The sequence below is a fragment of the Finegoldia magna ATCC 29328 genome (assembly GCF_000010185.1).
Taxonomy (GTDB): domain Bacteria; phylum Bacillota; class Clostridia; order Tissierellales; family Peptoniphilaceae; genus Finegoldia; species Finegoldia magna_H.
This window is the reverse complement of record NC_010376.1, coordinates 1187501-1245171: the sequence shown is the minus strand read 5'-3', so window position 1 is coordinate 1245171 and position 57671 is coordinate 1187501. Positions and strand designations below refer to the sequence as shown.

The 57671-nt window shown below is 32.1% G+C and carries 52 protein-coding genes and 1 rRNA gene (2 of these 53 running past the window's edge); 46 read left to right on the top strand and 7 right to left on the bottom strand.

Annotation, left to right across the window (positions count from 1 at the left end; all coding sequences use genetic code 11):
- The 3 genes from FMG_RS06050 to fni all read left to right on the top strand — a co-directional run.
- Window positions 1-897 carry the 3' portion of a 2-hydroxyacyl-CoA dehydratase gene (locus FMG_RS06050; RefSeq protein ID WP_012290852.1) on the top strand. The gene continues 3309 nt to the left of window position 1, outside the view, so 897 of the gene's 4206 nt are visible here — the last part of the coding sequence; its start codon lies off the left edge, out of view; the stop codon is at window positions 895-897.
- 122 nt (window positions 898-1019) lie between these two features.
- Window positions 1020-1979 (top strand): LCP family protein, encoded by a 960-nt coding sequence (locus FMG_RS06045; RefSeq protein WP_002837282.1) that lies wholly within the window; start codon window positions 1020-1022, stop codon window positions 1977-1979.
- A gap of 26 nt (window positions 1980-2005) precedes the next feature.
- The gene (gene fni, locus FMG_RS06040; protein ID WP_012290851.1) at window positions 2006-3016 is read left to right on the top strand and encodes a type 2 isopentenyl-diphosphate Delta-isomerase; all 1011 of its coding nucleotides are present in this window, start codon (window positions 2006-2008) and stop codon (window positions 3014-3016) included.
- Between the two features lie 47 nt (window positions 3017-3063).
- Here fni and FMG_RS06035 read toward each other — a convergent pair whose 3' ends face one another.
- A complete protein-coding gene (locus FMG_RS06035) occupies window positions 3064-3597 on the bottom strand; it encodes a biotin transporter BioY (protein WP_012290850.1) in 534 nt (177 codons plus the stop codon).
- Complete coding sequence (locus FMG_RS06030; RefSeq protein WP_002837218.1) at window positions 3590-4279, bottom strand: hypothetical protein; 690 nt, start codon at window positions 4277-4279, stop codon at window positions 3590-3592. The genes FMG_RS06035 and FMG_RS06030 overlap by 8 nt, the downstream gene beginning before the upstream one ends.
- A 199-nt stretch (window positions 4280-4478) precedes the next feature.
- Here FMG_RS06030 and rpsF point away from each other — a divergent pair, with 199 nt between their 5' ends.
- The 9 genes from rpsF (at window position 4479) to FMG_RS05985 (ending at window position 12876) form a co-directional block, all read left to right on the top strand.
- Window positions 4479-4766 carry a 30S ribosomal protein S6 gene (rpsF, locus tag FMG_RS06025; protein ID WP_002835043.1) on the top strand — a complete coding sequence of 96 codons (288 nt, stop codon included), beginning with the start codon at window positions 4479-4481 and terminating at the stop codon, window positions 4764-4766.
- Between the two features lie 21 nt (window positions 4767-4787).
- Complete coding sequence (locus tag FMG_RS06020; protein ID WP_002839903.1) at window positions 4788-5303, top strand: single-stranded DNA-binding protein; 516 nt, start codon at window positions 4788-4790, stop codon at window positions 5301-5303.
- A gap of 20 nt (window positions 5304-5323) precedes the next feature.
- Complete coding sequence (gene rpsR / locus FMG_RS06015; RefSeq protein WP_002835041.1) at window positions 5324-5548, top strand: 30S ribosomal protein S18; 225 nt, start codon at window positions 5324-5326, stop codon at window positions 5546-5548.
- Between the two features lie 54 nt (window positions 5549-5602).
- Window positions 5603-6664 (top strand): branched-chain amino acid aminotransferase, encoded by a 1062-nt coding sequence (locus FMG_RS06010; RefSeq protein ID WP_002837225.1) that lies wholly within the window; start codon window positions 5603-5605, stop codon window positions 6662-6664.
- Between the two features lie 85 nt (window positions 6665-6749).
- Window positions 6750-8585, top strand: coding sequence for a polysaccharide biosynthesis protein (locus tag FMG_RS06005; RefSeq protein WP_002841145.1), 1836 nt, complete (start codon window positions 6750-6752; stop codon window positions 8583-8585).
- 12 nt (window positions 8586-8597) lie between these two features.
- The gene (locus tag FMG_RS06000; protein ID WP_012290849.1) at window positions 8598-9950 is read left to right on the top strand and encodes a D-alanyl-D-alanine carboxypeptidase family protein; all 1353 of its coding nucleotides are present in this window, start codon (window positions 8598-8600) and stop codon (window positions 9948-9950) included.
- A 9-nt stretch (window positions 9951-9959) separates the two neighbouring features.
- A complete protein-coding gene (gene trxA, locus FMG_RS05995; RefSeq protein WP_002837255.1) occupies window positions 9960-10268 on the top strand; it encodes a thioredoxin in 309 nt (102 codons plus the stop codon).
- A gap of 206 nt (window positions 10269-10474) precedes the next feature.
- Window positions 10475-10801, top strand: a complete 327-nt coding sequence (locus FMG_RS05990; RefSeq protein WP_012290848.1) for a DUF6110 family protein — start codon at window positions 10475-10477, stop codon at window positions 10799-10801.
- A complete protein-coding gene (locus FMG_RS05985) occupies window positions 10801-12876 on the top strand; it encodes a heavy metal translocating P-type ATPase (RefSeq protein ID WP_002839937.1) in 2076 nt (691 codons plus the stop codon). The genes FMG_RS05990 and FMG_RS05985 overlap by 1 nt, the downstream gene beginning before the upstream one ends.
- A gap of 115 nt (window positions 12877-12991) precedes the next feature.
- On the opposite strand, the gene tpx is transcribed toward FMG_RS05985, so the two are convergent.
- Complete coding sequence (gene tpx / locus FMG_RS05980) at window positions 12992-13498, bottom strand: thiol peroxidase (RefSeq protein ID WP_002839922.1); 507 nt, start codon at window positions 13496-13498, stop codon at window positions 12992-12994.
- Window positions 13499-13578: 80 nt separating this feature from the next.
- Here tpx and FMG_RS05975 point away from each other — a divergent pair, with 80 nt between their 5' ends.
- From FMG_RS05975 to FMG_RS05875, 21 genes are all read left to right on the top strand, one after another.
- Window positions 13579-13818, top strand: a complete 240-nt coding sequence (locus tag FMG_RS05975) for a pro-sigmaK processing inhibitor BofA family protein (protein ID WP_002839920.1) — start codon at window positions 13579-13581, stop codon at window positions 13816-13818.
- Between the two features lie 87 nt (window positions 13819-13905).
- On the top strand, window positions 13906-14544 hold the full coding sequence (locus FMG_RS05970) for a 50S ribosomal protein L25 (RefSeq protein WP_002837265.1): 639 nt from the start codon (window positions 13906-13908) through the stop codon (window positions 14542-14544).
- A gap of 50 nt (window positions 14545-14594) precedes the next feature.
- Window positions 14595-15206: a dTMP kinase gene (gene tmk, locus FMG_RS05965; protein ID WP_012290847.1), complete on the top strand. Its 612-nt coding sequence runs from the start codon at window positions 14595-14597 to the stop codon at window positions 15204-15206.
- Window positions 15203-15529, top strand: a complete 327-nt coding sequence (locus FMG_RS05960) for a cyclic-di-AMP receptor (protein ID WP_002837271.1) — start codon at window positions 15203-15205, stop codon at window positions 15527-15529. Before tmk ends, FMG_RS05960 begins: the two co-directional genes overlap by 4 nt.
- A gap of 8 nt (window positions 15530-15537) precedes the next feature.
- A complete protein-coding gene (locus FMG_RS05955; protein WP_002837152.1) occupies window positions 15538-15810 on the top strand; it encodes a cyclic-di-AMP receptor in 273 nt (90 codons plus the stop codon).
- Window positions 15810-16628 (top strand): DNA polymerase III subunit delta', encoded by an 819-nt coding sequence (locus FMG_RS05950; protein ID WP_012290846.1) that lies wholly within the window; start codon window positions 15810-15812, stop codon window positions 16626-16628. Before FMG_RS05955 ends, FMG_RS05950 begins: the two co-directional genes overlap by 1 nt.
- Window positions 16621-17463, top strand: coding sequence for a PSP1 domain-containing protein (locus FMG_RS05945; protein WP_012290845.1), 843 nt, complete (start codon window positions 16621-16623; stop codon window positions 17461-17463). The genes FMG_RS05950 and FMG_RS05945 overlap by 8 nt, the downstream gene beginning before the upstream one ends.
- A gap of 88 nt (window positions 17464-17551) precedes the next feature.
- Window positions 17552-17722 carry a DUF362 domain-containing protein gene (locus FMG_RS05940; RefSeq protein ID WP_002835022.1) on the top strand — a complete coding sequence of 57 codons (171 nt, stop codon included), beginning with the start codon at window positions 17552-17554 and terminating at the stop codon, window positions 17720-17722.
- A 50-nt stretch (window positions 17723-17772) separates the two neighbouring features.
- Complete coding sequence (locus FMG_RS05935; RefSeq protein WP_012290844.1) at window positions 17773-18486, top strand: tRNA1(Val) (adenine(37)-N6)-methyltransferase; 714 nt, start codon at window positions 17773-17775, stop codon at window positions 18484-18486.
- Entirely contained in the window at window positions 18467-19294 is an 828-nt protein-coding gene (rsmI, locus tag FMG_RS05930) for a 16S rRNA (cytidine(1402)-2'-O)-methyltransferase (RefSeq protein ID WP_002837321.1), read from the top strand. The genes FMG_RS05935 and rsmI overlap by 20 nt, the downstream gene beginning before the upstream one ends.
- Complete coding sequence (locus FMG_RS05925; RefSeq protein WP_012290843.1) at window positions 19291-20244, top strand: DNA double-strand break repair nuclease NurA; 954 nt, start codon at window positions 19291-19293, stop codon at window positions 20242-20244. The genes rsmI and FMG_RS05925 overlap by 4 nt, the downstream gene beginning before the upstream one ends.
- Window positions 20244-22064, top strand: coding sequence for an ATP-binding protein (locus tag FMG_RS05920; protein WP_012290842.1), 1821 nt, complete (start codon window positions 20244-20246; stop codon window positions 22062-22064). The genes FMG_RS05925 and FMG_RS05920 overlap by 1 nt, the downstream gene beginning before the upstream one ends.
- A gap of 1 nt (window position 22065) precedes the next feature.
- Window positions 22066-22752, top strand: coding sequence for an acyl-[acyl-carrier-protein] thioesterase (locus FMG_RS05915; protein WP_012290841.1), 687 nt, complete (start codon window positions 22066-22068; stop codon window positions 22750-22752).
- A 196-nt stretch (window positions 22753-22948) separates the two neighbouring features.
- The gene (locus tag FMG_RS05910; RefSeq protein WP_012290840.1) at window positions 22949-26503 is read left to right on the top strand and encodes a DNA-directed RNA polymerase subunit beta; all 3555 of its coding nucleotides are present in this window, start codon (window positions 22949-22951) and stop codon (window positions 26501-26503) included.
- Window positions 26490-30128 (top strand): DNA-directed RNA polymerase subunit beta', encoded by a 3639-nt coding sequence (gene rpoC / locus FMG_RS05905; RefSeq protein WP_187362819.1) that lies wholly within the window; start codon window positions 26490-26492, stop codon window positions 30126-30128. The genes FMG_RS05910 and rpoC overlap by 14 nt, the downstream gene beginning before the upstream one ends.
- A gap of 60 nt (window positions 30129-30188) precedes the next feature.
- Entirely contained in the window at window positions 30189-31022 is an 834-nt protein-coding gene (locus tag FMG_RS05900; RefSeq protein WP_012290838.1) for an energy-coupling factor transporter ATPase, read from the top strand.
- Between the two features lie 9 nt (window positions 31023-31031).
- Window positions 31032-31883, top strand: coding sequence for an energy-coupling factor transporter ATPase (locus FMG_RS05895; RefSeq protein WP_002837274.1), 852 nt, complete (start codon window positions 31032-31034; stop codon window positions 31881-31883).
- Complete coding sequence (locus FMG_RS05890) at window positions 31880-32677, top strand: energy-coupling factor transporter transmembrane component T family protein (protein ID WP_002837191.1); 798 nt, start codon at window positions 31880-31882, stop codon at window positions 32675-32677. The genes FMG_RS05895 and FMG_RS05890 overlap by 4 nt, the downstream gene beginning before the upstream one ends.
- Window positions 32674-33408: a tRNA pseudouridine(38-40) synthase TruA gene (truA, locus tag FMG_RS05885; protein ID WP_012290837.1), complete on the top strand. Its 735-nt coding sequence runs from the start codon at window positions 32674-32676 to the stop codon at window positions 33406-33408. The genes FMG_RS05890 and truA overlap by 4 nt, the downstream gene beginning before the upstream one ends.
- A gap of 12 nt (window positions 33409-33420) precedes the next feature.
- Window positions 33421-35001 carry an ABC transporter permease subunit gene (locus FMG_RS05880; RefSeq protein ID WP_012290836.1) on the top strand — a complete coding sequence of 527 codons (1581 nt, stop codon included), beginning with the start codon at window positions 33421-33423 and terminating at the stop codon, window positions 34999-35001.
- Window positions 34991-35731: an amino acid ABC transporter ATP-binding protein gene (locus tag FMG_RS05875; protein WP_012290835.1), complete on the top strand. Its 741-nt coding sequence runs from the start codon at window positions 34991-34993 to the stop codon at window positions 35729-35731. The genes FMG_RS05880 and FMG_RS05875 overlap by 11 nt, the downstream gene beginning before the upstream one ends.
- 39 nt (window positions 35732-35770) lie before the next feature.
- Here FMG_RS05875 and FMG_RS05870 read toward each other — a convergent pair whose 3' ends face one another.
- Window positions 35771-38896, bottom strand: a complete 3126-nt coding sequence (locus tag FMG_RS05870) for a lectin like domain-containing protein (protein WP_012290834.1) — start codon at window positions 38894-38896, stop codon at window positions 35771-35773.
- Between the two features lie 382 nt (window positions 38897-39278).
- Here FMG_RS05870 and FMG_RS05865 point away from each other — a divergent pair, with 382 nt between their 5' ends.
- From FMG_RS05865 to FMG_RS05855, 3 genes are read left to right on the top strand one after another with little or no spacing between them, the layout of a single operon-like run.
- Window positions 39279-41645: a lectin like domain-containing protein gene (locus tag FMG_RS05865; RefSeq protein ID WP_012290833.1), complete on the top strand. Its 2367-nt coding sequence runs from the start codon at window positions 39279-39281 to the stop codon at window positions 41643-41645.
- A gap of 56 nt (window positions 41646-41701) precedes the next feature.
- Window positions 41702-43417 carry a CAMP factor family pore-forming toxin gene (locus FMG_RS05860; RefSeq protein WP_012290832.1) on the top strand — a complete coding sequence of 572 codons (1716 nt, stop codon included), beginning with the start codon at window positions 41702-41704 and terminating at the stop codon, window positions 43415-43417.
- A gap of 12 nt (window positions 43418-43429) precedes the next feature.
- Window positions 43430-44407: a CAMP factor family pore-forming toxin gene (locus FMG_RS05855; RefSeq protein ID WP_012290831.1), complete on the top strand. Its 978-nt coding sequence runs from the start codon at window positions 43430-43432 to the stop codon at window positions 44405-44407.
- 75 nt (window positions 44408-44482) lie between these two features.
- Here FMG_RS05855 and FMG_RS05850 read toward each other — a convergent pair whose 3' ends face one another.
- Together FMG_RS05850 and FMG_RS05845 are read right to left on the bottom strand one after the other, a co-directional pair.
- Window positions 44483-46030, bottom strand: coding sequence for a cell wall-binding repeat-containing protein (locus tag FMG_RS05850; RefSeq protein ID WP_012290830.1), 1548 nt, complete (start codon window positions 46028-46030; stop codon window positions 44483-44485).
- A 9-nt stretch (window positions 46031-46039) separates the two neighbouring features.
- Window positions 46040-46384 carry a DUF5684 domain-containing protein gene (locus FMG_RS05845; RefSeq protein ID WP_002837249.1) on the bottom strand — a complete coding sequence of 115 codons (345 nt, stop codon included), beginning with the start codon at window positions 46382-46384 and terminating at the stop codon, window positions 46040-46042.
- 370 nt (window positions 46385-46754) lie between these two features.
- Between FMG_RS05845 and ileS the strand changes: the two genes are divergently transcribed.
- The 7 genes from ileS (at window position 46755) to FMG_RS05810 (ending at window position 55238) form a co-directional block, all read left to right on the top strand.
- Window positions 46755-49862, top strand: coding sequence for an isoleucine--tRNA ligase (gene ileS / locus FMG_RS05840; RefSeq protein ID WP_012290829.1), 3108 nt, complete (start codon window positions 46755-46757; stop codon window positions 49860-49862).
- Window positions 49863-49991: 129 nt separating this feature from the next.
- Window positions 49992-51038, top strand: a complete 1047-nt coding sequence (locus tag FMG_RS05835) for a lysylphosphatidylglycerol synthase transmembrane domain-containing protein (RefSeq protein WP_012290828.1) — start codon at window positions 49992-49994, stop codon at window positions 51036-51038.
- A gap of 283 nt (window positions 51039-51321) precedes the next feature.
- Window positions 51322-52317, top strand: coding sequence for an RnfABCDGE type electron transport complex subunit D (locus tag FMG_RS05830; RefSeq protein WP_012290827.1), 996 nt, complete (start codon window positions 51322-51324; stop codon window positions 52315-52317).
- Window positions 52310-52915: an FMN-binding protein gene (locus FMG_RS05825; RefSeq protein ID WP_002841152.1), complete on the top strand. Its 606-nt coding sequence runs from the start codon at window positions 52310-52312 to the stop codon at window positions 52913-52915. The genes FMG_RS05830 and FMG_RS05825 overlap by 8 nt, the downstream gene beginning before the upstream one ends.
- Window positions 52915-53529 (top strand): NADH:ubiquinone reductase (Na(+)-transporting) subunit D, encoded by a 615-nt coding sequence (locus FMG_RS05820; protein WP_002837277.1) that lies wholly within the window; start codon window positions 52915-52917, stop codon window positions 53527-53529. Before FMG_RS05825 ends, FMG_RS05820 begins: the two co-directional genes overlap by 1 nt.
- Complete coding sequence (locus FMG_RS05815) at window positions 53529-54113, top strand: NADH:ubiquinone reductase (Na(+)-transporting) subunit E (protein WP_002841172.1); 585 nt, start codon at window positions 53529-53531, stop codon at window positions 54111-54113. Before FMG_RS05820 ends, FMG_RS05815 begins: the two co-directional genes overlap by 1 nt.
- A gap of 9 nt (window positions 54114-54122) precedes the next feature.
- Complete coding sequence (locus FMG_RS05810; protein WP_002837230.1) at window positions 54123-55238, top strand: NADH:ubiquinone reductase (Na(+)-transporting) subunit F; 1116 nt, start codon at window positions 54123-54125, stop codon at window positions 55236-55238.
- A 53-nt stretch (window positions 55239-55291) separates the two neighbouring features.
- On the opposite strand, the gene FMG_RS05805 is transcribed toward FMG_RS05810, so the two are convergent.
- Window positions 55292-55795, bottom strand: a complete 504-nt coding sequence (locus FMG_RS05805) for a nitroreductase family protein (protein WP_012290826.1) — start codon at window positions 55793-55795, stop codon at window positions 55292-55294.
- A gap of 44 nt (window positions 55796-55839) precedes the next feature.
- On the opposite strand from FMG_RS05805, the gene FMG_RS05800 reads away from it, so the two are divergent.
- The 3 genes from FMG_RS05800 to FMG_RS05790 all read left to right on the top strand — a co-directional run.
- Window positions 55840-56634: a threonine/serine ThrE exporter family protein gene (locus FMG_RS05800; RefSeq protein WP_002841148.1), complete on the top strand. Its 795-nt coding sequence runs from the start codon at window positions 55840-55842 to the stop codon at window positions 56632-56634.
- On the top strand, window positions 56634-57107 hold the full coding sequence (locus FMG_RS05795) for a threonine/serine exporter family protein (protein WP_002837111.1): 474 nt from the start codon (window positions 56634-56636) through the stop codon (window positions 57105-57107). The genes FMG_RS05800 and FMG_RS05795 overlap by 1 nt, the downstream gene beginning before the upstream one ends.
- Before the next feature lie 417 nt (window positions 57108-57524).
- Window positions 57525-57671 (top strand): 16S ribosomal RNA (locus FMG_RS05790) (it continues 1375 nt past the right edge of the window).

The following is a 57671-nucleotide window of genomic DNA, read 5'->3' as shown; positions in this document are numbered from 1 at the left end:
AAAGAAGCGGGATACGAAAATATTCCTGTAATTGCTATTTCTTGGCAAAATATCGAAAAAAACGAAGGATTTAATCTTTCTCCATTAGTATTACAAAAAATGATAGTTGCTGTTTTGTATGGAGATTTGATAATGAGATTATCAAACTTTACTAGAGCTTACGAAAAAGATAAACAAACTGATGCTCTAAAACAAAAATGGATTGAAGAATGTCAAAAGAGAGTTTTGAAATCAAGTTCAAAATTATTCAGACAAACAGTCGATGAAATTATTGAGGATTTCTCAAAAATAGAATTATTGGATATCCAAAAACCAAAAGTTGGTATTGTTGGAGAAATTCTCGTAAAATATCTTCCTCAAGCCAATAATAATTTACAAGATTTATTGGAAAAAGAAGGTTGTGAAGTTGTAATGCCTGATTTGACAGATTTTGTACTTTACTGTTTGAGAAACGAATACCACAAAGGAAATTTCTTATCAAAATCAAAATTCACAGGATTCATGTGCAACATGGGTGTAAATTTGATTGAACATTACAGAAAATACATTAGAAATCAATTAATTAAATCTAAATTTACTCATCCACTAAAAATACAAGAACTAGAAGATTACGCACAAGAAGTTGTATCGCTTGGAAACCAATACGGTGAAGGCTGGTTGTTAACTGCAGAAATGATTGAATTAATTCACATAAACGCCAATAACATTGTATGTATCCAACCATTTGGTTGTCTTCCTAACCATATCACAGGAAAAGGCGTTATCAAAAGAATTAGACAATTGTATCCGCAAGCAAACATCATTCCAATTGACTACGATCCAGGCGCAAGTGAAGTAAATCAAATTAACAGAATCAAACTTATGCTTTCACAAGCAAAAGAGAAAATTAATAATTAAAACTTACAAAAAATCAAAATTAGTGTAAATTTTCATTGTTTTTGATATAATTAAATAAGTGTTATGACAAAGCACCGGTAAATCCGAGTGCTTTGTTCATTAAGATATATTTGGAGGATAGAATGAAGAAAAGAGCTGTTATTGTCTTTTTTATTTCGCTAGCACTATTTTTGGGAGTGTATTTTGGTGCTGGTAAATTTCTTGGAAGCTTAAAAACAACTGGCTCTGATATTAAAGGCGATGAATTAGGAAAAAATAACGTAATTGAACAAAATATACCGGATGAATTTTTATTTGTTCTTTTGGGAATAGACAAAGAAGTAAGCACTACAGATCATCAAAGGTCTGATACTATAATGGTTTGCAAAGTTAATTTTAATTCTGGTAACGTGGACATATTATCTGTTCCGAGAGATACCCAAATAAGATTGAACGGCAATATCCACAAAGTAAATGCAGCACACGCTTACGAAGGAGCAAAAGGATCTTTGAAAGCGTTGAGAAATTTATTGGGAATTGACTTGGATTATTACGTAGAAGTTGATTTTGATAGCGTTGAACACATAGTAGATGCTATGGGAGGCGTTGAAGTTGATTCACCAGCTGAAATAGTTGTCGAATCAAGACATATCCGTATCCCAAAAGGAAAATCAAAACTTAACGGAGATGAAGCGTTGCAATATGTAAGAGCACGTCATCCATTGGGTGGATCTGATGAAGCGAGAATTGAAAATCAACATTATTTTATAAAGACATTGTTGGATCAATTATTGAGTCCAGCAAATATTACTAAAATGCCAAAAATGATTGAAATTTTCAAAAGAGATGTAAAGACAAATATTCCATTGGGAGATATGACATCTTATCTCACAAAACTTCCGAACTTTTCATCTAGCAAAATACATAGCTATATACTACCAGGAGAATATAAGAATGACGGAATTAGTTGGTATATGGCTGATGAAGAACAATTACCAGAAATTGTAGACAGGTTATTTGCTGAATACAAACTGGATGATCAAACCACTAATCGTGAAAACAACGAAAATAATGAAAATGAGGAAGAATCACAAAATAATTAGCGGTTTTGTTTTTTGGAGGTATTTTTGTGGAAAGAAAGCAAGAACACATTGAAAATTATTTAAAATCAGAATACAGAGGTAACAACTTATTTGATTGTGTATATTTGGAACACACATCATTACCTGAGATTGATTTGAATGATGTCGATTTGTCTGTGGAATTTAACGGCAAAAAAATCGACTATCCCTTCATGATAAATGCCATGACTGGTGGCGGAGATTCCTGCTGCGATATCAATGAAGATTTGGCTAGGTTGTGTAAGACATTCAACATTCCAATGGCGGTAGGTAGTCAAAAAATTGCTCTTGTGGAAGATGAAGCGATTGAAAGTTTCGAACTTGTACGAGAAAATTTGATTAAAAACGAAAACATCGTAATAGGAAATCTTTCTGCAAGAGAAAGCTTGGAATCAGTTAAAAAAGCTATCGAAATGATAGATTCTGATATGTTTGGACTTCATTTAAATCCAATTCAAGAATTGATTATGGAAGAGGGAGACCGAGAATTTTCTGGAATTAAAGATAACATCAAAAATATCGTAGAAAATGTAAATGTGCCAATAATCGTAAAAGAAGTGGGTTATGGTATGAGCAAGAAGACAATCTATGAATTATACGATTTAGGTGTTAGATACATTGATATTGCAGGATTTGGTGGAACTAATTTCTCTGAAATAGAGGACAACAGAAGGTTTGACATGGAATTTTCTGAGTTTTATTGTTGGGGAATTCCTACTGCAAAAATCTTGTTAGAAATGAAAGATAAGCCTGATGATTTGTTTTTAATCGCAAGTGGCGGAATAAAGACAGCAATTGATATTGTAAAAGCTCTTGTTCTTGGCGCGGATATGACAGCAATGAGTGGAGAAGTATTATCTTATTTAATGCATGGTGGTTATGAATTTGCGAAGGAATTTTTGGATAGTTTGATTTATAAACTAAAAATGCTTATGGTAATGCTTGGAGCAAGAAATATCAGTGAATTAAGAAATGTTGATTACAAAATTTTTGGAAAATTAAAAGAAATTACAGAATAAAAAAAGTCATACAAATTTGATTTTATAATCAAACTTGTATGGCTTTTTTAAATGTATTTTTCTATTCTTTTTGTTACGAAACTAAAAATCAATGCTTTTAACATATCACCAGGTAAGAAAACAATCATACCAGTGAACAATAATTTCCACAAATCAAATTGTTTGTTAGATAATTTAAAAAATAATCCCATGTATATCACACCAAAACAATAAATAATAAGTGATGAAATCATGAACATTATAAAAAGATTTAACTTTGATTGATTACGATTTTTAAATCTAACGTAAAAAGTTTGTGCCAAAAATCCTATTACATATCCAAAGCTTGGTGAAAATACTGTCTGCATTCCACCTTTTCCTCCAGCAAAAACAGGAAGCCCAATAAGACCCAACACTATATACAACAAGACTGACATGTTTGCGTATTTTTTGCTTAAATAATATCCCGATGCTATTGCAAATAAACTTTGTAAAGATATGGGAACTGGGAATAATGGAATTATTATATATGATCCAATTATTATTAATGCACTAAATAAAGCGATTTTTATGAGTTCTTTTGTATCTATACTTTTACTCATCTTGCTTATCTCTCATATCTTGTCTGTAATTTGCCATTACTTTATGGAAAATTTCACCAGATGTAGGAGGAGTATAGCTTAAAGCATTAGCACCAGCATTTATTGTATCAATCACGTTTTGTTCATTATCGCCGCCTGTTGCAATTATTGGGAATTCATATCCAACTTTTTTTCTAATTTCTTCAACTAAAAATGCAGTTTTCTTTCCGCCTGATACATTTAATATATCCACACCAGATTTTATCTTTCCTTCGATATCATCATATGCAGATACGATTGTAGCGACGATTGGAATATCTAGAACTTTTTTCATCTGAACAATAGTCTCATTTTTCATTGGTGCGTTTACTATTACTCCGTATGCTCCCAACATTTCTGCTTGTAATGCCATATTTATACTTCTAATCCCAGATGTGATTCCACCGCCGACTCCGGCAAAAACTGGGAGACTTGAAGACATTATAATAGCATTTGTGATTGCCAATGTTGGTGTGAAAGGATACACTGCCATTATCGCATGACCGTTTGTATTATTAATTATTGCAATGTCTGTTGTGAAGACAAGAGTTTTGATTCTTTTTCCTAAAACTGTTATTCCAGTTGCCTTGTACATTGCTTCTGGAATATGTACCATTCTATTTCTTAAATTAGATTTTACTTCTGGTATAAATTTCTTATCCATAAGGTTCCTCCTTATTTTTAAACTTTATAATATATTATCACAGATATAAAAAGTGTGGCAATTAAAATACAAAAATTAACAGAAAAAATTTTACAAGAAAATTTTTGTAATTTGTTGTAATTGTTAGAAGATTATGGTAATATATATAGGTAAATCCTTGCTCCGGATAGGGGCCAAATAGACCACAAGGAGGTGTCATATGAACAAATATGAATTAGTGCTAATCTTTAAGCCAGAATTATCAGAAGAAGACAGAAACACTGTATTCTCAAGAATTCAACAAGTAATTGACGAAAATGGTAAACTTGAAGAAGTTCACGATTGGGGAAAAAGAAAATTAGCTTATGAAATTAACTACATCAAAGAAGGATACTATTATATTGTAAACTTCGATTTAGATCCACAATTTGTTAAGGAAATCGAAAGAAGATGTAGATTATTCGACCAAATCATTAGATACATGGTTGTTAGAGTTGACGAACAATAATCGTTAAGAGGAGGAAATGTTTTGAATAATGTTAGTTTGATGGGTAGATTGACAAGAGACCCTGAAGTGAGATATTCAGCGAATACTCAATTAGCAAACGCTAGATTTAGTGTTGCTGTAGATAGAAGATTATCTAAAGAAAAAAGAATGGAAGCTGAAAACAACAATCAACCAACTGCGGATTTTATCAATTGCGTTGCTTTTGGAAGAACTGCAGAAGTTATTGGACAATATTTCCACAAGGGAAATAGAATTGCAATTACAGGTCACATTCAAACTGGATCTTATGAAAACCAACAAGGACAAAGAATTTATACAACTGATGTAATTGTCGATCAATTTGATTTTGTTGAATCAAGTAATTCACAACCAAATTCAGGTAGTTACCAAGGTTACAACAACAATAACCAATCATTCAACAATAATTCTTTCCAAAACAATAATTTCCAAAATTCAAACGATATTCATAAGAGTAATGACGATTTCGGAATGGGAGACAATGCAGTTCCAACTGATATTGACGAACTTCCATTCTAATAGTAGGAGGTTTTAAAGATATGCAAAGAAGATTTAGACCTAGAAAAAAGATAGATCCATTCCAAAAGGATAAAACAAAAGTTATTGATTACAAAGATGTAAACATGCTTAAAAATTATATCAGTGAAAGAGGTAAGATTTTACCAAGAAGAGTAACTGGATTAAACGCTAAACATCAAAGACAAATAACTGATGCTATCAAAAAAGCTAGACAAGTTGCACTATTACCATACAGTGCTGAATAAGATAAAATTAAGCTACCTTGATGGTAGCTTTTTTTACATATAAGGAGATTAAAAATGAGTTTAAAAATTGAAAAAACAAAATCACCAAAACAAAAATACTCTAATAGTGAACAATTGGGATTCGGTAAAATATTTACAGATCATATGCTTATAATAGATTACGATAAAGAAAATGGTTGGCATGATGAAAGAATTGTTCCTTACCAAGATATTTGTCTTGACCCATCTGCTATGGTTTTTCATTACGGACAAACTGTTTTTGAAGGGATGAAAGCATATAAAAACAATGGAAAGGTGTATTTGTTTAGGCCACAAGAAAATTTAAAAAGATTAAATAAAAGTAATGACAGATTGTGTATTCCACAAATTGATGAAGAAAAAGTATTGGAATATTTGTACAAATTCGTAGACTTGGAAAGAGATTGGATACCTGAAGATGAAGGTTGTTCATTGTATATCAGACCTTTTATTATTGCAACTGATGCACAATTGGGTGTTCATGTTAGTAATGAATACAAATTTATTGTTATAGCATCTCCAAGTGGATCTTATTATAAAAATGGTTTGAGCCCTGTGAGCATTTATGTAGAAAAAGATTATGTGAGAGCCGTAAGAGGCGGAATGGGTATGGCAAAAACTGGTGGAAATTATGCTGCTAGTATGAAAAGTCAAGACATTGCTCACGAAAGAGGCTACTCACAAGTTTTATGGTTAGACGGAGTTGAGAGAAAATACATCGAAGAAGTTGGTGCGATGAATATTTTCTTTGTGCTAAAAGATAAAGTAATAACTCCAATGATTAATGGAAGTATTTTGGAAGGAATAACTAGAAAATCCGTTATCGAACTTCTTAGAAATGAAGGAATGGAAGTTTCTGAAGAAAGAATTTCAATTGACGATATCGTTAAATATTACAAAAATGGAGAACTTTTAGAAATATTTGGAACAGGTACTGCAGCAGTTATTAGCCCTGTTGGAAAGCTTTTGTATGATGAATATGAAATGGTTGTTAACGATGGCAAAATCGGCAAAATTAGCCTTCATGTTTATGAAACTTTGACTAATTTGCAATTTGGTAAGATTAAAGATGATTTCAATTGGAGAGTTGAAATTTAAACTTTAAAAGTCAAATTCTAAATATTTTTATTTTGTGTTTATGGTATAATAAATACTATAAGTAATATTTGTCAGAGGAGTTAAAATGAATAAATACAGAAATATAGTATTGGCAATTTTGGATGCTATAATAATTAATATATCGTATATTGTAGGTTTGCTTTTAAGATTTGACGGACAAGTACCGCCGAGATACATGAGTTATTATCTTAAATATGCAGCTATAGTTACAATAATACAAATTTTGATACTTTTTATTTTCAAAATGTATAAAGTAATGTGGAGATATGCAACATTTGAAGATTACTTAAAAGCTGGAGTGTACACTGCTATTGCAAGTGTTGGATCATCAATGTTTTTGATTGTTGTAAAATCAACACTACCAAGATCAAGCTTTCTGATTGCGCTTGTTTTTGAAGTGATTTTGATATTCGTAGTTCGTATGTTTGCAAGAACACAAACTGATAAAAAATCAACTGTCGAAACAAAAATTGAAGGTCAAGTTAACTCAATGGTAATCGGAGCTGGTGCTGCAGGTGTTTTGGTTGTTCGTGAAATGTTAAAACATCCAGAAATGAAATCAAAACCAGTGTGTATAATCGACGATGATAATACTAAAATAAACAAAAGTATTTCATCAGTTCCGGTTGTTGGAAATACAAGTGATATTGTAAAAAAAGCACATGAATATAACGTTGAAGAAATTATACTTGCAATACCAACTATAGATTCAGATCGTAAGAAACAAATTCTTAATGAGTGTGAAAAATTAAATGCCAAGGTTAAAATAATGCCAGGTTATTATGAATTTATAGATTCCAAGGTAGACTTGAAAGATTTGAGAGATGTTCAAATCGAAGACTTGCTTGGACGTGACCAAGTAGTTTTGGACAAGGAAATTCTTAATGAATTTTTGAATAATAAAGTTGTTATGGTTACTGGAGCAGGTGGTTCAATAGGTAGTGAGCTTTGTAGACAGATATTGAAATACAAACCAAAAAAATTGGTAATGCTTGATATTTACGAAAACACTACTTATGATATACAAAATGAAATTTTGAGAAATGATCCTAATGCACCAATTGATGTCATTATCGAATCAATACGAAACTTCGATAGAATGAATGCTTTATTTGGAATTCACAAACCAGATGTAGTATTTCATGCCGCAGCTCACAAGCACGTTCCTTTAATGGAACATTCACCACAAGCAGCAGTATTGAACAACGTATTTGGAACAAAAAATATAATTGATTGTTGTGATATTCATAACGTCAAGAAGTTCGTATTAATATCTACAGATAAGGCTGTGAATCCGACATCTGTAATGGGTTGCACTAAGAGAATTTGTGAGCTATTAGTACAATCCAAAAATCAAGTTTCTAAAACAGAATATGTAGCGGTTAGATTTGGAAATGTACTTGGATCAAATGGTTCGGTTATTCCATTATTCAAAAAACAAATTCAAGAAGGTGGACCGGTTACTGTTACTCATAAAGATATCATAAGATATTTCATGACAATTCCAGAAGCTTGCCAACTTGTTATGCAAGCTGGGGCAATGGCAGAAGGTGGAGAAATATTTGTATTAGATATGGGTGATCCTGTAAAAATCGTAGATTTGGCCAAAAAATTGATAAAATTGTCAGGACTAGAATTAGACAAAGACATCAAGATAGAATTTACAGGACTTAGACCTGGAGAAAAACTTTACGAAGAAACTTTGATTGAAGCTAATAATATAAGTAAGACAAAATATGATATGATATTTGTAGAAGAACCGGTAGTTCACGATATTGAAAAATTATCTAACGACTTAGTTGACTTGAAGAAAACTACTGAACAAAATTCTAAGTTAGTAATTGTTGAGCAATTACAAAAAATCGTACCAAATTATACTCCGGATGTAGAACATCAATAAAAGAGGTGGAATATGGCTGACAATAGAAGAAAATCAAGTTACAGTGATATTAATAAAAAATACGATTTTTCAAGCGAAAGGGTTTCTGAAAGCGAAATGAGGCGCAGAAAGAAAAACGCTGAAAAAAATCGTAGAGAAATGAGACGACAAAGAAATAGTTACAATCATGAACAAGATATGGGAAAAACAATAGTTCTAACTCCTGAAATGGTTGAAATGGAAAGAAAAAGAATTGCTAGACAGAAACGATTAGCAAGAAAGAAAAAATTGAGAAGAAGAAGAATTATATCTGCAGTCGTAGCTATAGTTTTGATATTTTTAATTGTTTTTGCGATTAAGAAGGTGGCAAACAAAAATGGCGCCAAACAAAAACCTCAAACATCAATTACTAATCAAACTCCAGTTAAACCACAACCTGTTGTTCAGTCTTTAGTTAAGTTCTCAAAGACAAACAAAATGACTAATTTGTACGAAAAGGCAGAAAAAGTATCTACTGTGCTTGAACAAATTCCTAACAATTCTTATGTAAAATACTATTCAGACCAAGGTGATTTCTCATACGTTGTATATAATGGCAAAAAAGGATACATTTTAAAATCTGATTTGTCTGATATAGAAAATAAAAATCAATTCAAAGTAATCAAAGGAGTATTGATTGTTAATAGTGATTACACTTTACCATCTGATTACGATCCAGGAATCGATGAAGATGCTCGTAAATCATTTACATTAATGGTTAGTGATGCTAACAAAGACAACATAATTTTAAGAAGTGTTAGCGATTATAGATCATTTGAGCAACAATCTAAGTTAGAAGATGTAGAAGATGTAAAATTTGTAAAAGCTGGTACTTCTGAACATCAAACAGGCCTTGCTTATGACTTGATAGGAGAAGACTACACATTAAAATACAAATTAGATTTTGCAAAATCTAAAGAATACAAATGGTTGATGGACAATGCTTATAAATATGGTTTCATTTTGAGATATCCTGAAGGAAAGAAAGACATAACAGGAGTAAGCTTTGCACCATGGCAGTTCAGATATGTTGGAATTGATTTAGCAAAAATTCTTCATGATCAAAAATTAACTTTGGAAGAATATCTTAAAGTTGCAGATGAAAATGTATCTAACCTAGACAATAATAAGGACAATAGCGATAATCAAAATAACGAAGATAAAGAATCTTCTAATTCCGAGGAAAATTCTGACAGAAATTCAGATAATGAAAACTCGAATAAGAATCGAGATAATTCAGATAACGAAAATTCTAATAAAAAGAGAAACAATAAAAATTCTGAAGATGATCGACAAAACAACGATCAAAACGACAGAAATAGTGACAATAATGATAGCAATAATTAGAGGTGAAATATGATTTATTTAAACAATGAAAACTTTGATGAAGAAGTAATCCAATCAAAAGGCAAAATTCTAGTAGATTTCTATGCAGACTGGTGTGGACCATGCCAAGGACTAGCTCCAATAATTGAAGAAATCGATGCGGAAAACAAAGATGAAAACATCAAAATTTGTAAATTAAATGTAGATGGAGCACAAGAAATTTCAAGAAAATACAAAGTAATGAGTATTCCTACAATCTTAGTATTTGAAGATGGAGAAATCATAAAATCTACTGTAGGTATGGTTGAAAAAGAATATATCTTGGATATGTTAAAATAACAAGTTAAATATTTGAAAGCGAGAACTAATCTCAAAAAAGATTAGTTCTTTTTTATAAAAAGCAAAATAAATAATAAAAAGGAAAAAAAGACTTATATTTTTTTTAAAAAGATTGTATAATAAAAATGAGATAGAATATAAAAAAATTGTAAATTTTATGTAAAAACTTACAAATATTCTAAGGTATAAAATTATGGAGGTATATTATGATAAACAAAAAAATAATTAGCATAGGTGCAGGAATAATAGCAGGAGCTATTGGTGGAAAAGTTTTAAATTCAAAGCTAGCTAAAAAAGCTGCTGTTAGTACAGTTGTTGGAGGATTAAAAGTTAAAGAATCTATCGATAAAACTGTTGAAAATATTAGAGTTTCTGCAGAGGATGTTATTGCAGAAGCAAAAGATGTAAAAGAAAGAGAAGAAAAAGAAGAAGCCAAGAAAAACGATGAAAAAGACATCGAAAAAGTAGCTGAAGAACAAGAAGAAAAAACTGAAGAAAAAGTTGAAGATAAAAAAGAGGAAGAAAATAAATAATGAGAGCGTCAATAGCCCACAGAATAAAGGGCAGATGCCGTTTTGTTTATGAGGATAATTTAAAAAAAGAAAATCTAAATAAACTTAAATATTGTATAGAAGAAGTTAGTGGAGTGAAATCATGTAAGATTTCACTTCTTACTAATTCTATTACAGTTAGTTACGATGAGGCTTGTGTTTCAAAATTGGCGAAGTTTATTCTTGATTTAGATATGGATACAATTGAGAATACATCAATAGATAATGTGGATTTTCAAGCACAATCAGAAAATGATTTGTTTAATATTCTGAGAAATGCGATGTATCGAAGAATCTTTTTCAAATATATGCTTCCTGCTCCAATCGGAACAGTTGCATTGTTCTTTAGAGCTTATCCGTTTATAAAAAATGGAATTAAATCTTTGCTCAACAGAAAACTAAATGTTGAATTGTTAGATGCAACAGCTATTTCAGTATCTCTTGCAACAAGACAATTTGCAGATGCTGCGAATATTATGTTCTTGTTGGGATTAGGTGAAGAAATAGAAGATTATACAATGAAAAAATCCCAAGAAAACTTGGCGCATTCTTTGGCATTGAATATCGATAATGTATTTGTCATTGAAAATGACGAAAAAATCATAAAAAATATTAAAGATGTCGAAATTGGAGATATTGTCGAAGTTGAAATGGGTAATAGCATTCCTGTTGATGGAAAAGTCATCAAGGGTGTTGCCATGGTTAACGAATCTTCATTCACTGGAGAATCAAATCCTGTCAAGAAAACGTCGGGTAGTGTTGTATTTGCTGGAACTGCAATTGAAGAAGGTTCTATTCTAATCGAAACGGCGAAAAAACACGATGATTCAAGATTATCTCATATTATCAGTTTGATTTCAGAAAGTGAAAAGAACAAGTCACTCGCTCAAAAGAAAGCTGAGAACACGGCTGATAGTCTTGTGAAGTATTCATTTATAGGCGCAGCACTGACTTATTTGTTCACAAGAAATCTTCAAAAAGCTAAGTCGTTCTTAATGGTAGACTTCTCATGTGCATTAAAATTAACTATTCCAATTGCCGTAATGAAGGCGATTAGTCAAGCATCTGAAGAAAAAATCCTTGTAAAGGGCGGAAAATATTTGGAAAACTTGTCTGAAGCAAATACGATTGTGTTTGACAAAACTGGTACGTTGACAAAATCTGAGCCAAGAGTAGCAAAAGTAATAGCTCTCGATAAAATTTCGGAAGATGAGTGTTTAAGAATAGCGGCTTGTCTTGAAGAACATTTCCCACACTCAATCGCTAAAGCTGTGGTTGAACATGCAAAGCTTAAAAATTTGAAGCACGAAGAAATGCACTCTAAACCAGAGTACATTGTTGCTCATGGAATCAGAACTAAGATTGTTGACAAGGATGCCTTGATTGGATCTGAACATTTCATTCTTGATGATGAAGGAATAAAAATTAATGATGAAACAAAACAAATTATAGATAAATTAAAAGAAGATTATTCTCTATTGTACTTGGCGTTTGCCGGAAGATTAATTGCTGTAATTTGTATTGAAGATCCTCTAAGAGATGAAGCTTTTGATGTTGTAAAATCATTGAGGGATTTGTCATTTACAAACATCACAATGTTGACTGGAGATGCAGAAAATTCTGCTCACAGTGTTGCTTCACAATTGGATTTGGATTATTATCAATCACAAGTTTTACCTGAAGATAAGCAAAACTATATTTTGCAAGAAAAAGAAAAGGGCAATAAGGTTGTAATGATTGGCGATGGTATTAACGATTCTGTTGCATTATCTAGCGCAGATGTGGGAATTTCAATGCATCAAGGAGCAGATATTGCGAAGGAAATCTCGGATATTTCGATAGGATCAGACAGCTTAGATGGACTTGTTGATGTTGTGAAATTATCAAAAGCAATGAAAAAAAGAATTGATTCTGATTACAGACACATTGTAGGATTTAATTCAACTTTGATAATACTTGGTGTTATGGGAATATTGACCAATACTTCATCAGCACTTCTTCACAATTTATCAACGGTTATGATTGCTGGTAGAAATATGAAAAAGTACAAAATCTAATTTAAATTAAAAAATCTCGTAATCGAAAAATCGGTTACGAGATTTTTGTTTATTAATCTTTAATATTTTGTATACTTTTCGAAAGTATTATCGATTTTTTGTATGATATAATTTATTAAAGTGATTTTAAGGCTTCTATAGCTTTGTCGTAATCAGGATGATTTGTATTTTCTTTTACATATTCAACGTATTTAACTTCGTTGTTTTCATCTAAAATTACGATACCTCTGTTAAGAAGACGGAATTCTTCCATAACGAAACCGTATTTCAAACCGAAATCTAAATCTTTGTGATCGCTTAGGACTATTAGATTGTCGATTCCTTCAGCTGCACAGAATCTTGATTGTGCAAATGGCAAATCACAACTAATTGTAAATATAATTGTGTTGTCAAATTCACTAGCTTTTTTGTTGAATTCTTTTGTTTGGAATTCGCAAACGCCAGTATCGATTGATGGTACTACAGAAATTAATTTTTTCTTTCCGTCATAATCAGATAATTTTACTGGTTTTAATTCTGCGTTTAAGCAAGTGAAATCTTGAGCTTTATCTCCTACTTTTACTTTAGTTCCTAATAATGTTACAGGGTTGTTTGCAAATGTTGTTTCTTGTCTTTTGTCCATGTTATAGACCTCCTTATATTTTCATTCACAAAAGTTTATACCCAAAAAATTATTCATATAAACAATAGGAGTTGATATTAATGAGTTTAGCTACAATTATTATTGTATTAGTTAGCGTTGCAATTTTGGCATTGTTTTTTAAAATATCATTTAAATTAGGTATGCATGCACTTTCTGGCTTTGTTGGAATTTTTATTTTAAATATATTTTTGAGTTTTTTTAATCTTCATATTCCATACAATTTAATCGATATGTTAATAGCAGGAATTTTTGGAATCCCTGGATTGGCTATTCTGTTTTTATATTATATTATCCTTTAATACTAACAAAAATATTAAATTTGTTGCGAACAAATCACTTATTTGGTATAATTAATAGAGATTTTAGATTACTTAGGAGGAAAATAAATGACTAACTATAAATTAGATATGCAAAAAAGAGATAAAGTTGGCTCAAATGCAGTTAGAAAATTAAGAGTAAAAGAATTAATTCCAGGAGTTATTTACGGAAAAGATTTTGAACCAATCAACGTGACAGTTGATGAAAAAGAATTAAGAAAAGTTCACCTAATGGCTGGTACTTCAAGCTTAATCGATGTTAAGGTTGACGGTGAAGAACACACAGTAATTATTAAAGATGTTCAAAAACACCCATTCAAAAATCATTATGTACATGTTGATTTTAAAGAAATTAAAATGGGCGAAGTTGCAAACTTCACAATTCCAGTTGTATTAGAAGGAAGAGACGAAATCAGACTTCAACCTTCAGTTTTAATGCAATTATTAGACGAAGTTGAAATCGAATGTTTACCTAAGAACTTACCAAACGAAGCAGCTGTATCAGTTATCGATATGCAATATGGTGACACTTTCGAAGTAAAAGATTTGGATGTATTCAAAAACCCTGATATTAAAGTTCTTAACGATGAAACAGAAGCAGTATGCTCATTATCTGAACCAAAAGAAGAAGTAATTGAAGAAGATGTTGAAGAAGTATCTGCAGATGTTCCAACAGTTAGTGAAACTGAAGAAGAAGACGCAGAATAATAGATAGAAAAAATAAAGCGAGTTAACTCGCTTTTTTTATAGGATAAAAAATGTTTATTACTTTTGAAGGTCCGGATGGCAGTGGGAAATCAACTATAATTCAAAAAGTTTACGATTATTTAATTGAAAATAATTATGATGTTATCAAAACTAGAGAACCTGGCGGAAGTCCCATTGCTGAAAAGATCAGAAATTTGATACTTGATACTGAAAATATCAAAATGGGTTATAGAACAGAAGCTTTGTTATATGCAGCTTCTAGAGCTCAACATGTTGAAGAAACAATTCTTCCTGCATTAAATGAAAACAAAATTGTTTTGTGCGATAGATTTCTTATTTCCTCTCTTGCTTATCAAGGAGTAGGAAGAGGCTTGGGAATTGAAAATGTTAGAAATATCAACGAATTTGCCATAAATGGAGTTTTTCCTGATTTCGTTTTGTTTTTCGATGTTGATCCAATTACTACTTTGAAAAGAAAATCGTCTTTGGATACAGCAGATAGACTCGAAAAAGAGGGTAATAATTTCCATGAAAGGGTATATAATGGATATAAAGAGATTTTAAATTCTGAAAAGAATATAGAAATTATTGATGCAACTCAATCTGTAGAAGATGTATTTAGTCAATGTATAGAAGTTTTAAAAAGGAGAAATGTTTTATGAAACTAGTTGTTGCAATTGTTCAAGATCAAGATGTTTATAATTTAAATGCAGACCTTACTGAAGCTGGTTTTAGAATTACAAAGTTGGCTTCAACTGGCGGATTTTTGAAAACTGGAAACAGTACTTTATTGATTGGTACTGAAGATGAAAATGTAGATAAATGTTTGGAAATTATTGAAAATGATTGCAAATCAAGAGAAACTACAACATCTATGCTTTCTGTAAGTATGCCAGGAACGAACTACATATCATATCCTGTAGAGGTTATGGTAGGTGGCGCTACTGTGTTTTTATTAGAAGTAGATAAGTATTTAAGATTTTAGGTGATTTTATGAAACTTATAGTTGTAATTATGGAAGATGACTTATGTCATATTCTTTCAAAAGAGTTGTTAGAAAACAAAATATCTTCTACAAAATTATCATCAACAGGTGGATTTTTGAAAAAAGGAAACACTACGATGTTAATTGGTACTGATGTAGAAAATGAGCAATTTGTTTTAGATATAATTAAAAAAGTATGTGACGAAAATGATGTTGAGTCTGATAATGAATCAAAGGCTAATGTTTTCGTTATGGATTTAGAGGATTTTAAGAAGTTTTAATGTTACCGAAAAACAAAACTTTGATAAATCAAGTAAAGAATAATAAAATTTCTAACCAATATTTACTGTATGGGGAGAATTTAAACGAAATAAATTATGATGCTGAGGCTTTGATATACAATTTGCTTGTCACAAACTCTAATTTGAAATTGAAGTTTGACAGGGATAAATTATCTGATTTGTTGATTATAGAACCTGAGAAAAATTCTATAACAATTGATAAAATCAGAGATATTGCAAAATTTGTATCCACAAAGCCTTTTGAATCTAATAACAAGGTTGTGTTGATAAGACAGGCCGATTTAATGAGAACAGAGGCTTCTAATGCTCTTTTGAAAAACTTGGAGGAGCCGAAGTCTTTTGTATATTTTATATTACTTACGGACAATAAGAATAAACTTCTGAAAACTATTATTTCAAGATGTCAAGTGATTAATTATCTAAAAGAGAGAGAAAATCAAGAATTTGATTACTCTCAAATGTTGGATATCTTGGATAAATCTATGGGACAAAACCTTCTTACTATGTTAGATTCGAAGGAGTATTTGTCTGATTTTCAAAAAGATACTGATGTATTATTTGATTTTTTGATGGAGTTTTATTCGTCATTTTTAAAATTTGTAAAGACTAGTGATGAGTCTTCTTTAAATAAAGATTTCGTGAAATTATACAAGAAATATCCAAAGGCAAACGAGAGAATTATAGTAGAAACTTTGGATAAGATTGAGTCTGTAAGGGGATATTTTAAAGTTAATGCGAATTTTGAGCTTTCTATGGAGGAGCTTTTATTGTATATAATGGAGGAAAACTATGCTTGATGTAACTGGTGTTAGTTTTAGACAAGCTGGTAAAGTGTATTACTTCGATTCCAATAATCTTCAATACAAATTGGGCGATCATGTAATTGTGGAGACTGCTCGTGGTGTTGAGTATGGGGTTGTGGTAAAAGAAAATTTTGAAATAGATGAAAAAGAATTGTCGTCTGATTTGAAACCAATTATACGATTGGCAGATAGTGCAGATGATTATATTTATATGGAAAACAAGAAGAAAGCTAAGGAATCTATCGAAGTCTGCAAAGAAAAAGTAAAAGAATTTGGCTTGGATATGAAATTAGTTGACTGTGAATATACATTTGATAATAATAAGATTATTTTTTATTTTACTTCAGATGAGAGAGTTGATTTTAGAGAATTAGTAAAAGAATTAGCGAGAATTTTTAGAATAAGAATTGAATTGAGACAAATTGGAGTGAGAGACCAAGCTAAGATTGCAGGAGGAATCGGCCCTTGCGGTCAAAGATGTTGCTGCAATAGATATATGAGAAATTTCAATCCGGTTAGTATCAAAATGGCAAAAGATCAATCGCTATCGCTTAATCCTTCAAAAATCAGTGGACTTTGTGGAAGACTTATGTGTTGTTTGAATTATGAGCAAGAAGGTTATGAATGCAAATTAAAGAAAATGCCACATGTTGGTCAAAAAGTCACGACTGAAATGGGAGAAGGCATTGTTACTGAAACTAACACTCTTTTGGAATCTGTAAAGGTAAAAGTCATGACAGAGGATCAAACTGAAGAATTAGTTCAAGTGAATGTCGATGAATTAATTGATTTTAATAAATGCAGTGGTTGTAATCATAAATGTCATTAAGCACTTGCATTTATTTAAATATTGTGTAATAATGATAGTAGAGCATAAATACATAAAACGCTCTAAAATTACAAGGGGGTAAAGCAATATGGCTTATAAAATTTCTGACGATTGTATCGCTTGCGGACAATGTAAACCTGAATGTCCAGTAGATTGTATTTCTGAAGGGGACATTTATACAATTGATCAAGATGCATGTATCGATTGTGGTTCTTGTGCTGACGTATGTCCAGTAGATGCTCCACATCAAGACTGCTAATTTTAGGGGAGAATTAGACTACTCATTTTTGAGTGGTCTATTTTTTTAATATGAAAAGAGAACATTTTATACCAAAAACAGATTTAAAAATAATTGCCGATGATGAGAAATTTTCTTTTACGATTGATTCCATCCTCCTTACAGATTTTGCGAAAATGAAAAAGAACACCAACCTTATTGATATTGGTTGCGGCACAGGAATACTCATGCTGAGATGTATGGCGTTGTATGATTTGTCAAAATGCATTGGAATTGAGATTCAAAAAGATGTGGCAGATATGCTGGAAGAAACTATCGCGATTAACAAATTGAAAAACGCATATGTCATTAATGACGATTTCAAAAATGTCGACATTAAAAACGATTCAATAGACAATATAATAGTTAACCCTCCTTATCAAAAAAATGGTCACGGTATTTCTAATAAAAATACTAATTTTCATACATCAAGATACGATAATGAAATGAAATTGGAAGATTTATTTGAATTTGCTAAGTTAAAGCTAAAATCAAACAGGTCTTTGTTTATGATAAATAGATGCGAGAGATTGGTTGATTTATTAAGTATTGCAAGAAATCACAATATGGAAGCAAAAAGAATTAGGTTTGTGCAATCGAGAATTGACGATAAACCAAATCTCGTGATGATACAATTTGTGAAAAATCAGAAACCTTTCTTGACTTTCGAGAAAAATCTGATTATTTATAATGATGAAGACTACACGGAAGAAGTGATGAATATATATGGAATTACAAAAGTCTAAAATTTACGTTGTGCCAACTCCGATAGGAAACTTGAAAGATATGACTTTGAGGTCGTTGGATGTTTTAAAAAATGTGGATGTAATTTATTGTGAAGATACAAGAAACACATCAAAATTACTGAATTATTACGATATCAAAACGCCTCTTGTAAGTTATCACAAACACAACGAGCAAAGTAGATCGGAAGAAATTATCGACAAAATTTTGTTGGAACATATAAACTGTGCGGTAGTAAGCGATGCGGGAATGCCTTCTATTAGTGATCCAGGGCAAATTTTATTGGAAAAAGCGATTGATCGCGATGTAGATATCGAGGTTCTACCAGGTGCAAGCGCTGCTATAACCGCTTTGGTTCGAAGTGGATTCGATAGTTTGCAATTTGCATTTTTGGGATTTGTGCCAAGAAAAAATTCTGATAAAAACAAGTTCTACGACCAAATCAAAAACGCAACGATGACTACAATAATTTACGAATCAGTTCATAGAGTTGAGGCTACAGTTGAAGAACTAAGTGAGTTTTTGGGGGATAGAAAAATTTGTGTTTTAAGAGAACTTACGAAAATTCACGAATCCGTTATCAAAGGGACTTGCCCTGAGGTTATGGAAATGTTGAAAAATGAAACTGTAAAAGGTGAATTTGTAATAGTAATCGACAAACTTATAGAAGAAAATGAAGAAATAGATGTAAAAGAAAAACTTACAGAACTTATAAACGATGGAATATCCAAGAAACAAGCGGTGAAGATTGTTAGCGATATGTACGGATTGAAGAAGAACGATGTGTACAAAGAGAGCTTAGAATTATGATTTCAAAAGATTTGATGGATGAAGTATCTCGCTTAAATCAGAGACTTAAAAATAGAAAAAATGTCTCTAAATTAAGCAGAGAAGATATCAGAAATTTAATAACAAATGAGATTGGGAAAATTAAAATTTACGATAGATTTAGTGTTGACAAGCTAAAAGAAATTAAGCAAGATGGATGTATTTGCGTTGTAGATGGCTCTGTTAATAGAATCGGTGCAAATTATCCAAACTATGTGGAGTTTTTTCAATCTATGGCTCTTTTGAGTTCTGACAAAGAACCTTTGGTTAAGGCGGATATTTTGTGCCCATTGGTGGATGAATTTTCAGAACGTGACCAATTTCAAATATCAAAAGAAAAATTGTGCGCTACAGAACTTGCTGTAGCGATCGAAGCGGTGTCAAATCATGATGTCAAAATACTTATGATGGACGGAACTTTAATGAGATATGCACTTGAAGCGGAAGATTTATACAATGATTTGGTAGAACTTTGTCATGATGAAGGTGTTATTTTAGTTGGAGTTGTCGAAGAAATCAGCACAAAGATTATTATGAACACATTTCACGAAAATGGAAAAAATGTAGGTATGCTTTTCGACAGGGAAGCGTTGTTCAATGTATTAGATATGAATGAAGGGTTTGTCGTAGAAAAATATAAATCGAGAAAAGAAGAGTATAATATAGAACAAGCATTTATAAGAACATCTAAGGATCCTTGCGTAATAGCTATCGACATTCCATCGCAAAATATGGGTAAATTCGATGAAATAATTTCTTTCGTGCTTACAATGTCCGATGAAAATACAAGAGGAGTGCCGTTTTTGTTAGATTTAGTTGACAAGAAAACTAGGATAGACAATAAGCAAGCTGAAATTTTGGCGAAGAAATACTTGGATACTGAAATGTACCAATCGATATTTAGATCACAAAGGAGCAAAAGAGTTATATAATGAATGATTTAGATTTTAGAGTTGTCGGAATGACCGATCAAATCGAATGTTACGTGGCTAGTAAATACGATAGACTAAGAATCAACGAGTACATGATTGTAGAAGACTCGAAACAAGGAGATATTTTATGCCAAGTTACAGAAACACATAGTGTTAACGAGTTTATGGAATCAAATACCGCTGATTCTTACATAACCAAAGAACAAATTCTCAAACTTCAAGCAGTTGGCTACAATATTTCTGAAGGAATCAAATATATTTACAAATTAAGAGTTATGGACGATCCAGCCTTTGCGATAGAAGCAGGATCTACTGTTAGAAAACCAAAATTCGATGAAATTAAACACTTATTTTATTCAGGAACTATTGATAAATCGCTTGAAATTGGAATTATTAAAAACACAGAAGAAATTTATAATACTTGTCCAAATGAATATAAAAATTTGCTTAAAATAATGGATTCCAATCAACAAATCCACAATCAAGAAGAATTGGTCTATTTATTTAACTATTACAACATGATTGAATATCCGCATATTGGTATTTTTGGTGGATCAGGATCTGGTAAATCATACGGGTTACGAGTAGTTATCGAGGAATTGATGAAGAAATCTGTCCCAACAATTGTGTTTGATCCACACAATCAAATGGTGTTTAAGGATAGGACGCTTGAAAATTATGGGGTTGATTTTTCTGACAAATTTGAAGTTTTAAAAGTTGGGGAAGATTTGGGAATTAATTTTCCCGATTTGAACAGATATGAGCTTATAAGTTTGATAGAAACACAAGGAGAACTCACAGAATCGATGAAATCTGCTTATGAAGCTATCATTGACAAAGATTCGATCACACAATCCAGCGCAAATGCGTTTTTAGATTATTTGACAACAATATCCAAAGCATTATCAGATAAGGAGGAAGACACTACAGGATACTATGAAAGATTTTCGCAACTTGTAAATGTTGATTCATTACAAGCTGTTATCAGAAGATTCAACAGACTTTTAAACACAGATATATTCTTGAACACTTCACAAAAGCTTTTCGAAGCATTGGTAGACGGCAAAACAGTTATAATTCAAGGTACGCAAAAAATGCTAAACTTGTACGCATCGTACGCAGTGAATACTTGTTATAGAAAAAGAAGAAGATATGTAGATGCAATGACTAGCGAATATTTTCCGATTATTTGTATGGTTTTTGATGAAGCTCACAACTTCTGTGGTAGCGATCAAATATCTGTTACAAGAAGAATAATTAAAGAAATCGCCCAAGAAGGTAGAAAATACGGAGTTTTTCTCATACTAGCTTCCCAAAGAATGGCAGCAATCGAGCAGACTACAATTGCACAGTTATCCACAAAATTTATTTTCAGAATATCAACTGAAAAAGACCTTGAAGTTATCAGAAAAGAAACTGATTTGTCCTCAGAAGAAATAAGAAGACTTCCATATCTATCGAATGGTGATGTATTTATCTCTCAAGCTCAAATCGGAAAAACATTGTTTGCAAGAATTAGACTTGCATACACTACACAACCGAAATTCAAAAATCCGTTTGACGAGATGTATCGAATGCTACAAATAAATGTTCAAAAGAAAAACGAATCGGATATGGAACTATTTAAAATGCTAAAAGAAGACAATGTATTTCCAATAACTCTTGATTTGTTCAGAATTTGTAAGATAATCGAAGAAAAGCACAATATCAAAATAAGTGTTAGTGAATTGGAAAGTAAATTAAATAAACTCAGCGATGATGGTTATATATTAAAGAAAAAATCTATCATGGGAGAAAGTTACTTTTTAAAAGAGGAATAATATGAAAGTTAGTTTGAATACAAAAGTTATGAATGTTTTTTGTGGGACAAATTCAAAAATCAGATTGAACAAATTATTTGATTATATGTTGGAATGTTCTATGAAACAAGAAGAAATTCTTAAAGAAAAACTCAAAGATTTGAATGGAAGTTGGATTATTTATCAATGGGATGTTGACATATATGATATGCCAGAAAAATTTGACGATTTGACAATACAAACTTACCACACTTATACTAGAAAATTCTACGCCTTTCGTAACTACGATGCTTTCAGAAATGACAAACTAATTGTAAGAGCAAAAACAAAATGGTTACTAGTAAATCGTGAGAAAAAGCTTCCGATGAGAATAACGGATGAACTGGGAAAGATTTATGGCAGAGAAGATGGATATGAAGTGCTAGAAAAAGATGTGGAATTGATAGATGGTAATTATGAGAAATGTGGAGAATACACTGTAAGAAAAACAGACATTGATTATAACTTTCATGCAAATAATGCGAGATATATAGAATGGATTGAAAATTATCTGGATGATGACACGATTAAAAAAGTGGAAGTTGTATATAAAAAAGAACTTAAATTAGATGAAACTGTTGAAATTTATAAATTGGTAGAAGATTCGAATATTTATTTCAAATTAATCTCTAATGGAGTATTGAAAACAATAATAAAAATTACGAAATAAATTTAACTCACAAAATGATTTTTTTTGTTTTGTGAGTTTTTTTATTTTAAACATGAAAAATAGCCGAAATTTAATAAAAAAATAATTGACAAAACAAAACTGTTGTTATATAATTCTAAGATACAGTATAAAAATGGATAATTATGCTATAAAGTAGATTATTTAGGAGTTTAAGATAGTATAAGGGGTGAAGTATATGCATACTGAAAAGTATGGAGTAACGGACAGAGTTAGCTTTTCTAGGAACAAAAATGTTTTGGGACTTCCAAATCTTATTGGCATTCAAACTGACAGTTTCGATTGGTTTGTAAAAAAAGGTATCAAGGAAGTTTTTGAAGACATTAGTCCTATTAAAGATTATGCGGGAAGTCTTGTTTTGGAATTTGTGGATTATTATTTTGAAGAAAATCCAAAATACACAATCCAAGAGGCAAAAGACAGAGATACTAACTATTCTTGCCCGTTAAAAGTGAAAGTAAGATTAATTAACACCGACACAGAAGAAGTAAAAGAACAAGAAGTTTTTATGGGTGATTTCCCTTTGATGACAGACAGCGGTACATTTATCATCAATGGTGCTGAAAGGGTAATTGTAAGCCAACTTGTAAGAAGTCCTGGTGTTTACTTCGCCGAAGAAATTGACAAATCAGGTAACAGCAACTTTGCATCTACAGTTATTCCAAATAGAGGTGCTTGGCTTGAAATGGATACTGATGCAAGTGGTGTAGTGAATATTAGAATAGATAGAACTAGAAAATTACCTGTTACTACATTACTTAGAGCTTTATTATTTGACACTGATGATGAAATAATTGAAGCTATGGGAGATTCTGAAATTTTAAGAAAGACTCTCGAAAAAGAAATTTCAAAAGACAGAGAAAGTGCTTTAATTGAAATTTACAAGAAATTAAAGCCGGGTGATCCTGCATCCTTGGAAAGTGCAGAACCTTTGATTAACAACATGTTCTTCGACAGTAGAAGATACGACTTAGCAAAGGTAGGACGTTACAAATTCAATAAAAAATTATCTTTAAGAGATAGAATTACTAATCAAAAAGCAAAAGAAGATGTTGTGGATACATCAACAGGAGAAATTTTGGCTACTGCAGGAGATTTGATTACTGAAGAAATGGCAATCGAAATCGAAAACGCTGGTATCAATGTTGTTGATGTTGTAGGACATGAAGGTCAAAGCGTTCGTGTTATTGGTAACCACTTTGTCGATTTGGATAGTTTTGGTTTGGATATGGATTTATCTGATTTGAATTTGTCAGAAAAAGTTTATTATCCAATTATGGAAAAGATTTTGGAAGAAAATGATGACGAAAAATCAATCAGAAGAGCGATTGAAGAAAATGTTCATCAATTATCTCCAATTCACATAATACATTCAGACATTTTGGCATCAATTAACTACGAATTCAATTTATTCTTTGGAATTGGTTCAACTGATGATATCGACCACTTAGGTAACAGACGTGTAAGAACTATTGGTGAATTGTTGCAAAATCAATTCAGAATTGGTTTATCAAGAATGGAAAGAGTTGTAAGAGAAAGAATGAGTACACAAGACCCTGACTTGGCAACTCCACAATCATTAATCAACGTTCGTCCAGTTACTGCTGCAATCAAAGAATTCTTTGGTTCAAGTCAGTTGTCACAATTTATGGAACAAACAAACCCATTGGCAGAACTTACTCACAAGAGAAGATTGTCGGCTTTGGGACCAGGTGGTTTGTCAAGAGACAGAGCAGGCGTTGAAGTGCGTGACGTTCACGACTCTCACTACGGTAGAATCTGTCCGATAGAAACACCAGAAGGACCAAATATCGGTCTTATAACTTCCATGACAACTTATTCTACAACTAATGAATATGGATTTTTAGAAACTCCATACAGACGTGTAGACAAAGAAACTGGAGAAGTTACTGAAGATATTGTTTATTTGACAGCTGATGAAGAAGATAAATATATAATTGCACAAGCAAACGAACCATTGGATGAAAATTCTAGATTTATAAATGAAAGAGTTTCTGGTCGTGGTATCAACGGCGAAAATGATATTTATCCAAGAGAACTTATCGACTACATGGACGTTAGTCCACAACAAATCGTATCTGTAGGTACAGCTATGATTCCTTTCTTGGAAAACGACGATGCCACTCGTGCATTGATGGGTTCAAACATGCAAAGACAAGCAGTTCCATTGTTGGCAACTCAAGCACCAATTATCGGTACAGGAATTGAACACAAGGCTGCAAAAGACTCTGGTGTAGTTGTAAAAGCAAAACACAAAGGTACAGTTACTAAAGTATCTTCAGATATTATTGAAATCACTCGTGATGAAGATAGAAAAGTTGACAAATACACTATTCGTAAATTTAAAAAAGCAAACCAAGGTACAACTTTCAACCAAAGACCTATCGTAAATAAAGGTGACAAGGTTGATGTTGATGATATAATCGCAGACGGTCCAAGTACTCATATGGGAGAAATGGCTTTAGGTAAGAACATCCTAATAGCATTCATGACATGGGAAGGTTACAACTACGAAGATGCGATGTTATTAAACGAAAAATTAGTTGTAGATGATGTATTGACATCTGTTCATATAGAAGAACACGAATCAGAAGCTCGTGAAACAAAATTAGGAGCCGAAGAAATCACTAAAGATATTCCAAATATTGGGGAAGATATGAGAAAGAATCTTGACGATGAAGGAATTATAAGAATTGGTGCTGAAGTAAAATCAGGAGATATTTTAGTAGGAAAAGTTACTCCAAAAGGAGAAACAGAATTATCTGCTGAAGAAAGATTATTGAGAGCAATCTTTGGCGAAAAAGCTAGAGAAGTAAGAGATACTTCATTGAGAGTTCCTCATGGTGAATCTGGTGTTGTAGTTGACGTTAAGACTTATTCAAGAGCAAACGGAGACGAATTATCACCAGGTGTTAATAAGGTAGTTAGAGTATTCGTAGCTACTAAGAGAAAAATCATGGTAGGGGACAAAATGTGTGGTCGTCACGGTAACAAGGGTGTCGTTTCTAGAATTATGCCAGAAGAAGACATGCCATATTTACCAGATGGTACACCAGTACAAGTAGTTCTTAACCCATTAGGGGTACCAAGTCGTATGAACATCGGACAAGTACTTGAAGTTCACTTGGGACTTGCTGCTAGTAAATTAGGTTGGAAAGTTGCTACACCAGTATTTGATGGTGCAAGCGACCTTGAAATAGAAGATGCTTTGAAAGAAGCAGGATATCCAAAAACAGGAAAGATTTGGTTAAGAGATGGTAGAACAGGAGAATACTTCGATAACCCAGTAACTGTAGGATACATGTATATGTTAAAACTACACCACATGGTTGCAGAAAAAATCCATGCTAGATCAACTGGACCATACTCTCTTGTAACTCAACAACCATTGGGTGGTAAAGCTCAATTCGGTGGACAAAGATTTGGAGAAATGGAAGTTTGGGCATTAGAGGCATACGGTGCAGCTCATACTCTTCAAGAAATTTTAACTGTTAAATCAGATGATGTTGTAGGTCGTGTTAAAACTTATGAAGCGATTATTAAAGGTGAAAATATTCCTGAACCAGGAATTCCTGAATCATTCAAAGTTTTAATTAAAGAACTTCAATCATTATCATTGGATGTTAAATTACTTGATGAAAACAATGAAGAAGTCGAATTAATAGAAGAAGATGATGATTCTAATGAATTCGGCAGCGATGATAGACTATAAGAAAGGAGAGGGCTCCTTGGTACAAAAAAATACTTTTGAAGCTATGAAAATTGGTTTGGCTTCACCAGACAAAATTAGACAATGGTCTTGGGGAGAAGTTAAAAAACCAGAAACTATAAATTATAGAACATTAAAACCTGAAAAAGAAGGTTTATTCTGTGAAAAAATATTTGGACCTACAAAAGATTACGAATGTAATTGTGGTAAGTACAAAAGAATAAGATACAAGGGCATTGTATGCGAAAAATGTGGTGTAGAAGTTACAAAATCAAAAGTTAGACGTGAAAGAATGGGCCACATTGAACTTGCAACTCCTGTAAGTCATATTTGGTATTTCAAAGGAATTCCATCACGTATGGGATTGTTATTGGATATGAGTCCTAGAGCACTTGAAAAAGTACTTTATTTTGCATCATTTGTAGTTATAGATCCAGGTAAGACTGATTTATATGAAAAACAATTATTAACTGAACAAGAATACGAAGAATATTGTGACAAGTACGAAGAAGATGTTGATTTCAGAGCCAAAATGGGAGCTGAAGCAATAAAAGAACTTCTTCAAAAGATAGACTTACAAGAAGAATACAAAAACTTAACTGAAACTTTTGAAGGATCAACTGGACAAAAGAAAGTTAGAATTTTAAGAAGACTTGAAGTTGTTGAAGCATTTATCGAATCAAAAAATGATCCATCATGGATGATTATGGATGTAATTCCAGTAATTCCACCAGATATCAGACCAATGGTACAACTTGAAGGCGGAAGATTTGCTACAAGTGATTTGAATGATTTATACAGAAGAGTTATCAACAGAAACAATCGTCTAAAAAGATTATTGGATATTGGATCTCCTGAAATCATTGTAAGAAACGAAAAAAGAATGCTTCAAGAAGCAGTAGATGCTCTTATTGATAATGGTAGACGTGGAAAACCTGTAACAGGACCTGGCAACAGACCATTGAAGAGTTTGTCAGATATGTTAAAAGGTAAATCTGGTCGTTTCAGACAAAACTTGTTAGGTAAGAGAGTTGACTATTCTGGTCGTTCAGTAATAGTTATCGGACCAAATTTGAAATTCTATCAATGCGGTCTTCCTAAGAAAATGGCTCTTGAATTATTCAAACCATTTGTAATTAGAGAATTAGTTAAGAGAGAAATTTCACACAACGTTAAAAACGCTAAGAAATTAGTAGAAAGAGAAAACGACAAAGTGTGGGATGTTTTGGAAGATATTATAGTCGATCATCCAGTATTATTAAACCGTGCACCGACATTGCACAGACTTGGTATTCAAGCATTTGAACCAATATTAGTTGAAGGAAAAGCTATCAAACTTCACCCATTGGTATGTACTGCATACAATGCGGACTTTGACGGTGACCAAATGGCAGTCCATTTGCCACTTTCACCAGAAGCACAAGCAGAAGCTAGACTTTTGATGTTAAGTACAAATAACATCCTTGCACCAAAAGATGGTAAGCCAATTACAACTCCTTCACAAGATATGGTATTGGGTTCATTCTATATGACTACTAGAAAAGAAGGTCAAAAAGGCGAAGGCTTAATCTTCAAAGATATTGATGAAATGATGTTGGCTTATGCAATGCATTATGTAACATTGCAAACAATAGTAAAAGTTAGACGTAACAGTGTAAATAACGATGGAACAAGTAAAATTGTAGAAAGCACTGTCGGTAGATTTATTTTCAACGAAGGAATCCCTCAAGATTTGGGAATGGTAAATAGAAATGAAGATCCATACTCACTTGAAGTTGATTTACAAGTTGATAAGAAAATGCTATCTAAAATTATTGATTTAACTTTCAGAAGATATGGAAATATCAGAACTGCTGAATTGTTAGACTACATTAAGTCTATGGGATACAAGTATTCCACAATCGGTGCATTGACAATATCAATGGGAGATATTACAATTCCTGATTCTAAGAAGGGAATTATTGAACAAGCAGAACAAAGAATTGATATGGTTCAAGATATCTATCTTCAAGGGGATATTACTAACGAAGAAAGATACAAGAAAGTTATCGAAATTTGGGAACAATGTATTAAAGATGTAACTAGAGCGTTGATGACAAATCTTCCTGCCGACAACAACTTGAATATCATGGCCGTTTCTGGAGCCCGTGGTAGTGAAAACCAAATCAGACAATTAGGTGGTATGCGTGGTCTTATGTCCGATACTGCTGGTAACACAATCGAAATTCCTATCACATCAAACTTCCGTGAAGGTCTTTCCGTACAAGAGTTCTTTATTTCAACTCACGGTTCAAGAAAAGGTCTATCAGATACAGCTCTTAGAACTGCGGACTCTGGATATTTGACAAGAAGACTTGTAGATGTATCACAAGATGTTATCATAACTGAAGATGATTGTGGTACTGATGAGTATATAGTTGCAAAAGAAATCAAAGACGGAAACAGACAAGTTGAAGATTTAAAATCTAGAATTATCGGTAGATATGCATTTGAAGATATTCTTGATTTGGATACTGGAGAAATCATTGTTCATAAAAATGATATGATTAATGAAGCAATCGCTGAAAGAATAGAATCAAAAGGTATCAAAGAAGTTAAAGTAAGAAGTGTTCTTGGATGTAAGATGAAACACGGTGTTTGTGCTAAATGTTACGGAAGAAACTTAGCTACTGGTAAGCCAGTAAACATTGGTGAAGCAGTTGGTATTATCGCTGCACAATCAATCGGTGAACCGGGTACGCAATTGACAATGAGAACTTTCCACTCAGGTGGTATCGCCGGAGTAGGAATCACATCAGGTCTTCCTAGAGTTGAAGAGTTATTTGAAGCTCGTAAACCAAAAGGACTTGCTTACATTACTGAAATAGAAGGTACTGTAAAAATTCAAGAAAACAAGAAGAGAAATGATGTAATCGTAACTAGTGAAGACGGAGAAGAACAAGTTTATCAAATTCCATACGGCGCTCACATCAGAGTTAACGAGGGAGATCATGTAGAAAAAGGTGAACCATTAACAGAAGGTTCAATCAATCCACAAGATATTCTAAGAGTTAACGGAGCAGAAGGCGTTCGTGATTATATAATTAGAGAAGTTCAAAAAGTTTACAGACTACAAGGTGTAGACATTGATGATAAGCACATCGAAATTATAATCAGACAAATGATGAGCAAAATCAAAGTTGAAGAAAGTGGCGATTCAGGATTCTTATCAGGCAGCGTAGTAGATGCAAGAGATTTCAAGATGACTAATGAACAACTTATCAAAGAAGGAAAAACTCCGGCAACAGGAACTCATTCCTTGATGGGTATCACAAAAGCATCACTTGCAACTGAAAGTTTCTTGTCTGCAGCATCATTCCAAGAAACTACAAGAGTATTAACAGAAACATCTATTAAAGGAAAAGTAGATCACTTAATAGGCTTAAAAGAAAATGTAATAATTGGTAAATTAATACCTGCTGGTACAGGAATAGCAAAATATGACAGAATTGAAGTAGATTATGATGGTAAAGCTGAAGATGATATGATTGAAGCTGAAAAAGCACAAGCGTCAAATGATTCTGAAGAAGCTGAAGAATCTACTATAATATCTGGAAATTACGAATCATTACAAGATGAAGATAAATAATATTTAAGAATTAAGGGATGTGAATTTGCATCCCTTTTTTTCTAAAATTAAGGAGTTTTGATGAAAAAAGATACAAACATCATAGAAATAAAAAACTTAAGTTTTCAATATGAAGGTTCATCAAAAAAAGTTTTAAAGAACTTAAACATAGATATTAAAGAAGGAGAATTCATCTGCGTATTGGGTCACAACGGATCTGGAAAATCTACACTAGCCAAACTCATCAATGCTCAATTCATTCCAACAGAAGGCGATATTTTAGTTGGGAATATGAACACAAAAGATGATGATAATTTGTGGAATATTCGCGAGATGTGCGGAATGGTATTTCAAAATCCAGATAACCAATTGGTAGCTACAATAGTTGAAGAAGATGTTGCATTTGGACCAGAAAATTTGGGAGTACCAAGAGAAGAACTTCGCAAAAGAGTAGATGATTGCCTTGAACTTGTAGGAATGACTGAGTACAAGAGACATTCTCCAGCACTGTTGTCTGGTGGTCAAAAACAAAGAATTGCTATTGCTGGCATACTTGCGATGAATCCAAAATGTTTGTTAATGGACGAGCCAACAGCAATGCTTGATCCTCAAGGAAGAAAAGATATTTTGGATACTGTTTTGAAACTAAGAGAAATGGGCAAAACAATAATCCATATTACACATTACATGGAAGAGTGTGTAAATGCAGACAGAATAATTGTCATTAATGAGGGAGATGTGGTTCTAGAAGGAACTCCGAGGGAAGTTTTCTCAAATGTGGAGCAAATGAAAGAAATTGGACTTGATGTTCCAGAACCTACTGAAATTAGTTATCTTTTAAATAAATCAAATATTAATGTGAGACGTGATGTCCTAACTGTTGACGAACTTGTAGAAGCTTTGGGAGAATGTTAGGTGATAGGTATGAAGATAGAATGCAAAAATTTAGAACATATTTATAACAAATCAAATCCTTTTGAAAAAGTCGCTCTCAAAGATATCAATTTGGAGATTAATCTTGGAGAATTTATCGGTATAATAGGACACACTGGTAGTGGTAAATCAACTCTTGCACAACACTTGAATGGATTACTAGAACCTACAAGTGGAGATGTAATTGTCGATGGGATATCAACAAGAACAAAAGTCAAAACAGATATCAGAAAAAATGTTGGATTAGTATTTCAATATCCAGAATATCAATTGTTTGAGGAGACATGCTACAAGGATATTGAATTTGGACCAAAAAATTTGGGACTAACAGATGAAGAAATCAAAGAACGTGTAGAATGGGCATGTGATGCTGTTGGATTAGATGTAGAACACATGAAAGAAAAATCACCATTTGAATTATCTGGTGGTCAAAAAAGAAGAGTTGCAATCGCTGGCGTTTTGGCGATGAAACCTAAGTTTTTGGTATTGGACGAACCAACTGCAGGGCTTGATCCATTGGGTCGAGATATGATTTTAAATCAAATAAAACAACTTTTCGAAAGAGAAGATATGACAGTTATTTTAGTAAGTCATAGCATGGAAGATATCGCAAAACTTTGCAACAGAGTAATTGTTATCGACAAAAGTCAAATCTTCATGGATGATACTCCAGAAGTTGTGTTTAGTAAGGAAAAAGAACTAAAACAAATTGGACTTAGCATTCCACAATCCACACAAGTAGTCAGAAGACTGAAAGAAAAAGGATTCGACGTTAAAACAGATTGTTTAAATGTAGAACAAGCTTATGAAAGCATCAAAAAAGCTATGGAGGCAAAATCATGATAAAAGATATAACAATTGGTCAATATTTTGCATCTGATAGTATAATTCACAAGCTTGATCCAAGAGTCAAAGTTACTTTTGTATTTTTCTATATTATTGCTATATTTCTTATAAGTAAACTTTGGGTGTATGCACCAGTATTGGTGTTTCTAATTGCTATTATTAAAATTTCAAAAATAAAACCAAATTTTGTGTTTAAAGGAGTGAAACCACTCATACCTATTATTTTATTGACATTTATACTAAATGTATTGATGACACCAGGTGAAGTTGTGTGGAAATGGGGAATATTCACAGTTACAAAATCTGGATTGAATTTGGGATTTTTCATGGCATTCAGATTGATATTTTTGGTTTTAGGAACAAGCTTATTGACTTTGACAACCTCTCCGATAGAATTAACGGATGCTATGGAAAAAATGCTACATCCTTTTACAAAGATTGGATTTCCTGCTCACCAATTTGCAATGATGATGACAATAGCTCTAAGATTTATTCCGACATTATTTGAAGAAACAGACAAAATAATGAAAGCTCAAATGGCAAGAGGAGCAGACTTTGAATCTGGAAATATAATTAAAAGAGCGAAAAATCTTGTGCCACTTTTAGTTCCACTATTTATCAATGCATTGAAAATTGCTGGAGAACTTGCAGTTGCAATGGAAGCAAGATGCTATCGTGGAGGAGAAGGTAGAACAAGGCTTAACGAATTGTCGTATCAAAAACGAGATTTCTTTGCTTATGGAGTTATAATTTTATTATTCGTTTTAATTATCGTGAGTAGAATAGTATGAAAAACATAAAACTGACAGTTCAATATGATGGTTCAAAATTTTACGGATGGCAAAAACTTAATGATTTGCCATCCGTACAACTAGAAATAGAAAAAGCAGTTACAAAAATGGTTCATCAACCAGTTAAAATCAATGGTGCTGGAAGAACTGACAAGGGAGTTCACGCAAAAGGTCAGGTATGTAACTTCATTGTTGACACAGATATTTCTGCGAATCAATTTCTAATGGGGGTTAATCACTTCACGAGTGATTCAATTGTCATAGTAAAATCAGAAGAAATGGATTTGGATTTTCATGCGAGATTTAGTGCCAAATCAAAAACATATAAATACATTTTATGTAACAAATACTATATGGAGCCTTGGTTTAATGATTATAAAGGTCACAGAAAATACTACTTAGATTTTGATTTGTTACTAAAATGCAGAGATATGCTCATTGGAAAACATGATTTTACTTCATTTGTTAATGATTTGGAAGAAGATATCAATCCAGTTAGAACTATTGATGAAATTACTATCGAAAAAATAGACGACGATATTGTGTTCACTTTCAAGGCAGAAAGTTTTCTTAGAAATATGGTCAGGATTTTGGTTGGAAGCATGGTTGATGTAGCAAGAGGAAGAAAAAGCATTGATTGGCTAAAAAATGCTTTGGAAAATAAAGACAGGCAGTCTGCAGGAATCACTATAGAACCTAGTGGATTGTATTTAATGGATATTGAATATTAAAAGGGGGAGTAAATGAAAAATTTTACAAGAAAACTCACCAGCATAGTTATGATACTAATGATGATGTTTGTTTTCGTAAACAATGAATCTTTTGCAGAAAAAGATACATTTGTAATTGGAATGGAGGCAAACTACGCACCATTTAACTGGTCACAATCGACAGATGCTAATGGTGCTTATCCTATAGATAACAGCAAGGGGGAATATGCAAACGGATACGATTTGCAAATAGCTAAGAAAATTGCCGATAATTTGGGCAAAAAATTAGTTGTAATAAAAATGGAATGGGACGGACTTGCACCGGCAGTTATGAGCGGTAAAGTTGATGCAATAATTGCGGGAATGAGTCCAACGAAAGAAAGAAAAGAACAAATTGATTTCTCAGATACTTATTACAGCTCTGATTTGGTAATTGTAACTAAAAAAGACAGCAAATACATTAACGCGAAATCATTAAATGATTTAAAGGGATTTAAAATCACAGGACAATTAAATACATTCCACTATTCAGTAATCGATCAAATAAAAGATTGCGATAAACTACCTGCAATGGAAAGTTTCCCATCAATGCTTTCAGCAGTTTTGGCAGAAAAAATAGACGGATATGTTTCTGAAAAACCACAAGCATTGAGTGCAGAAGCATCTAATGCAGAACTTTCATACATTGAATTTGAAAAAGGTAAAGGATTTGAAACTTCAGCTGAAGACACATCAATTGCTATTGGTGTGAAGAAAAATTCCGATTTGACAGGAAAAATCAACGAAGCTTTGAAGAAAATCAGTCAAGAAGAAAGAGATAAGTTGATGCAAGAAATGGTAAGATTAAACGTGGAAAAAGACCAACCACAAGGATTCTTATCAAAAGTAAAAAGCATATTCAACGAATATGGATCACTTTTCTTAAAAGGTGCATTGATGACCTTGTTCATTGCCAGTGTTTCAACAATTATCGGATTTTTAATTGGAATATTAGTTGCAGTAATTAGAAACATGAAATTAGATAAGGACAAAAATAAATTCACTTATTATCTTCACAAATTTATCAATTTCATCCTTGCTTGCTACGTTGAAATATTTAGAGGAACACCAATGATGGTACAATCAATGTTGATTTATTTTGGAGCAAAATTGTATCTTGGAATTGATATGGCGCCAATTAGTGCGGCACTATTTATAGTAAGTGTAAACACAGGAGCTTATTTGTCAGAAGTTGTACGTGGTGGAATTAATTCTGTCGATGTTGGACAAATGGAAGCTTGCAAGGCATTGGGAATGACACATTCACAATCAATGATTAATGTAATTTTGCCACAAGCTATTAAAAATATTTTGCCATCAATAGGAAATGAATTTGTAATTAACATCAAAGATACATCGGTATTGAACGTAATCAGCGTTACTGAATTATTCTTTGTATCTAAATCAATCGCAGGTTCAACATATAATATATTTGAAACTTACGCAGTTACATGCGTTATCTATTTTGTATTGACATTCTCATTGACAAGAATTCTTTTGTACATTGAAAAGAAATCTAACAACAAAGAATATATAATGGAAGCTACGACTGGAGGAATGTTCAGTGGAAAATAAAATAATAGAATTACAACATTTGAAGAAAAACTACAACGGAGTAGAAGTTTTAAAAGATATTAACTTCACGATATCAAAAGGAGAAGTATTATCTATAATTGGATCATCAGGATCTGGAAAGTCTACTATGCTAAGATGCATCAACCTTTTAGAAAAACCAACAGGTGGAGATATATTGTATCATGGTGAATCTATACTTTCTTCGAAGTTTAACCAAAATAAATTCAGATCCAAAGTAGGTATGGTATTTCAACAATTTTATTTGTTTGAAAATATGAGTGTAATGGATAATTGCACTGTCGCTCAGATCAAAGTTTTGAATAGAGACAAGGAATCGGCTGTTAAAGAAGCTAAAAAATATTTGGAACTTGTAGGAATGATAGAACATGCTCATAAGAAACCAAGCATGCTATCAGGTGGACAAAAACAAAGAGTTGCCATTGCGAGAGCGTTATGCATGAATCCAGAAGTTTTGTTGTTTGACGAACCAACATCCGCACTAGATCCAGAAATGGTAAACGACGTATTACAAGTAATGACAAAACTAGCAGAAACTGGAATGACAATGGTAGTTGTAACTCATGAAATGCAATTTGCAAGAGATGTGTCTACAAGAGTATGTTTTATGAACGAAGGATATATTATCGAAGATACAGATCCACATACAATGTTTACAAATCCAAAACACGAAAGAGTTAAAGAATTCTTGAAAAATTATTTGAATAACTAAAATAAACGCCCTTTATCACAACGATAAAGGGCGTTAGTTTTATCTGATATTTCTAATGTAATTGTGAATTACATAATTGTGGTTATATTTGTTGTAAAAATTATACGGACTGTAAATTGAATTAATTTCAAGTTTATTCGAACTACCAAATGAAATCTTCAAATCAAATGATGTGTTCGGATTTGATAGCGGCCAAGCTTTTATTGTGTACTTAGTTGGAGATGTTGTTGTTGGTTGTTTAATCAACATTTTTGCGACACCGTTTGAATCGGTTATCTTTTCTATTGTTCTATCAAATCCTTTTTGGTTTCTTATTCTTACCGCCAATTTCAAATTAGCGAGTTTCCTTTCGCTTTCATCTGTAGCAATTATTTTTATGTTAGCTGTATCTGAAATATTATATGATTTTTTATCTGTTTCAAATTTCAATTTTACAGTTTGTTTTGTTTCGGGTTTGTTTTCTGAGTCGTTGACAATAAGTGTTGTATTTCCTGAAGAATTTTTGTAGCCGTTTTTAGAAACTGTTGCTTCAATGTAGTATCTCCCTTTGGAAACTGGTCTGAATGTATAGTAACAATTACCGTATCTATCAGTCCTAAGTCTTTTTTCTTGTTTATTGTCATTTTCATCAGTGATGCTTAACAATACATTAGCATCTGATATCCTCAATGAATTATTCTTGCATGTTACACTGATTATAGCGTTTTGATTCAATTTTATTTCTGCTTTTTTTAAATCAACTTTTGTTTCGAAAGTTGCTCTGTTATCTTTTACTTCAAAACTTAAATTATCTTCGTTTGTATTGCCTTTTGAATCTGTTGCAGAGATATTTACGTTATAAGTTCCAACTTCATTCAACTCGTTAGCCTTTAAATATAGTATAGATTGTCCACGGTAGTTCGTAGTCAATTCTTTTTCTATAATTTTTTTAGAAGGTTTGTTAATTGTGAATTTGACCTTTGCATTTCTAATATTTCGTTTGTTTGAATCTGTTACTATAGCGGAAATATTGTTAGTATTACCTATAGATATTGAATTTCTGTAGGCATTTGATTTTATGTTAATAGCATTCTTGCTTTCAGGACTGTCGCCTTCTACATAAATTACAGCAAAGTTTGAAACGTTTGAACCATCTGTTGATTTTGCAATTATTTTAACTTTACCAGGACTCTTACATACCACCATAGAATTACTTACAGATGCGATGTTTTCATCCGAACTTTCCAAAGTTATCTGAGGATTTTTTGCATTTCCTGGTAATACTCTAGTATCAATTCTAAATTTGTCTCCGACTTTTGCTTTTTTATAGGAAGGATACATGATGATACTTTGAACTTTGACATCTTTGCCAACACTATCATCTATATTTGGTTTTTCGTTTTCTAATACCTTAACTCTGATGTATTGCAATACTCTAGGATTGTCTGCAGACTTCACTGTTACATAACATTGTCCAAGATTTAATGCTCTTATCAAACCAGAATTATCTACAGCACATACATTTGCATTAGAAGATGACCATATCATTTCTTTGTTTGTCGCATTTTCTGGATAAACTTTTGTATTGATTTGAGTTTCTTCTCCTTCTTTTAATGTAATATCATCCTCAGAAACTGAAATTTTATTTACTCTGATTTCTTGTTCGGGTTCAGGAAAATCTGGTTGTGGATTAGGATCTACTGGATCAGGAATAGGATTGACATTATTTCCAGAATAAGCTTTCGTGAAAGCTTTTAAACAGACATTTGCATTTGATCTGTTTCTTGCCAAATCCGACCAATTATATCCATCGTTAGAAATAAATGATTGATTATATCCAGCCCTTGCTCTTGATGAATATCCATAAATCATAGACTCAATAGGAATAGGGTAGCTGTAACCAGGAGTTGTTAGTTTTACAATTGGTGCAAAATATGCTCCTGCATTTATTTTTTGCGCATTAAATTTTACTGTTGTATATCCTGCGTTTTCCACAGTTCCACGTGCAACCAAAACTTTATCGTTGAAACCGCTATTTCCACCGATATTTGTATTTACATAAATTTCGTATTGAGCACCATTTGATGGAACGAAGAAACCAACCTCGTCGATTTGGCTAGTTCTACTTACAGGGCCAAAAATATTTGAAAACCAACCTGTTTGGTTGTAACCAATACTGTCGGTCATTCCCAAATCATCATAATACCAGATGGATTTATTTCTATCTTTGTTTTTCAAAACAAAAATGCAATTTCCTTTTGCAACGTGAGCATCATAATATGATACATGATAATATCCACCTTGATTTCCCCAACGATCACCCCAACTATTTTTTACAAGCCACGCTCCATCACCAGGAGGAGTTATGCCAAAATTGTATCGTGAATAATCATCATCCCATCCAACTATAGTTACGGCGTGGTTTTGCCAACCGTAACCAGGATTGTAATGGCTCATAGAATAAAAATTGGTATAATTTGTGTCTCCATTTATAGTTGTATAAGATGCACCATATCTCATTATCGCTCTTTTTAATCTGTCACGATCTTGATTGTTATTTACATCTGGAATGTACAAAGCTTCCTTCAATTCTTTTTGTGGAAGTAAATTATAAGGTGAGCTGAAATCATAAGCAGAATAAGGATCGTCTTTTTCCCAAACAGGGCCAGACCATCTTGCTAAGTAAGCTGCGGCCACTGCTCTTGTACCACCTTGATCAGGACCCCAGTCAAAACCATGAGTGTTTCTCAAATGCTTCTCAGAAAAATCTGTGAACTGACCATTCGTAAGCATATTCGATTCTGCAGAACCATATGTAGCAAATGCCCAACAAGATCCGTTCGGGCCTTGTGCCTTTACAGGAGTAACTCTGTTGTGCTGGCGCAAATCATAGTTTGTGGGAATTCCATAAGCTTTTTGTCTTGGAATGTCTTCTTTTTGATTAAACAAATCGTAGTTTGTATTAACCAAAAAAGGATCTTCATTTGAACCGTAATTTTTCGTAGTCTTTGGACTATTCATCTGCCTATTAAATGCGGGATTACGAGGTGCTTCAGAAAAATCGATTTCTTTTACAGTTAAATCATCGTTTAATTTAAACTTTTTGTGAGATTCTGCAAAACTCGTAGAAAACATAGATTGTAACGTAAAAACCGCAATAAAAAGCAATAAATTTTTTCTTTTCATATTCAACTCCTTGCAATGATTATAAATATTAATTCAATATTAAAATAGTATAGATAATACTATTAAGAATTAACAACTTTATTATACTACTTTTAGAAGAATAAATATATATCTTGATAAAATTCATAAAAACGACGAAATTTGTGATTTTCAATCATTTTATGCTGTAGTATGATAAAATCAGTATAAAAAAATGTAAAATTTTAAATAAATAAAATTAAATTTCATGAAAAACATAGACATTTCGAAAATATGTGATATAATAAAAACAACAAATTGCAAATTCTAAATTAATAAATTGGGGCTATTATAATAATTTTTGGATTTAAAACATATTTATTAAGGCTATTAATTTAGTAGTATATTTCAAAAGGAGGGTGTTATGAAATTTAAAAAAATTCTGAGTTTGCTACTAGGAACAGTCATGGTTTCATCATTGTTAGTAACAAATCCAACGTTTGCAGACGAAGACAATAATTCTAAATTAGAATTAAGTCCTATTGAAAATAGTTTTAAAGAAAATTCCAAGGATGATGAATTGTTGATATCACCATTGAAGACTTCTTACGATTCAGTAAAAGCTGGAGTGAGAGCTGCGATTCCATCAAAATATGATTTGAGAAAAACTAACAGAGTTTCTTCAGTCAAAAATCAAGGACAAAATGGTTCTTGCTGGACATTTGCTACATATGGTTCCATGGAATCTTATTTAAAATTATTTGGGACAGAATATGATTTTAGTGAAAAACATATGAGAAACATGCATGGTTTCGATTGGGGTCCAAATGATGGAGGTAATAGAGATATTGCAACATCATATCTTGCTAGAGGAACTGGTCCAATTTTAGAAAAAGATGACCCATATGACGCTTACATAAATGTATCGCCATCAAATGTTAAAAGAGCATTCGATATTGATAAAGTAATTTATCTTCCAGATGTTCACAATGCAAATGAAACAAATGTTATTAAACAAGCGATAATGGAATACGGTGGAGTTTACACAACTTTAAGCTCCCAAAAGTATTACGAAAAGAAAGAAGCTAGAAGTTATTACAATCCAGGAAGTGGAAAAGCAGATCATGCAGGAACAATTGTAGGTTGGGATGATAATTTCTCCAAAAACTCATTCCAAACGAAAGCTCCTGGAGATGGAGCATGGATTGTAAAAAATAGTTGGGGAACAAGCTTTATGGATGGTGGATACTATTACGTATCGTATTACGATGGTTTCTGTGGTAAATCCAATGCGGTATTCATTCCTCAAAGAAAAGATCCTAATGCAGTAATTTCTCAATACGATGATTTCGGAGCAACAAGAAGTGTTGGATACAATATGCAAGGTTATATTGCAAATGTGTTTACATCTGATGAAGATCAAACAATTTATCAAGCTGGTTTGTTCACTGTTGCGATGAATACAGAGTACAAATTGTATATTGTAAGAGATTTGAAATCTACTGATGATTTGACAGCAAATAGAGAAGAAATTGGTAGCGGTGTTATCGAATATCCAGGATATTACACATTAGACACCAACCAAATAAAAGTGAAAAAAGGTGAAAGATTTGCAATTGTAGCCTACATGAATTCTTCAGCTTCAAAATACAAATACCCAATGCCAATTGAAATGCCAATTGCTAATTATGCTTCAAAAGCAACAGCACAAGAAGGACAATCATACGTTTCATCACAAGGTGATAAATGGACTGATTTGACTAAAGAAGTTAGAAATGCCAACGCATGTATCAAAGCTATTGGAACTACTGGAGAAGTTCTTCCAAGAGATACAGTTCCAGAAGTTGATCCAAATGAAGTAATAGAAGAGCCAACATCAATCACTGTAAAAGAAGGAAGCCAAGGATTTATCAGTGTAAAGAAAAAAGGTAAACTTCATGCTACAGTTCAACCAGAAAAATTTAACAACGATCCAGTTGTTTTCGAATCACTAGATAAAAATGTTGCAGTTGTTAAAAACGACGGAACAGTTTATCCAGTAAGTGTTGGAAATGCAAACATTTTAATCAAGACTGTTGATGGCAAAATAACTCAAAGATTTAATTTATTGGTAGCTCCAGAAGGAATTAGAGTTCCTGATAGAAAAATGATTGAGGTAACAGGGGACAATGATTATGATCCAAAAACAGATCCGGACAATACAGAAATCCCAGTAGTACCTCCTAAACCACCAATAGATAATCAAAAACTAGACCCTAAAGTTATAAGAAGCTTGGGAGTATCTGTTCCATCAGTTACTATCAAACAAGGCGACAAATTTGATTTGAATCCTAAAATTTTAAGCTACCCACAAACAGCTATAAGAAAATTTGATTTCAAAATAACAGACACTGACATAATTGACATTGACTCTAAATCAGTGATAACAGCTAAAAAAATCGGTAGAACAAAAGTAGATATTAAGACAAAAGAAGGATTACAAACAAGTATTACAATAATTGTAATACCAAAAGAAAAAGGCGAGATTAAAATAGAAAAATTTGCACCATCTAAAAGGCGTGCTGGAATATTCACAGTATTTATCGATGCAAAAGAAGGTAACAGAAATTACTCTGGCCCAGCTAAACTAACAGTAAGAAGCGGTAAAAGAACATTAAATAGAACAATATATTTCAATTCAGGTCATGCAAAATCTAAATTCCATGGAGGACAATTTGGAGTTTGGAGAAAAGATTTTGAAGCAACTATAACTATTAGAAATCACAAAGAAACGATTAAATTTGGGTTTTAATCAATAACGGGTAGTGCCGATTGTTAAACAAAATATTTAGTTCATAGGAGGGAAATATGAAACATTTAAAGAAATCATTAGCAATGATTTTAGTGTTCGCTATGACTTTTATAGCTGTCGCACCTTTGAGTGAAGTTTTCGCAGATTCTTTGGAAATAAAACAAGAAGAACCTAAACTTGAAATCTCGGAATTGAAAGAAGGTTTGACACAAGCTGTAAAATCAGTTGAAGACATAGAACCAGCTGATGAAAAGTACAAGGAAGTTTTGGATAAGTTTTATGAAGCACATGATTTCTTAGATAAAGAAATCAAAGTAGCTGAAATGAAGCAACGCCAAGCAGTAGGAAGTGCGCAAGCTGTAGGAGCATTAGAAAACTCAATCTACGATTTGACTACAATTCCAGTAAGAGTACAATTGATGATTAGAATTGGTAGAGCAATCAGATTTGCAACAACAGAACTTTCTAATAAAGTTATAGCAGCTCACACTAAAATTACAGAATATATAATAACTGGTATATTATATGCTGTTAATCCTTTTGCTAGTGAACAACAAATTATGGAATACATCCAACGATTTGATCAATTGGAACAAGAATTGTTATCTTATCCTGATTTGGGACCAAACGACATAGCTACTATTTACAAAAAAGCAGCAGTTTGGAGAGAAATAAGAGAAGCAAAAAAAGTTCGTTCTTCAAGAACGAGATTTGGTAATTCATTTATCGTAAGAGACTTAAGTGAAGAAATTTCAAAAACAGTTGGTTTGCAATTTAGAATCACAGTAAAATGTGGCGAATTGGACGATCAAGTTAAAAAACTTCACGCAGCAATGGAAAAAATTACAGGACCAAAAGTAAAGGCTGAAAAAATTGAATTTTTTGAAGGTAACGTTGGAGCCATTTCATTAAACAAGACAACAAAAATTACTCCAGTTGTTTTACCAAACGAAGTTAAAGACAAAGAAGTATTTATTTATTCATCAAATGCATTTTTGGCAAGAGTTGTTGGTAACACAATCATTCCAATTAGAACTGGTACAGTAATGATTACAGTTGTATCAAAAGATGGATACGCAAAATCAAACTTTGAACTTCACATCGTTGAACCTGGTCAAAGCATATCATCAATTCCATTCTTGCAAGCAACAGGAGAAAACTCTGAATACCTTAACACTAGTTCAAATGGTGGAGGAGTAGTTAACAATAACCCATATATTCAAAAAGATTCATATGAAGTTAAAAACATTGGTTTCTCAGTAAAATCTACTACATTGAAAGTTGGAGATACATATGATTTAGCATCAAAGACATTTGTATTCCCTGAAAATGCATTAGAAAAAGAAGTTTCATATAAATCAGATGACGAAACTATCGCAAAAGTTAATGAAAAAGGTACTATAAAAGCAGTTGCAGAAGGTTCAACAACAATAACAGCAACTACTAAAAATGGAGTAACTAATAAATTTAAATTAAACGTAATTAAAAAAGTTGACAAAGACGAATATCAAATAACAGAAATCAACCCTTCAGAAAGAAGAGCTGGTATATTCTCTATCGAATTTAAAGCAACTAAAAACGGCAAAAAATACAACGGACCAGCAAAAGTAACTGTTTCAAACACTAAAAAATCAATTGTAAGAGATGTTTACTTCAACAATGGGGTTACATCAGTAAAATATAACGGATTTGAATTTGGAACATGGGTTAAAGATTTCAACGTAAAAATCGAATTAAAAGACCAAGTAAAAACATTTGAACTTAATTATTAGGAGATGAAAAATATGTTAAAAAAAGCATTATCAGTAGTATTACTATCTAGTATGTTATTGGGAACAGTAGCACCAGCAGTATCTTATGCACAAGAAGATAAACTTGAAATCGTTCAAGGAGCAGAAGAAACTGAAAAATTAGGAATTGATGAAGCAGAAGTTTATAAAAGACAAATCAAATCAATTCAAAACGAAGTAAACGCAATCCAAGTTAAAAGAGAAGACGAAAAACAAATGGTTGATAAATTCAACGAAACTTCTCTTGAAATTAGCGACAAAATTGACCAAACAGCAGTAGGAATGGGAGTAGCAGATATTTATGATTTATCATCTATTCCACAAAGATTGTTGTTATTAGGTAGAATGGGAAGAGCAATCAGATTTGCTACAACTCAATTAAGATACAAAGTAGATGCAGCTCATGCAGAAATCGCTGAATACATCTTCGGAGGATTTGTAATCGCAGCTTCTCCATTCCATACAGTAGAAGACATGAAAGTTTACATGGCACAATTTGAATCATTATCACAAAAATTATTAAGCTATCCAGATGCTGGATTAAATGATACAGCAAATATATATGTAAGATCAGATTTGGATCACAAATTAGCAAAAGCTAGATCATTAAAATATCATGAATTAAAAAATATGTCAGGAGCAGTAATTGACAAATTAAACGCAGAAATTCACGAAATTACATTAATGAGACTTAGACCACAAGAAACAGTTGCAGAAATCTATCAATTAGGCGACAGATTAGACCAAGCAGTATTCGAAGCATTAAACAGCGAAGATTACAGAGCAACTAAAACTGAAATCGAAACTTTAAGAGAAGCTATGAGAAAAGCTATAAGAGCTAGAAGACATGGTGATAAGAGAGTTGAAGTTGGTAAAACAATTGATCGTGCAAGAGCAGAATTAAGAAAAATCAGACCATCAAGCGTAATTGCAGCTCAATTAGTACAACAATTCCAATCTTTCTATGAATAAAATTTATTGAGATTAGGAAAATAAACTAATGAAAAAAGCCACCATATGGTGGCTTTTGTTGTATCTATTATAAAATTATCTCACAACGACTGCAAACTTTTTGATGTTGTATCTTTTATCGAAAAGCGAACGGGATATCCAATATCCGTTTGGTTTATCTTCTGCGGGATCTACGATGTGCATTCTATTTTTATCGTAGCCATCAACTACCATTACGTGTGCGTTGTAGAGGGCATTTTTTCCCCAGAAATAATCTTTGAATGTTGGATTTCTGAATTTATAAGTTCCAAAAAATATTACTGGATTTCCTTTTGCGATTTCTTCTCTTATATATTCCGAAGATTTTCCCGAAATATTTTCTGCTCTTGAATATCTATTTGCCCATTTTGTTAGGGGTTCTGGAAATATTGACTGGTATATTTTTTCGTCAATATTAAAAGCAGAGCCTGCAAATCCGTGATTTGGATTGTTATCTTTTGCAAGTGGCATTTCTTTTATAAATTGGTTAATATTCGTGTTTGTTTTTATGTTTTTGTAGTGCAAACATTGAAGTAGTGATGCTGCTTCGCATCCCATTGGTAAACCTGCTTTGTTTTGGTTGATTTGTGGGACATTTAATAATACGTAATCTTTTTTAGGGGGAGTTTTTCCGATTATTTCGTCAAATTTAAGATGAAGTCCACCGCCGATTAATGTTATTTTATTTGGGTTTAATTTATCATAAAAACTTTTCTCTGATTTTGTTAGATTATTTTTTGTTGATGCAAATATAATAGGAGATTTTTCATTTGCTGCAAATGGTGCTACTGTTACGCAATCTATCAATTCAGAAAATATTTGTTCTCCGTTTTTTGCTAAGAATACAGACTTCGAATTTTTGAAGAAAGTATATGCTATTTTCATGCTTGTATCATTTCTGTTTTTCCCATAAACTATTTTCGAATTTGGGAAACTATTTGAAAATTTTGCTGTAGCTCCACCTATTAAATAAGTGTTTTTGAATGTATATTTTGCACATTTTTCGTTAAATGATGTTGTGTCATTTCCTACGAATAAAATTGGACTATTCATACGACATGCAGCTGCACTGACACTTGCTGAATCTACGATTGATTTGGTGGCGTGAACAACAAATGCATTGTCGAATTCTTTTGATTTTTTGATATTAGAAATTTCTTTTGCTATTTCAAATGATGTATCAATTCTATCTTTTCCAGAAATTCTTTTTACATTATAACTGTGTTTTATAAGATATGATTCTTGTGATTTGGAAATACTTTGATTTCCACCTATCAGCAAGATGTTTTTCGCTTTGAGTCTTTGAATTTCTTTTAGTGTCGATTCATTTATTTTATCAAAATCAGTTAAAAGAATAGGACTTTTAATTTGGTGAGCTAAGACTCCAACTGACAATGAATCTGCGATTTTTTCTGAATTTACAATTATTACAGTGTTTGAGGTTTTAGGATGCGAAATCTTTGATATTTGAATTGCCGTTTCGTATCTGTTTTTACCTTCGATTGAAACTTTTTCGATTTGTTTTTTTGCAAATGTTGTCGTTGATATTGAAAGTGCTAATATAAATGCCAAAACGATGATTTTGAAATTTTTAAAGTGTTTCATTTTTAACTCCTAACCTAAAGATCTAACAGGTCCGATGTATTCAAGATCACTCCATCCAATATATACTCTTGTAAGATGAGGAAAGAATACTGAAATTATTTTGAAAAGCAAATCCTCTTGTCCGTAGACTCTTACTTGTGAGTAGTTTAGATGTAAAATTACAAAGAAATTTATTATTGGAATTAGTAGTGCAAGAGATGCGATTCCTGTTCCATAAACTATTTTGAACAATAGCCAGACATTTAATAATGGTACAAAACTCCACAATCCAAATATTCCAGCTTTTTCAAACATTTTCCACAATCCTATTGCATTTATTACATATAAGAATAATACAATTGTTGTTATAATCATTTTAATCACTCCTTTATATTATTATAGCATTTTTAAAACAATTTATTGGTAGTGGCGTGAGAAATTTTGTATAATTTTTATAAATATTTGACAAATTATTAAAAATATATTATTATAATTCTATTAAAAGCTGTGATCAGAACGAAATATTTTGATTAATTTTACAGAGAATCCTGTTTGGTGAGAGGGATAAATTAAAAAAATATTTGAATCATCTGAAAGAAGCTCACAGATCTAATAGGTCTGTGCGTATTACTTGACGTTACAAGAAATGAGAGGTTTACACAATTAGGGTGGTACCGCGGTTTATTCGTCCCTTGGAATTAATTTTCCAAGGGATTTTTTAATTATTTTATAAGGAGATATTTTTATGAAAAAGTTTAAGGAACTTTCTAAGAAACCTGTTAAAGAACGTGAACAGGCTACTAGTAAGTATTGGAAAGAGATAGATCTTTTGAATGAAACTTACAACAGTAGAGATGAAGACAATAGATATGTTTTCTATGATGGCCCTCCAACAGCCAATGGAAAACCAGGAATTCATCATGTTATTAGTAGAACTTTAAAAGACATGACTTGCAGATATAAAACTATGCAAGGATACAAAGTTTACAAAAAAGCTGGTTGGGACACTCATGGTCTTCCAGTTGAAATCGAAGTTGAAAAGAAACTCGGTCTTCATGACAAAAAAGAAATCGAAAATTACGGTATAGAAAAGTTCAACGAAGAATGTAAGAAATCTGTATTTTCTTACAGAGAAAAATGGCAAGAAATGTCTGACAGAATGGCATACAATGTCGACATGGATGATCCATATATAACTTTGGACAATAATTACATTGAATCAGTGTGGGCATTGCTTGACAAAATGTACAAGGATGGATTGATTTACGAAGGAGCTAAAATTCTTCCATATTGTCCAAGATGTGGTACTGGTCTTGCATCACACGAAGTTGCACAAGGATATGAAAATATCAAAACTACAACAGCATATGTTAAATTCAAAAGAAAAGATGCGGATGAATATTTCTTGGCATGGACTACAACTCCATGGACATTGCCATCAAATGTTTGTTTGACAGTTCATCCTGATATAGATTATATTTTGGCAGAAAAAGACGGAGAAAAAATATATCTTGCAAAAAATAAAGCACATGATTTGTTGGGTCACGAAGGTGAAGACTACACTTTAATCAAAGAATTAAAAGGTAAAGACATGGAGTATATGGAATACGAACAACTTTTACCTATTTATGATGTGAATAAAAAAGCATTTTATGTGACATGTGCAGATTATGTAACAGTTGAAGATGGTACAGGAATTGTACACACTGCGCCAGCTTTTGGGGAAGACGACTATCAAACAGGAAGAAAATACGATTTGCCATTAATCAATCCTGTTGATGAGGAAGGAAAATTCGTTGGAGGTCCTTGGGCTGGTCAACACGTTATGGATACAGATCCAGAAGTACTACAAAGATTAAAAGAAGAAAACAAATTATTCAGAAAACAAAAAATCGAGCACAATTATCCTCATTGCTGGAGATGTCATACACCACTTATTTATTATTCAAAACCATCATGGTACATTGAAGTTAGTAAATTAAAGGACAAATTAGTTGAAAATAATAAAGGTGTAAACTGGTATCCGGAACACGTTGGTGAAGGTAGATTTGGAAATTGGCTTGAAAATATTAAAGACTGGGCAATTTCTAGAAATAGATACTGGGGAACTCCATTAAATATTTGGAAATGTGACAAATGTAACCACACACTTTCTGTTGGCTCAAGAAAAGAATTAAAAGAGTTAGCTATTGAAGATATCGATGAAAATATCGAACTTCATAGACCATACGTTGACGATGTTCACATTAGATGTCCAGAATGTGGCGAAATAATGACAAGAGAAAAAGATGTTATTGACGTTTGGTTTGACTCTGGTGCTATGCCATTTGCTCAACAACACTGGCCATTTGAACACACAGATGATTTTGATAAAGTGTTCCCTGCAGATTTCATCAACGAAGGAATCGACCAAACACGTGGATGGTTCTATTCATTGTTAGCTATTTCTACAATGATTACAGGAAAAGCACCATACAAGAATGTTTTGGTAAATGATTTAATCTTGGATAAAGATGGAAAGAAAATGAGTAAATCCAGAGGAAACACAATTGATCCGATTGAATTATTCGACAAATACGGAGCAGACGTTGTTAGATTCTACTCGCTTTATGTATCTCCGCCATGGATTCCAACAAAATTCGATGTAAGCGGTTTACAAGAAGTTGAAAGTAAATTCTTCAGATCCTTCAGAAACACTTATAACTTTTTCCAAATGTATGCAACAACTGATGAAACAGACCCTACAGAATATTTTGTAGAATACAAAGATAGAGCTGTAATTGATAAATGGATTTTGTCTAAGTTTACAAATCTACAAAAATTCTACTTTGAAAACATGGATAAATTTGAATACACTAAAGTTGCCAGAGAAATTTCTAACTTTGTTATAGAAGATTTATCAAACTGGTATATCAGACGTAATAGAAGAAGATTCTGGAAAACAGAAATGGATGATGACAAAAAGGCTGTATACAACACAACTTACGAAATATTAGTTGGACTTACTAAATTAATCGCTCCATTTACTCCATTTATTGCAGAAGAAATGTATCACGATTTAACTGGTGAAAAATCTGTTCACTTGGCTTATTTCGATAAGGTAAATGAAGATTTAATCGACAATAAATTAGAAGAAAAAATGGAAATCGTGAGAACTTTTGTAACACTTGCGAGAGCTTCTCGTGAAGAGGTTAATATTAAAGTTCGTCAACCGTTGAAGAAAATAGTCCTAGATGAAAGATTCAGAGAAAAAATCGAAGAATTCAAGGATTTAATAAAAGAAGAAATCAACTTAAAAGACATCGAATATAAAAAAGATTTGTCTGAATTCATGAATTACGAATTAAAACCTAACTTCAAGGTTGCAGGAAGTATTCTTGGAAAACACATCAAATCTTTTGGAAATTATTTGAAAGATATCAACGCTAAGGATTTCATTTCAAAACTTGATAAGTCAGATTTGAATATTAAATTGGACGATGAAGACATTGATATCAAGAGAGATTACGTCGATGTAAGAATCAACTCTAAAGAAGGCTTCGATGTGACAATGCAAGGAGATTATTTCGTAATCTTGGATACAGAAATCACTGATGATTTATTAATGGAAGGATATGCACGTGAACTTGTAAGTAAGGTTCAACAAATGAGAAAAGCCAAAGACTTTGATGTTTTGGATAACATAATCATCAAAATCAATCCTACTGACAAAATCAAACAAGCAATTGAAAAATATGAAGACTTCATAAAAGATGAAACACTAACTGTTGACATTGTTATTGATGAAAATGTTGATGGTGAAGATGTTGATTTGAATGGAGAAAATGTTAAAATTGACGTTATAAGAAAATAATTAACAAGCCTACTGATTACAATCGGTAGGCTTTTTTATGTTCAAAAGTATACAAAAAATCAACAATTAAAAATAATAATTGCAAGCTGTACTATACTAATGGTATACTTTTATAAGATGGGGTGTAACATGAAAAGTAAAAACACAATTATAAGAGCAATTTTAGTATTCTTATTTAGTATAGGGGTAATTTTTTTCATAAAAAGTAAAATAGGAGCAGACGATGCCTTCGATGTAATAAAAAAAATCGCGCCAGTCTTCTTGGCAGCGTGCATATTGACGATGTTTATGTTTTTTTTACTTGAAGCTATCTCGTACAAATTTCTTCTTAAAATACAAGGTTATGATGTATCTTTCAAAAGATGCTTTGGATATACATTTACAGATTATTTTTTCAGTATGATTTCTCCAGGTGGAAGTCTTGGACAACCATTACAATATCACACAATGAGAACTGATAATATTGATTCATTGACTACAATTAATTCGCTACTTTCATTTAATTGGATATATCATTTATCTATGGTAATTATTTTCTTCGTTGCTATGATATTTGGATTAGTGGGAAGAATTGCATCGATTTCTGAGTTTAAGTACCTAGTTATATATGGAATTGGCTGCCAATTGATTTTGGTAATAGGGATAGGATTTTTGATGTTCAATAGTAATTTGGCTGCAAGAGTAATCAGATTTTTTAATACTGTATTTTCTAAATTTAAACTGCTTAAACGTTTCAGTAAATCAGAAGAAGATATAGCAAAAACTATTGAAGAACACAAGAATTTCGGAAAGTTTTTGATTAATAACAAAAAAGTTTTTGCAAAATTATTGTGCATATCAATCCCGATGCTTTTGTTCTCGTTTGCGATCCCTGCGATTTTGTATAAATCATTTGGGCTAAATTCGTTTAATTTTATGACTTTGGTTTTAATCCAAGCTGTGGTTACAATTTCATTTGAGAGTGTGCATATTCCAGGGGGAGTAGGAGTTATTGAAGGAAGCATGATGCTTGTGTATTCTTCTTTTATGCCAAAATCTTTGGCCTTTAGTATAATGGCAATCAATAGATTTGTTACATTCTACTTGGCTGTACCTTTTGCAGGACTTTACTTTTTATTAGTTAAGACTAATCGCAAAAACTATCAGAAAAACAAAACTCTAATAAAATTAAATTAATAATAATTTTCGAATCGATCTATTAATTTAGGTCGATTTTTTCGTGGGAAAATTTGATAAGAATAAATATTTTCCTATTTAAATGGGTATATTATATATGATTAATATCTTTATTAAATGATATTGTAATAATTAAAAATAACAAATTTTATCATTGATTTTAGTGTGCTTTATGATATGATTAATTAAAGAAATATTTTTAATTCTAAATAGTGAAAAGCTTTTATTTATGAAAACAAATCCGTATTTTATGGGTTTTATATATAAAAAATTTTTATAAGGGGTGAAAGGTTTGAAAGAGTTTTATAATAAATATTTTATGAAACAAAAAATGATGCATCCTGTTATGTTTGCTCTTTTGCCGATTGCTTTGGTAGCGATATATTTTTATGGTCTAAGAGTGTTAGCTTTGTTTTTGCTAAACATAATTGTTGCATGCCTTGTAGAATATTTAGCAAATGCTAAGATATTCAAAAGAAAGAAAATATCTGAAGCAGCTATTGTCACATCTTGTTTGTATACAATGACATTACCACCATCAATTCCTTTTTGGATTTCAATTGTTGGTATAGCGTTTGGTATATTTTTCGGTAAGATGGTTTTTGGAGGATTTGCAAAAAATGTTTTCAATCCAGCCTTAGTGGCTCGTGTATTTATTTATGTTAATTTTCCTCAACAAATGACTATTTATTGGAACAAAGCTGTTGGTGGTTTTCCAGGAGGATTTGGAACTTATTTAACCAAATCATTGGATTCAATGACACAATCAACTCCGATGACAGCATTTAAGGTACACTCAACATTTGAAACAATTCCAACAATGCTTTTTGGACAAATTCCAGGTGTTATTGGTGAAACTTGTAAAGTTTTAATTATAATTGGGGCAATTTATTTGATTTATAAAAAAGTTGCAAGTTGGCAAATTATGGCAGGAAGTGTACTAGGTTTTTGCGCATTAAGTTTAGTATTTAATGCTATGGGAGTAACTTCTGTACCAAATCCTATTTACGGAATGTTAATGGGAGGATTTTTGTTTGGTACTGTATTCATGGCAACAGATCCTGTTTCTGCAGCAAAGACTACTGTTGGTAAATGGATTTACGGTTTTATAATCGGAATTGTTACTGTAATTATCAGAGGATTTGCACTATTTGCAGGCGGTGTAATGTTTGCTGTTCTTATTGGCAATACTTTTGCGCCAATTATTGATTATTGTGTAAATAAAGTTCAAGCTAATAAAAAAGCAAAATCTAATAAGGAGGTCAAGGTTAATGGCTAAGAAAAAATCAGTCGTATATCCAGTAATTTTTATGTTGGGTTTGACACTAGTTTTGACATTAGCGTTGGCTTTGTTGAATCAAGTTACAACTCCTACAGTAAAATTTAATCAAGATATCGAATTAAAACACAAGATTTTGAATGTATTTAATATCTTACCTAAAGATACTTCGCCATCAAATATCGACAAAACTTTTAAAGATAATGTCACAGAAGAAGACTATAAAGGCAACAAACTTTATATTTTAAAACAAGATGGTGAAGAAAAAGCTTACGCAGTTCCTGTTAATGGTCCTGGTCTTTGGGGTTCTATTAGTGGATATGTAGGAATAACTAAAGATATGAAAAAACTTGTTGGAATAGAATTTATCAAACAAGATGAAACTCCTGGTTTGGGTGGACGTATTACAGAAGATGAATATAAAAACCAATACAGAGATTTGGATATTTCGAAACCAGTTGACGGCAAAATTGTAATCAATAAACCAGCAAACGGTGGTAACATTGATGCTATAAGTGGTGCTACTCAAACATCCACATTTGTTGTGAATATGATTAATGAAGATGTGAATGAGTTTATTAAGAATGGAGGTAAATAATGGCTAATTCAAATAAATATACTAAATTATTGAAAAATGGATTGCTAGATGACAACCCTGTTCTTATTCAAGTTATAGGAATTTGTTCCACATTAGCGGTTACAAATTTGTGCATGAACTCATTAGTTATGGGACTTGCATTAGCATTTGTTACGGGATGTTCATCTTTTATGATTAGTTTGCTTAGAAAAGTAACTCCAAAACACATTCGTATGATGGTCCAAGTATTTATTATTGCCTTTTTCGTAATAATAGTTGATATTTTCTTGAGAGCTTATATGCCGGAAATGAGTAAAACATTAGGACCTTATGTCGGATTGATTATTACAAACTGTATAATAATGGGACGTGCAGAAGCTTTTGCTATCAGCAATGATCCTGTAAGTAGTTTTGTAGATGGTGTAGCATCTGGATTAGGTTATACTGTTGTTCTTGTGCTAATAGCTTTAATCAGAGAATTATTGGGATTCGGTAGCGTATTCGGATTTAGAATAATGCCTGCAAGTTTTGTGCCATGGACAATGATGGTTATGCCACCAGCAGCATTCTTCATTTTACCTATAGTAATGTGGATTGCTAATGCTCATCTTAAAAAGGAAGGAGATGCTAAGTAATGACAATTAGTCCTTTAGTTATATTTTTTGCATCAATCTTTACTTCGAACATGATTTTCTCAAACTTTTTGGGAATGTGTTCATTCATTGCTGTAAGTAAAGAAATTGAAACTGCAACAGGATTGGGAATAGCTGTAACATTCGTATTGACAATCACAACTATAATCAACTTTTTCTTATACAAATTAGTTGTTAGATTTAATATAGAATATTTGAGATATATAATTTTTATTATTTCAATAGCAGCGTTTGTTCAATTATTGGAAATGATTTTGGAAAAATATATTCCAAACTTATACTATGCATTGGGAATATTCTTGCCACTTATCACAGTAAACTGTGCGATTTTAGGGGTAAGTTTGTTCATGGTAATCAGAAATTACAACTTCTTGCAAACAGTAGGCTTTGCAATAGGAAGTGGACTTGGTTGGATGCTAGCAATCGTATCAATGGCAGGAATTAGATCCAAAATCAAAGATACATCTGTACCAGCAGGTCTTCAAGGATCTCCTTTAACTTTAATTATAACTGGAATCATGGCGATGGCATTCATTGGATTCTCCGGTATAGTTCAAATATCATAAGGAGGAATTATGGGACAAATAATTATTACAACAGTTGTAGTGTCGGTTTTGTGTGCACTATTTGCATTGTTACTTTCATTTGCGGATAAATACATTGCAGATTATGGCGAAGTAAAACTAACTATTAATAACGATAAAGAATTTACAGTAGATGGTGGAGATAGTTTACTATCTACACTTAGAAATCAAAAAGTCTTCATTCCATCAGCTTGTGGTGGAAAGGGATCATGTGGATATTGTAAAGTGAAGGTATTGGACGGAGCAGGTCCTGTACTTGCTACAGAAAAACCAATGTTAACAGCAGATGAACTTAACGACAACGTTAGATTATCTTGCCAAGTAAAAGTCAAAAAAGATATTTCGATTCAAATTCCAGAAGAATTATTCAATGTCAAAGAATACGAAACAACTCTTGTTGAAAAATTACCTTTGACTGATAGAATCACTAAGTTTAGATTTGAACTTCCAGAAGGAGAGACTATCAAGTTTAAACCAGGTCAATATGTACAATTAAAAGCAGAAGAATATCCAAAAGGCGATGGATATGAAGGATCAGATGAAGAAGTATTCAGAGCGTATTCTATTGCTTCTAGTATCAGAGATGAAAAACATATCGAATTGTTAATTGGATATACAAAGGGTATTTGTACAACTTATTGCCACAAAGTTCTTAAAGAAGGCGACAAAGTTACTATCAATGGTCCTTATGGTGATTTCTACTATCACGATGAAGATACTGAGATCATCCTAGGAGCAGCGGGAACTGGTTTCGCGCCAATAAGATCTATCCTTAACCACATGAGAGATCATGATGTTAAAAGAAAAGCGAGATTCTACTTTGGGGCCAAAACTCCAGATGACTTATTCTTGTTGGATGAATTGAAACAATTTGAGGAAGATTTGTACGACTTCAAATTTATACCAGTATTGTCAAGAACAACTCCTGAAATGAATTGGGAAGGGGATACTGGACATGCTGATGATGCAATCAAGAAATATTGCAAAGAAACTGGAAAGAACAGCTCAGCTTATTTGTGCGGTTCGCCAAGAATGATAGAATCTTTGACAAAAGCATTGAACGAAGTTGGAGTAACTGACGATAGAATTTACTACGATAACTTCTAAAATAAAAGATCGATTGAAACTGATTATATTTCAGATTCAATCGATCTATTTTTTTAAATAAATTTAGTCATAAATTTGTTAGGCTTATTTTTTGGTTGTTCATCACTATAACCCAAAGCAAGTGCACAAGTGATTTCGTATTTGTCATCTATATCTAATGATTTTAAAAATTCTCTTATAGGTTCACTATTGTATGAATCGTAAAACTGGTTAATCCAGACATTTGCAACATTTAACTCACAAGCTTTTAACATCATATTTTGCATTATACATCCGCAGTCGAATTTTCTATTTCGATTATCACTTGGACTCAACAACAAAATCATATTTTTGCAATTATAAAATCCATTGTAACAATCATTATTCAAGTGCTTTCTTATGGCGTTTAATAAATTATCCATCGTACTATCATCAGAGATAGCTACAATTATATTGTCTTGTTTGTTCATTCCAGTAGGAGCATACGTTCCGGCCTCTACAATTTTTTTAATATCGTCAATTGATACTTTTTTAGATGTAAAATTTCTTCTCGATCTTCTGTTTTTGATAATATCCATAAATGCCTCCTATATGATATAATTTTAATACTGGGGGAGATATTTTGCAATTCGTAAAAACAAAAGAAGATTGCCAAGATTTAATGGATGTAGTAGCTGATACTGCGAGGATTTTGCTTGAAAGTGGAGCTGAAACATATCGCGTAGAAGATACAGCGTTTAGAATGAGCAAAAGTATTCAAAAAGTAAACAAAATAAATGTATTTGTTTCTTATACTTGTATAATTATATGTTTGAGTTTTGATTTTGGAGATCTTGTAACTATGAGAAGAACAATTCCAAAAGCGACAAATTTATGGAAAATACATCAAATTAATAATTTTTCCAGAAATTTTGTTAATGATGTATACACTTTGGATGAGTCAATAGAAATAATAAATAAAATAGATAAAAGATCAGTAGACAAAAAACTCTACATTTTGGGAGCAGCAGTTGCATCAGGATTATTTGCTCACTTACTTGTAGGAGGAATAATCGAACCAATAGTAGCCTTTTTCATATCAATACTTGAAATGCTAGTATTCAGATTTTTCCAACAAAAAGAAAATCCGCAATTTGTAAACACATACATTACAGTAGCATTTATGACATTGCTTACAATGCTAACATTAAAGATTTTTGGAGTATTAAATGTAGCATTAGATATGAATAGTATAATTGTAGGTTGTATAATGCCGTTTGTTCCAGGAGTTTCTATTACAAACTCGGTTCGTGATGTTTTAAGTGGAGATTTGTTATCTGGAATAAGTTCTATGATTAATGCCATAATCACAGCATTAAGTATAGCGCTTGGAGTTGGTAGTGTATTGTACTTTGCAGTAATGATGGAGGCGATTTAATGTTATATATAGTAATAGAATCTATAATATCATCATTTGCCACATTAGGATTCTCCCTATTTTACGATTCTCCCAAAAAATCATATAAAATAGTAATGATATCTGGATTTGTAGCGTGGTTTGTTTACAAATATTTAACGATAATTTTAAACAACAAATTTATTGCAGCCCTATTCGCATCAATTGCTGTAGGAATAATAGGAGAAATAGCTTCTAGAAAAGTACAAATGCCAGTAACAGTTTTTGTAATACCAGGGATAATATCTTTGGTCCCGGGGGCTGACATGTATTACACAATGTATTACACTATCCAACAAAACTCTACTTTAGCATTCTCACATGCAAGAAACGCAATGTTATATGCGGCAAGTATTGCACTTGGAATACTTGTAGCATCACTATCATCAAAATCAATAAAGCATAATACAAAAGAGCATTTGCGCACTAATTCAAGATTTAAAATAAAAAAATAAAAAACACTTGACAAAAAATAAAAACCTTGATATCATATAAAAGCACTTTAAGTTAAGTGCTTTTTAAATTACTCAAAAACAAGTAATGAATGTAAAATAAAATTAAAAAAAATTTACAAAACACTTGACAAAACGAAATGATGATAGTAAACTATAATAGTTCACTAAAGTAACATTTCAGAAAAACACATTTTGATTAAAAAATATATCAAAAAAAGTGTTGACAAGAAAAAGTTAGTATGATATACTAACAAAGTCGTTACGAAAGTGCGAAGTAAGTTGTCACTAAGACAACAAACTATAGAACCTTAATAAATTAAATAAAGTAAATACTTTGAGAGAAGTACAAACCAAACAATAATTCGGTGAGAATAAAAAAAGCAAAAGTCAGCTGAAAAGCTAGCTTCAAACAAACATTAAATTGAGAGTTTGATCCTGGCTCAGGACGAACGCTGGCGGCGTGCTTAACACATGCAAGTCGAACGGGATTTAGTAGACAGAAACCTCGGTGGAAGATTACTAATGAGAGTGGCGAACGGGTGAGTAACGCGTGAGCAACCTGCC

Coding starts and splice junctions, on each gene's coding strand:
- FMG_RS05820 (WP_002837277.1), top strand. CDS start 52,915: ATGGCTAATTCAAATAAATATACTAAATTATTGAAAAATGGATTGCTA.
- tmk (WP_012290847.1), top strand. CDS start 14,595: ATGTTTATTACTTTTGAAGGTCCGGATGGCAGTGGGAAATCAACTATA.
- FMG_RS05870 (WP_012290834.1), bottom strand. CDS start 38,896: ATGAAAAGAAAAAATTTATTGCTTTTTATTGCGGTTTTTACGTTACAA.
- FMG_RS05990 (WP_012290848.1), top strand. CDS start 10,475: ATGATAAACAAAAAAATAATTAGCATAGGTGCAGGAATAATAGCAGGA.
- FMG_RS05970 (WP_002837265.1), top strand. CDS start 13,906: ATGACTAACTATAAATTAGATATGCAAAAAAGAGATAAAGTTGGCTCA.
- FMG_RS05890 (WP_002837191.1), top strand. CDS start 31,880: ATGATAAAAGATATAACAATTGGTCAATATTTTGCATCTGATAGTATA.
- FMG_RS05895 (WP_002837274.1), top strand. CDS start 31,032: ATGAAGATAGAATGCAAAAATTTAGAACATATTTATAACAAATCAAAT.
- FMG_RS06005 (WP_002841145.1), top strand. CDS start 6,750: ATGAATAAATACAGAAATATAGTATTGGCAATTTTGGATGCTATAATA.
- FMG_RS06010 (WP_002837225.1), top strand. CDS start 5,603: ATGAGTTTAAAAATTGAAAAAACAAAATCACCAAAACAAAAATACTCT.
- FMG_RS05900 (WP_012290838.1), top strand. CDS start 30,189: ATGAAAAAAGATACAAACATCATAGAAATAAAAAACTTAAGTTTTCAA.
- rpsR (WP_002835041.1), top strand. CDS start 5,324: ATGCAAAGAAGATTTAGACCTAGAAAAAAGATAGATCCATTCCAAAAG.
- FMG_RS05825 (WP_002841152.1), top strand. CDS start 52,310: ATGGCTAAGAAAAAATCAGTCGTATATCCAGTAATTTTTATGTTGGGT.
- FMG_RS05935 (WP_012290844.1), top strand. CDS start 17,773: ATGAAAAGAGAACATTTTATACCAAAAACAGATTTAAAAATAATTGCC.
- rsmI (WP_002837321.1), top strand. CDS start 18,467: ATGGAATTACAAAAGTCTAAAATTTACGTTGTGCCAACTCCGATAGGA.
- tpx (WP_002839922.1), bottom strand. CDS start 13,498: ATGGACAAAAGACAAGAAACAACATTTGCAAACAACCCTGTAACATTA.
- FMG_RS05945 (WP_012290845.1), top strand. CDS start 16,621: ATGCTTGATGTAACTGGTGTTAGTTTTAGACAAGCTGGTAAAGTGTAT.
- FMG_RS05855 (WP_012290831.1), top strand. CDS start 43,430: ATGTTAAAAAAAGCATTATCAGTAGTATTACTATCTAGTATGTTATTG.
- FMG_RS06045 (WP_002837282.1), top strand. CDS start 1,020: ATGAAGAAAAGAGCTGTTATTGTCTTTTTTATTTCGCTAGCACTATTT.
- FMG_RS06035 (WP_012290850.1), bottom strand. CDS start 3,597: ATGAGTAAAAGTATAGATACAAAAGAACTCATAAAAATCGCTTTATTT.
- FMG_RS05850 (WP_012290830.1), bottom strand. CDS start 46,030: ATGAAACACTTTAAAAATTTCAAAATCATCGTTTTGGCATTTATATTA.
- FMG_RS05860 (WP_012290832.1), top strand. CDS start 41,702: ATGAAACATTTAAAGAAATCATTAGCAATGATTTTAGTGTTCGCTATG.
- FMG_RS05920 (WP_012290842.1), top strand. CDS start 20,244: ATGAATGATTTAGATTTTAGAGTTGTCGGAATGACCGATCAAATCGAA.
- trxA (WP_002837255.1), top strand. CDS start 9,960: ATGATTTATTTAAACAATGAAAACTTTGATGAAGAAGTAATCCAATCA.
- FMG_RS05835 (WP_012290828.1), top strand. CDS start 49,992: ATGAAAAGTAAAAACACAATTATAAGAGCAATTTTAGTATTCTTATTT.
- truA (WP_012290837.1), top strand. CDS start 32,674: ATGAAAAACATAAAACTGACAGTTCAATATGATGGTTCAAAATTTTAC.
- FMG_RS05845 (WP_002837249.1), bottom strand. CDS start 46,384: ATGATTATAACAACAATTGTATTATTCTTATATGTAATAAATGCAATA.
- FMG_RS05880 (WP_012290836.1), top strand. CDS start 33,421: ATGAAAAATTTTACAAGAAAACTCACCAGCATAGTTATGATACTAATG.
- FMG_RS05810 (WP_002837230.1), top strand. CDS start 54,123: ATGGGACAAATAATTATTACAACAGTTGTAGTGTCGGTTTTGTGTGCA.
- FMG_RS05910 (WP_012290840.1), top strand. CDS start 22,949: ATGCATACTGAAAAGTATGGAGTAACGGACAGAGTTAGCTTTTCTAGG.
- FMG_RS05795 (WP_002837111.1), top strand. CDS start 56,634: ATGTTATATATAGTAATAGAATCTATAATATCATCATTTGCCACATTA.
- FMG_RS05865 (WP_012290833.1), top strand. CDS start 39,279: ATGAAATTTAAAAAAATTCTGAGTTTGCTACTAGGAACAGTCATGGTT.
- FMG_RS06000 (WP_012290849.1), top strand. CDS start 8,598: ATGGCTGACAATAGAAGAAAATCAAGTTACAGTGATATTAATAAAAAA.
- FMG_RS05915 (WP_012290841.1), top strand. CDS start 22,066: ATGAAAGTTAGTTTGAATACAAAAGTTATGAATGTTTTTTGTGGGACA.
- FMG_RS05950 (WP_012290846.1), top strand. CDS start 15,810: ATGTTACCGAAAAACAAAACTTTGATAAATCAAGTAAAGAATAATAAA.
- FMG_RS05960 (WP_002837271.1), top strand. CDS start 15,203: ATGAAACTAGTTGTTGCAATTGTTCAAGATCAAGATGTTTATAATTTA.
- FMG_RS05805 (WP_012290826.1), bottom strand. CDS start 55,795: ATGGATATTATCAAAAACAGAAGATCGAGAAGAAATTTTACATCTAAA.
- FMG_RS05815 (WP_002841172.1), top strand. CDS start 53,529: ATGACAATTAGTCCTTTAGTTATATTTTTTGCATCAATCTTTACTTCG.
- FMG_RS05955 (WP_002837152.1), top strand. CDS start 15,538: ATGAAACTTATAGTTGTAATTATGGAAGATGACTTATGTCATATTCTT.
- FMG_RS06030 (WP_002837218.1), bottom strand. CDS start 4,279: ATGGATAAGAAATTTATACCAGAAGTAAAATCTAATTTAAGAAATAGA.
- ileS (WP_012290829.1), top strand. CDS start 46,755: ATGAAAAAGTTTAAGGAACTTTCTAAGAAACCTGTTAAAGAACGTGAA.
- FMG_RS05985 (WP_002839937.1), top strand. CDS start 10,801: ATGAGAGCGTCAATAGCCCACAGAATAAAGGGCAGATGCCGTTTTGTT.
- rpoC (WP_187362819.1), top strand. CDS start 26,490: ATGATAGACTATAAGAAAGGAGAGGGCTCCTTGGTACAAAAAAATACT.
- FMG_RS05925 (WP_012290843.1), top strand. CDS start 19,291: ATGATTTCAAAAGATTTGATGGATGAAGTATCTCGCTTAAATCAGAGA.
- FMG_RS05940 (WP_002835022.1), top strand. CDS start 17,552: ATGGCTTATAAAATTTCTGACGATTGTATCGCTTGCGGACAATGTAAA.
- rpsF (WP_002835043.1), top strand. CDS start 4,479: ATGAACAAATATGAATTAGTGCTAATCTTTAAGCCAGAATTATCAGAA.
- FMG_RS05975 (WP_002839920.1), top strand. CDS start 13,579: ATGAGTTTAGCTACAATTATTATTGTATTAGTTAGCGTTGCAATTTTG.